Source organism: Pseudomonas sp. SST3, assembly GCF_003325755.1.
Genome location: NZ_QORI02000020.1, coordinates 1 through 56,653 on the forward strand (window position 1 = coordinate 1; position 56,653 = coordinate 56,653).

General features: G+C 60.0%; 54 protein-coding genes, 1 tRNA gene, 4 pseudogenes and 2 riboswitches (1 of these 61 cut by a window edge). Of the genes and pseudogenes, 30 read left to right on the plus strand and 29 right to left on the minus strand.

All coding sequences use genetic code 11. The annotated features are described in order from the left end of the window. Positions 1–176 (minus strand): annotated as a pseudogene (locus DQ405_RS18035) (IS5/IS1182 family transposase); the annotation flags it as partial. A 54-nt stretch (positions 177–230) separates the two neighbouring features. Next, positions 231–416 carry a hypothetical protein gene (locus tag DQ405_RS18040; protein WP_168425462.1) on the minus strand — a complete coding sequence of 62 codons (186 nt, stop codon included), beginning with the start codon at positions 414–416 and terminating at the stop codon, positions 231–233. A gap of 264 nt (positions 417–680) precedes the next feature. On the opposite strand from DQ405_RS18040, the gene DQ405_RS18045 reads away from it, so the two are divergent. Beyond that, entirely contained in the window at positions 681–1,250 is a 570-nt protein-coding gene (locus tag DQ405_RS18045; RefSeq protein ID WP_168425463.1) for a recombinase family protein, read from the plus strand. 379 nt (positions 1,251–1,629) lie between these two features. Here the strand turns inward: DQ405_RS18045 and DQ405_RS18050 are convergent, their stop codons facing one another. Beyond that, on the minus strand, positions 1,630–3,279 hold the full coding sequence (locus DQ405_RS18050; protein WP_168425464.1) for a recombinase family protein: 1,650 nt from the start codon (positions 3,277–3,279) through the stop codon (positions 1,630–1,632). 56 nt (positions 3,280–3,335) lie between these two features. Here DQ405_RS18050 and DQ405_RS18055 point away from each other — a divergent pair. Next, positions 3,336–3,503, plus strand: a pseudogene (locus tag DQ405_RS18055) (FKBP-type peptidyl-prolyl cis-trans isomerase); the annotation flags it as partial. A gap of 35 nt (positions 3,504–3,538) precedes the next feature. Here the strand turns inward: DQ405_RS18055 and DQ405_RS18060 are convergent. The 11 genes from DQ405_RS18060 to DQ405_RS18110 all read right to left on the minus strand — a co-directional run bounded on the left by DQ405_RS18060 (position 3,539) and on the right by DQ405_RS18110 (position 15,381). Next, complete coding sequence (locus tag DQ405_RS18060; protein ID WP_168425465.1) at positions 3,539–4,804, minus strand: D-amino acid dehydrogenase; 1,266 nt, start codon at positions 4,802–4,804, stop codon at positions 3,539–3,541. Between the two features lie 51 nt (positions 4,805–4,855). Continuing rightward, positions 4,856–4,964, minus strand: a riboswitch (glycine riboswitch). 1 nt (position 4,965) lies between these two features. Then, a riboswitch (glycine riboswitch) is annotated at positions 4,966–5,063 on the minus strand. Between the two features lie 221 nt (positions 5,064–5,284). Then, positions 5,285–7,312 carry a hybrid sensor histidine kinase/response regulator gene (locus tag DQ405_RS18065; protein WP_168425466.1) on the minus strand — a complete coding sequence of 676 codons (2,028 nt, stop codon included), beginning with the start codon at positions 7,310–7,312 and terminating at the stop codon, positions 5,285–5,287. Next, positions 7,255–8,313 (minus strand): cache domain-containing protein, encoded by a 1,059-nt coding sequence (locus tag DQ405_RS18070; protein WP_168425467.1) that lies wholly within the window; start codon positions 8,311–8,313, stop codon positions 7,255–7,257. Before DQ405_RS18070 ends, DQ405_RS18065 begins: the two co-directional genes overlap by 58 nt. Positions 8,314–8,662: 349 nt before the next feature. Then, the gene (locus DQ405_RS18075) at positions 8,663–9,013 is read right to left on the minus strand and encodes a hypothetical protein (RefSeq protein ID WP_168425468.1); all 351 of its coding nucleotides are present in this window, start codon (positions 9,011–9,013) and stop codon (positions 8,663–8,665) included. 141 nt (positions 9,014–9,154) lie between these two features. Beyond that, positions 9,155–10,561 (minus strand): DegQ family serine endoprotease, encoded by a 1,407-nt coding sequence (locus tag DQ405_RS18080; protein WP_168425469.1) that lies wholly within the window; start codon positions 10,559–10,561, stop codon positions 9,155–9,157. Positions 10,562–10,837: 276 nt separating this feature from the next. Next, positions 10,838–12,091, minus strand: a complete 1,254-nt coding sequence (locus DQ405_RS18085) for a DUF2254 domain-containing protein (RefSeq protein WP_168425470.1) — start codon at positions 12,089–12,091, stop codon at positions 10,838–10,840. Positions 12,092–12,192: 101 nt separating this feature from the next. Next, a complete protein-coding gene (locus tag DQ405_RS18090) occupies positions 12,193–12,864 on the minus strand; it encodes an HAD family hydrolase (protein WP_168425471.1) in 672 nt (223 codons plus the stop codon). Between the two features lie 123 nt (positions 12,865–12,987). Continuing rightward, a complete protein-coding gene (locus tag DQ405_RS18095) occupies positions 12,988–13,461 on the minus strand; it encodes a DoxX family protein (RefSeq protein WP_168425472.1) in 474 nt (157 codons plus the stop codon). A 1-nt stretch (position 13,462) separates the two neighbouring features. Then, positions 13,463–14,254, minus strand: coding sequence for an HvfC/BufC N-terminal domain-containing protein (locus DQ405_RS18100; RefSeq protein ID WP_168425473.1), 792 nt, complete (start codon positions 14,252–14,254; stop codon positions 13,463–13,465). Then, positions 14,251–15,093 (minus strand): MNIO family bufferin maturase, encoded by an 843-nt coding sequence (gene bufB, locus DQ405_RS18105; RefSeq protein ID WP_168425474.1) that lies wholly within the window; start codon positions 15,091–15,093, stop codon positions 14,251–14,253. Before bufB ends, DQ405_RS18100 begins: the two co-directional genes overlap by 4 nt. A gap of 15 nt (positions 15,094–15,108) precedes the next feature. Next, entirely contained in the window at positions 15,109–15,381 is a 273-nt protein-coding gene (locus DQ405_RS18110; RefSeq protein ID WP_168425475.1) for a BufA1 family periplasmic bufferin-type metallophore, read from the minus strand. 222 nt (positions 15,382–15,603) lie between these two features. Between DQ405_RS18110 and DQ405_RS18115 the strand changes: the two genes are divergently transcribed. From DQ405_RS18115 to DQ405_RS18125, 3 genes are all read left to right on the plus strand, one after another. Beyond that, positions 15,604–16,170 carry a sigma-70 family RNA polymerase sigma factor gene (locus DQ405_RS18115; protein WP_168425476.1) on the plus strand — a complete coding sequence of 189 codons (567 nt, stop codon included), beginning with the start codon at positions 15,604–15,606 and terminating at the stop codon, positions 16,168–16,170. Next, on the plus strand, positions 16,167–16,808 hold the full coding sequence (locus DQ405_RS18120; protein ID WP_168425477.1) for a DUF1109 domain-containing protein: 642 nt from the start codon (positions 16,167–16,169) through the stop codon (positions 16,806–16,808). The genes DQ405_RS18115 and DQ405_RS18120 overlap by 4 nt, the downstream gene beginning before the upstream one ends. Before the next feature lie 86 nt (positions 16,809–16,894). Further along, positions 16,895–17,479, plus strand: a complete 585-nt coding sequence (locus DQ405_RS18125; protein ID WP_168425478.1) for a LysE family translocator — start codon at positions 16,895–16,897, stop codon at positions 17,477–17,479. A 45-nt stretch (positions 17,480–17,524) separates the two neighbouring features. On the opposite strand, the gene DQ405_RS18130 is transcribed toward DQ405_RS18125, so the two are convergent. Then, positions 17,525–18,376, minus strand: a complete 852-nt coding sequence (locus tag DQ405_RS18130; RefSeq protein ID WP_168425479.1) for an AraC family transcriptional regulator — start codon at positions 18,374–18,376, stop codon at positions 17,525–17,527. Between the two features lie 136 nt (positions 18,377–18,512). Beyond that, on the minus strand, positions 18,513–19,475 hold the full coding sequence (locus DQ405_RS18135) for a hypothetical protein (RefSeq protein ID WP_168425480.1): 963 nt from the start codon (positions 19,473–19,475) through the stop codon (positions 18,513–18,515). 286 nt (positions 19,476–19,761) lie between these two features. Between DQ405_RS18135 and DQ405_RS18140 the strand changes: the two genes are divergently transcribed. After that, positions 19,762–20,844: a DUF1615 domain-containing protein gene (locus tag DQ405_RS18140; protein ID WP_174824694.1), complete on the plus strand. Its 1,083-nt coding sequence runs from the start codon at positions 19,762–19,764 to the stop codon at positions 20,842–20,844. Positions 20,845–20,890: 46 nt separating this feature from the next. Beyond that, positions 20,891–22,177, plus strand: a complete 1,287-nt coding sequence (locus DQ405_RS18145; protein ID WP_342030428.1) for a sodium:proton antiporter — start codon at positions 20,891–20,893, stop codon at positions 22,175–22,177. Positions 22,178–22,206: 29 nt separating this feature from the next. Here the strand turns inward: DQ405_RS18145 and DQ405_RS18150 are convergent, their stop codons facing one another. Then, entirely contained in the window at positions 22,207–22,806 is a 600-nt protein-coding gene (locus DQ405_RS18150) for an exopolysaccharide biosynthesis protein (protein WP_168425483.1), read from the minus strand. Positions 22,807–23,174: 368 nt separating this feature from the next. Further along, the gene (locus DQ405_RS28635) at positions 23,175–23,486 is read right to left on the minus strand and encodes a general stress protein (protein ID WP_168425484.1); all 312 of its coding nucleotides are present in this window, start codon (positions 23,484–23,486) and stop codon (positions 23,175–23,177) included. 410 nt (positions 23,487–23,896) lie between these two features. On the opposite strand from DQ405_RS28635, the gene DQ405_RS18160 reads away from it, so the two are divergent. From DQ405_RS18160 to DQ405_RS18185, 6 genes are all read left to right on the plus strand, one after another. After that, positions 23,897–24,067, plus strand: coding sequence for a hypothetical protein (locus DQ405_RS18160; RefSeq protein WP_168425485.1), 171 nt, complete (start codon positions 23,897–23,899; stop codon positions 24,065–24,067). 536 nt (positions 24,068–24,603) lie between these two features. Beyond that, positions 24,604–26,271, plus strand: a complete 1,668-nt coding sequence (locus tag DQ405_RS18165; protein ID WP_168425486.1) for an AMP-binding protein — start codon at positions 24,604–24,606, stop codon at positions 26,269–26,271. A 35-nt stretch (positions 26,272–26,306) separates the two neighbouring features. Continuing rightward, a complete protein-coding gene (locus DQ405_RS18170) occupies positions 26,307–27,074 on the plus strand; it encodes an SDR family NAD(P)-dependent oxidoreductase (RefSeq protein ID WP_168425487.1) in 768 nt (255 codons plus the stop codon). A 13-nt stretch (positions 27,075–27,087) separates the two neighbouring features. Next, on the plus strand, positions 27,088–27,870 hold the full coding sequence (locus DQ405_RS18175) for an enoyl-CoA hydratase-related protein (protein WP_168425488.1): 783 nt from the start codon (positions 27,088–27,090) through the stop codon (positions 27,868–27,870). A 58-nt stretch (positions 27,871–27,928) separates the two neighbouring features. After that, on the plus strand, positions 27,929–29,068 hold the full coding sequence (aliB, locus tag DQ405_RS18180) for a cyclohexanecarboxyl-CoA dehydrogenase (protein WP_168425489.1): 1,140 nt from the start codon (positions 27,929–27,931) through the stop codon (positions 29,066–29,068). Positions 29,069–29,118: 50 nt separating this feature from the next. Beyond that, entirely contained in the window at positions 29,119–29,619 is a 501-nt protein-coding gene (locus tag DQ405_RS18185; RefSeq protein ID WP_168425490.1) for a MarR family winged helix-turn-helix transcriptional regulator, read from the plus strand. Positions 29,620–29,653: 34 nt separating this feature from the next. Here the strand turns inward: DQ405_RS18185 and DQ405_RS18190 are convergent, their stop codons facing one another. From DQ405_RS18190 to DQ405_RS18200, 3 genes and pseudogenes are all read right to left on the minus strand, one after another. After that, positions 29,654–30,841, minus strand: coding sequence for an MFS transporter (locus tag DQ405_RS18190; protein WP_168425491.1), 1,188 nt, complete (start codon positions 30,839–30,841; stop codon positions 29,654–29,656). 162 nt (positions 30,842–31,003) lie between these two features. Continuing rightward, a pseudogene (gene yedA / locus DQ405_RS18195) lies at positions 31,004–31,907 on the minus strand (drug/metabolite exporter YedA). Positions 31,908–32,016: 109 nt separating this feature from the next. Continuing rightward, positions 32,017–33,246: a M24 family metallopeptidase gene (locus DQ405_RS18200; protein ID WP_168425492.1), complete on the minus strand. Its 1,230-nt coding sequence runs from the start codon at positions 33,244–33,246 to the stop codon at positions 32,017–32,019. Between the two features lie 160 nt (positions 33,247–33,406). Between DQ405_RS18200 and DQ405_RS18205 the strand changes: the two genes are divergently transcribed. The 6 genes and pseudogenes from DQ405_RS18205 to DQ405_RS18230 all read left to right on the plus strand — a co-directional run bounded on the left by DQ405_RS18205 (position 33,407) and on the right by DQ405_RS18230 (position 40,019). Next, on the plus strand, positions 33,407–33,970 hold the full coding sequence (locus tag DQ405_RS18205) for a cupin domain-containing protein (RefSeq protein WP_168425493.1): 564 nt from the start codon (positions 33,407–33,409) through the stop codon (positions 33,968–33,970). Between the two features lie 245 nt (positions 33,971–34,215). Next, positions 34,216–35,817 carry an ABC transporter substrate-binding protein gene (locus DQ405_RS18210; RefSeq protein ID WP_168425494.1) on the plus strand — a complete coding sequence of 534 codons (1,602 nt, stop codon included), beginning with the start codon at positions 34,216–34,218 and terminating at the stop codon, positions 35,815–35,817. Positions 35,818–36,005: 188 nt separating this feature from the next. Continuing rightward, positions 36,006–37,016, plus strand: a complete 1,011-nt coding sequence (locus DQ405_RS18215; RefSeq protein ID WP_168425495.1) for an ABC transporter permease subunit — start codon at positions 36,006–36,008, stop codon at positions 37,014–37,016. A gap of 32 nt (positions 37,017–37,048) precedes the next feature. Then, positions 37,049–37,941 (plus strand): annotated as a pseudogene (locus DQ405_RS18220) (ABC transporter permease subunit). A 61-nt stretch (positions 37,942–38,002) separates the two neighbouring features. Next, entirely contained in the window at positions 38,003–39,034 is a 1,032-nt protein-coding gene (locus tag DQ405_RS18225) for an ABC transporter ATP-binding protein (protein ID WP_168425496.1), read from the plus strand. After that, positions 39,021–40,019, plus strand: coding sequence for a peptide ABC transporter ATP-binding protein (locus DQ405_RS18230; protein ID WP_168425497.1), 999 nt, complete (start codon positions 39,021–39,023; stop codon positions 40,017–40,019). Before DQ405_RS18225 ends, DQ405_RS18230 begins: the two co-directional genes overlap by 14 nt. A gap of 92 nt (positions 40,020–40,111) precedes the next feature. Here the strand turns inward: DQ405_RS18230 and DQ405_RS18235 are convergent. Then, positions 40,112–40,201, minus strand: a tRNA-Ser gene (locus DQ405_RS18235). Positions 40,202–40,329: 128 nt separating this feature from the next. Between DQ405_RS18235 and DQ405_RS18240 the strand changes: the two genes are divergently transcribed. From DQ405_RS18240 to DQ405_RS18270, 7 genes are all read left to right on the plus strand, one after another. Beyond that, a complete protein-coding gene (locus DQ405_RS18240) occupies positions 40,330–40,998 on the plus strand; it encodes a Bax inhibitor-1/YccA family protein (RefSeq protein WP_168425498.1) in 669 nt (222 codons plus the stop codon). 88 nt (positions 40,999–41,086) lie between these two features. Continuing rightward, complete coding sequence (gene tusD, locus DQ405_RS18245) at positions 41,087–41,479, plus strand: sulfurtransferase complex subunit TusD (protein WP_168425499.1); 393 nt, start codon at positions 41,087–41,089, stop codon at positions 41,477–41,479. Next, positions 41,479–41,838 carry a sulfurtransferase complex subunit TusC gene (gene tusC / locus DQ405_RS18250; RefSeq protein WP_168425500.1) on the plus strand — a complete coding sequence of 120 codons (360 nt, stop codon included), beginning with the start codon at positions 41,479–41,481 and terminating at the stop codon, positions 41,836–41,838. The genes tusD and tusC overlap by 1 nt, the downstream gene beginning before the upstream one ends. Continuing rightward, complete coding sequence (tusB, locus tag DQ405_RS18255) at positions 41,838–42,140, plus strand: sulfurtransferase complex subunit TusB (RefSeq protein ID WP_168425501.1); 303 nt, start codon at positions 41,838–41,840, stop codon at positions 42,138–42,140. Before tusC ends, tusB begins: the two co-directional genes overlap by 1 nt. Continuing rightward, positions 42,137–42,472, plus strand: coding sequence for a TusE/DsrC/DsvC family sulfur relay protein (locus tag DQ405_RS18260; RefSeq protein WP_168425502.1), 336 nt, complete (start codon positions 42,137–42,139; stop codon positions 42,470–42,472). The genes tusB and DQ405_RS18260 overlap by 4 nt, the downstream gene beginning before the upstream one ends. After that, complete coding sequence (locus tag DQ405_RS18265) at positions 42,469–43,452, plus strand: glycosyl transferase family protein (protein WP_168425503.1); 984 nt, start codon at positions 42,469–42,471, stop codon at positions 43,450–43,452. The genes DQ405_RS18260 and DQ405_RS18265 overlap by 4 nt, the downstream gene beginning before the upstream one ends. A gap of 87 nt (positions 43,453–43,539) precedes the next feature. After that, positions 43,540–44,538 (plus strand): glutathione S-transferase family protein, encoded by a 999-nt coding sequence (locus DQ405_RS18270; protein ID WP_168425504.1) that lies wholly within the window; start codon positions 43,540–43,542, stop codon positions 44,536–44,538. A gap of 54 nt (positions 44,539–44,592) precedes the next feature. Here DQ405_RS18270 and cysG read toward each other — a convergent pair whose 3' ends face one another. The 6 genes from cysG to ftsK form a co-directional block, all read right to left on the minus strand. Continuing rightward, positions 44,593–45,993 carry a siroheme synthase CysG gene (gene cysG, locus DQ405_RS18275; protein ID WP_168425505.1) on the minus strand — a complete coding sequence of 467 codons (1,401 nt, stop codon included), beginning with the start codon at positions 45,991–45,993 and terminating at the stop codon, positions 44,593–44,595. Positions 45,994–46,156: 163 nt separating this feature from the next. Beyond that, positions 46,157–47,437, minus strand: a complete 1,281-nt coding sequence (gene serS / locus DQ405_RS18280) for a serine--tRNA ligase (RefSeq protein ID WP_168425506.1) — start codon at positions 47,435–47,437, stop codon at positions 46,157–46,159. Positions 47,438–47,509: 72 nt separating this feature from the next. After that, entirely contained in the window at positions 47,510–47,884 is a 375-nt protein-coding gene (gene crcB / locus DQ405_RS18285; protein WP_168425507.1) for a fluoride efflux transporter CrcB, read from the minus strand. Next, complete coding sequence (locus DQ405_RS18290; RefSeq protein ID WP_168425508.1) at positions 47,881–49,206, minus strand: replication-associated recombination protein A; 1,326 nt, start codon at positions 49,204–49,206, stop codon at positions 47,881–47,883. Before DQ405_RS18290 ends, crcB begins: the two co-directional genes overlap by 4 nt. 75 nt (positions 49,207–49,281) lie before the next feature. Continuing rightward, the gene (gene lolA / locus DQ405_RS18295) at positions 49,282–49,908 is read right to left on the minus strand and encodes an outer membrane lipoprotein chaperone LolA (RefSeq protein WP_168425509.1); all 627 of its coding nucleotides are present in this window, start codon (positions 49,906–49,908) and stop codon (positions 49,282–49,284) included. Positions 49,909–49,923: 15 nt separating this feature from the next. Then, positions 49,924–52,329 carry a DNA translocase FtsK gene (gene ftsK, locus DQ405_RS18300; protein WP_174824693.1) on the minus strand — a complete coding sequence of 802 codons (2,406 nt, stop codon included), beginning with the start codon at positions 52,327–52,329 and terminating at the stop codon, positions 49,924–49,926. 213 nt (positions 52,330–52,542) lie between these two features. Between ftsK and trxB the strand changes: the two genes are divergently transcribed. From trxB to infA, 4 genes are all read left to right on the plus strand, one after another. Beyond that, complete coding sequence (trxB, locus tag DQ405_RS18305; RefSeq protein ID WP_168425511.1) at positions 52,543–53,490, plus strand: thioredoxin-disulfide reductase; 948 nt, start codon at positions 52,543–52,545, stop codon at positions 53,488–53,490. 42 nt (positions 53,491–53,532) lie between these two features. After that, complete coding sequence (gene aat / locus DQ405_RS18310; RefSeq protein ID WP_168425512.1) at positions 53,533–54,213, plus strand: leucyl/phenylalanyl-tRNA--protein transferase; 681 nt, start codon at positions 53,533–53,535, stop codon at positions 54,211–54,213. A gap of 52 nt (positions 54,214–54,265) precedes the next feature. Continuing rightward, positions 54,266–54,973, plus strand: coding sequence for an arginyltransferase (locus DQ405_RS18315; protein WP_168425513.1), 708 nt, complete (start codon positions 54,266–54,268; stop codon positions 54,971–54,973). A gap of 99 nt (positions 54,974–55,072) precedes the next feature. Next, complete coding sequence (gene infA / locus DQ405_RS18320; protein ID WP_002553999.1) at positions 55,073–55,291, plus strand: translation initiation factor IF-1; 219 nt, start codon at positions 55,073–55,075, stop codon at positions 55,289–55,291. A gap of 192 nt (positions 55,292–55,483) precedes the next feature. On the opposite strand, the gene clpA is transcribed toward infA, so the two are convergent. Next, positions 55,484–56,653 carry the 3' portion of an ATP-dependent Clp protease ATP-binding subunit ClpA gene (gene clpA / locus DQ405_RS18325; RefSeq protein ID WP_168425514.1) on the minus strand. The gene runs 1,101 nt beyond the window's last position, so the window shows 1,170 of its 2,271 coding nt (coding positions 1,102–2,271); its start codon lies off the right edge, out of view; it ends in the stop codon at positions 55,484–55,486.

The following is a 56,653-nucleotide window of genomic DNA, read 5'->3' on the forward strand; positions in this document are numbered from 1 at the left end:
ATCGCCATCAGCTGATACGCCGGACGACCACCTTCACCCTTGGGGTAGTGCGGCTCGATCAGGGCAATCAAACCCTTCCACGGCACCACCTGATCCATCTCGATCAGGAACAACTCTTTGCGGGTCTGCTTGCGCTTGCCGGCGTACTCGGCGTCGGCGAAGGTCATTTGCTTCATCGGGAAACTCGGGCAACGGGATCGGCGTATTTCACCAGATTCGGGAAGTCTTTTTCAGACCATCCCTAAAGCGTTCACCTTCTCGGTAGAAATTGTTCGTTCGGTGTCGGCTGAAATGGCCGATAGGAGAATGCCCGCCTTTCCTGCAACAAGTGTTTTTTCGAAGCTGAGCGGATTATTCACGCCTTGCAGCTTGCTGCTGTGATGAATCAACCAAGAACCCGCTGTTTTTTTGTCCATGCGCTACCGCCTCCTTAAAGCGTGATCTCGTCTGGCCCAGATTGGGTCACATCAGCGGAGCAAATGCAAGACGAGTACCGAGCGCCTAGCTCGCTTTCGTTGACTCAGCGATGTCTATTGGGGACGCGTCAGATTTGCGACCAAATACCACCGTTTGTGACACCTAGCAAAACGGGTTAACGATTGGTGTCATAAAATAGGCTTTGCCATTCTGACCCCATCTGTCATTATGAGCCTACGATTAAGACACCATTGGTGACCTTCATGAGCCGGACATTTCTCTACGCACGTGTTTCCACAGTAGGGCAGACCACAGAAAATCAAGTGCATGAAGTTAGAGCAGCAGGCTTCGATATTCAGCATCAGCGGATTATCGAAGAACAGGTGTCTGGCTCTATGCCTGCTGCTGAGCGTAAAGGATTCAATATGCTGTTGGATCGCATGGAAGCCACAGACGTGCTGGTTGTGACGAAGCTCGACCGTTTAGGCCGTAACGCTATGGATGTCCGCTCTACAGTCGAGCTGCTTGATAGCAAAGGCATCCGCATTCACTGCCTTGCACTTGGTGGCGTAGACCTCACCTCCCCAGCTGGTAAGATGACAATGAGCGTAATCGCCTCGGTTGCTGAGTTCGAGCGTGACTTGCTAATCGAGCGTACTCAGGCCGGCCTACAGCGTGCGAAATCCGAGGGTAAAATTCTAGGCCGTCCGTCCGCCACGAGCGCAGCACAAGTGCAAGCGCTGAAAGCTCTTGACCTAACCCAGAGTGAAGTAGCCGAAAAGCTGGAAGTCAGTCTTTCAACCATCAAACGCCTGTGGAACGTAGCAGCCTGATGCCTTACCCGATGCTAGCCGCTTCCTGTACAAGGTGAGCTTAGACTTGTATCTTTAACAGCTTGCAGGCCGCTCAAAGGTCCTTGGATACTTGGATTTTTCGGCGGTTCGGGGTGAAGGCCTCTGCATTCTGTCAAACACCTCAAGTAGAACTCTCTGATATTTATTCCCGCTGAACCCAAGCATTCCATCTAATAGCAAGTTAATTTCGGCGGCGGGCTGGGATTTTGTAGATACTTGTCCTACCGATTCCCTAGACGCTTAAGCAAGCCTCGGGCGTAATTTCGGTCTGGTGCCGTGCTCTCCGACGCAGCGTTACAGCGATCAGATGGATAGGTAAGCATCCCACCACTTGCGGCAGAGCATCACAGCAGCGTGTTCACTGCCAATTCACATATGGCGGGTCAAGGTGCTCTTCCTCCTCGCCTTCCTGGCCAATCACAAGATTTGCATAGCGTTGATATCGGATGTCTACCTCTAGCGCTACTGTCTCAAAATTAATTGGTAGTGTTTCGACTGAGACATCAGGGTTGATAAGCAGGACGTTCAACCCTAGGCATTCCCTAAGCCGGTATGCTTCAGTGCTGTTGCTTCTTGGCTTCCGCTTAACACCAAGGTAATCCCATTCATGAGTGTTCTCCGTGTTAGTGATATGTCCCTCCACATTACAACGGATCGCATACCCTGCATCTTTAAGCAGGGCATTCAGTACAATTGGGTCGGAATCTAGCAACGAGCTCTCATCTCGGAGAACTTTGATTGAGTCGCTGAAAACCTTATCTCCACCTTCTATGGCCTTCAACTCAGATTCCAGCCCTTTGCGCTGCTGTTTGAGTTCGATCAGCCTTTCTTCTACCTCCGTAAGTTCCACAGCTAGCGCTAGCGTGACCAGCTTGCCGATTTCTCTCGTCACTTTGTCAATTTCTGACTCTACAGTGAGCCTCCTTTTTTCAGAGGCTGTTAAGGTTTGCTTGGCGAGCGCACGCTTGAAAGCGAGATTCGATGTCAGTACTTGGACATACCTAATGACATTGATGGGAATCGACTTACTATTAGGACAACCTGCTACTTTAAGTCGATGGTGAGTAAGGCACCGCATTGCGATGGGCCTACCCTGAGCTCTATGCATAACCATCGATTTGTCGCAGTGAGCGCACTTAACCAGCCCGACTAGAAAATGCTTGCTGGTCCTTCCCCTGACTGTTGCACGTTCGTTCAGCAGCCGCTGCACTAGGTAAAACTTCTCTGCCTCAATGATCGCGGGGTACACGTTCGGAATGGAGTCTTCAGTTGAATCTTTGTTGGCCCATGCTCCTATCGCAGCAGCGTTGGTTAGCCATCCCTGAACTGTTGGCCCTGAGCATTTGGCTAGCTTTTCGACTCCTGAGCTTCTGATCCTTGCGGCTATCGTATGCTTGCCCATACCAGCAATATACCAATCGAAAACCAGACTGATCTGATCTGCGACATCTCGGACAACAGTTCCATTTGCGTCCAGCCAAACGGGGGTGAAACGTTTTACTATTTCCCCACCCCTAGCCTTTTCTCGACGTATTTCGTACGACTGTCTTACCCGCTCTGAGAGTATTTTCGAATACCCATGTGCCGCCTGAATCTTGGCGACCAACAAGAACGCCTGACTGCCGTTTAGGCTTTCTCGCGTGTATTCGACTCTATCGTCCAGCGTGATAATGGATACGCCAGCTTTCAAAATCGGCGTGATCAGTTCAAAAGCATCGAGAGCTTGCTGTCGAGTCGCTCTATCAAATGCTTCTATCAGGATCGCATCCCCAGCTTTGATAAGCCCAGCTTCGATTGCCTCACGAATTTTGAACATACCCGATGCTTTCTTGCTGGCTTTTGTCGAAAAACCAGAGCGCCCGAGGTCCTCAAAGACAAGGTTCGACCGCGTGTACTCCGAGTGCTGGGCACACCACTTGTCTACAGCCTCTTTCTGCCTCTGGTAGCTGTTCCCTTCAGTTTGTTTGACGCTGCTGAATCTGATGTACGGGATCGCCTGCTTAGCCATGCCATGCGGCCTAGGATTGTTGAGAAACCGCATGTTACCCGCGTGTTCACTAATGTCGAAGCTGGGACATCGGTCTGATGGGCATGAAGGTTGGTGGCAAGCGCAAGCTCTTCGTCCCCGCCCACCTCGCCTATAGCGAACGCCAGATCGGCGAACACATCACACCGAACTCGAACCTGCTGTTCGAAATCGAGCTGCTGGAAGTGCTGACGCGGGATGACTGAAGCGACCGCGGCTTCCCCGCGGTCGTTGTGGCCTATCAAGCCAGGGCGGTCTGCTGAGTGGCGGCTTGGACGACCTGTGGCGAGCCCAGCGATTGACCCACCACATCGCCGATCATATCTGCGGTGATGGCGCTCAGGGTCCAGCCGAGGTGCCCGTGGCCAGTGTTGTAGAACACGCACGCAGAGCTGCCGCGGCCAACCTTCGGCATCATGTTCGGCATCATCGGGCGCAAGCCGGCCCAAGGCACGACGCTTTGGGTGCTGACGCCGGGAAAGCACTCGGCGACCCAGTCCACCAGCGGACGGATTCGATCGGCGCGGATGTCACGGTTGTAGCCATTGAACTCGGCCGTACCGGCGACGCGCAGACGGTGATCGCCGAGACGACTGGTGACGAGCTTGGTTTCATCGTCCAGCAGGCTGACGGTCGGCGCGGCGGCGCGGCTGGCCTCATCATTGAGGTTGACAGTGATCGAATAGCCTTTTACCGGGTAGATGTTCACGCGATCGCCCAACTGAGCAGCCAACGCCCGGCTGGCCGTTCCGGCGCAGATCACCATACCGTCGAACTCCAGGGTTTCTTCGCCACCCGGCGTGCCGAGGATAACGGAGGCCTGTCGGCCATTGGTCGTCACGCCTTTCACCTCCTGCCCGTAACGGCATTCGACACCCAGACGAACGGCCGCCGCCGCGAGGCCGTTGGTGAACAAGTGGATGTCGCCGGTGGAATCGCATTCGGTGTAATAGCCGCCGTAATATTGCCCTGCCAGCGTCGGTTCGATGGCACGCATCTCGTCCGGTGTCACGCTTCGGCGCGGCAGGCCACCTTGGGCTAGTAGAGTCGAGACCTTACCTGCATGGTCAAAACCAGCCTTGTCGCGGTAGATGTGCAAGATGCCGACCTTCTTCAGATCGAAGGCGATGCCCTCTTCCTCGGCCCAGGCGAACAGATGCTCGCGGGCGGCAATAGCCAGACGTGCGGTTTCGATGGTGTTGCGACGGTACTGCGGAATGGAGCCGATGAACTCGGCGAACCAGGACAGCTTATGCCAACTCGGCTTAGGGTTGACCAAGAGAGGCGCATCGCTCTTGAGCATCCACTTGAGACCCTTGATGATGGTCGACCAGTGGTTCCAGACCTCGGCATTCGACGCGGAGAGCTGGCCGCCGTTGGCGAAGGAAGTTTCCATCGCGGCATAGCGGTGCTTTTCAAACAGAGTGACGGCAAATCCGCGTTTGGCCAGCGCGTAAGCGGTAGTGATGCCGGTGATACCGCCACCAATGACAGCGATCGTTTTCATCTTGAAGCTCCAGAACGTCAGGGTTAGAGCCCGTCCGCAATAGGCGGATCAGACGCCCCCTCTGTTCTGGACCTGAGAGTTTCATGAGCAGCCATAGCGGCACCCACTTGCTCCTTCGGTGCGGCGGGCGACGACGGCCCGGCGGCTCTTCAGAGTCTAAAGCTGTGGTATCGGTCCTTTTGCCTGAGAGTTTCCGGGGCGGTTGCTCCTTCGGCGCTGCAGGCGGCGATGCCGCTACAGTCTCTCCCGATACCACACCATGTGCACCAGCACGATCAACGACGCCTGGCGACTGCCACTTAGGTTGCAAAGGTGCCAGAAAAATCCCGTTATGGCACTCGCTTTTTGCGGCCAACCGAAGAGCGATCCACCCGGAGCAACAAGCGACCGGAAACGCTCGCCACGGAGCGTGGTGCATCTCGCTCCTACGGCCCCGAAACGATCACAGCGGTCCGATCAAGCAGGCTGGGGGATACTTCTTTACGATCCCACAATAGCGATCAACCGGGCAATATCGACGGGCTTGGTCATATGCACGTCGAATCCGGCCTCCAGTGCATTCTCCTTGTCACTCGGCTGCCCCCAACCGGTAATGGCGATCAGCCGAACGCGGAAATCCGAGGGCTGCGAACGAATCATCCGCGCGACCTCATCGCCCCGTAGGCCGGGCATGCCAATGTCCAGCAGTACCACTTCCGGCTTGAGCTGCTGATAGCGTTCGAACGCCTCGTTGCCATCAAAAGCCAGATGCACTTCATGTCCTTCCAACCGAAGGACTTCAGCCATGGTCTCTGCGATGTCCCGGTTGTCGTCGGCAACCAGGACGCGCCGCATGTTGATGGTAGCCCTGCCTTGCTCTGTCTGTTGTGTGTCGGTTGATTGCACCGCGAGCGCTGGCAGGCTCAGCCTGAACTCCGCCCCCTGCTCCAACCCAGCACTGCTAACGCGAATGTCACCGCCATGAAGGTTTGCCAGGCCCTTCGCCAGCGCCAGGCCAATCCCCAAACCGGTGTTGACCTGCGTCCGGCTCATGGGCACCTGGGCAAAGCGTTCAAAGATCAGCTTGAGGTGTTCGCGTGCGATGCCCAATCCATTGTCGATAACCGATACCGTTGCGGTCCCATCCACCAATGCGGCGCTAACCTGAATCCGCCCGCCAGGGGGAGTGAACTTGGCGGCATTGTTCAGCAGATTGACGAGAATTTGCTCCAATCGCAGAGGGTCCGCTTCCACCTGGATCGGCGCTTCAGGCAAATTCAAGATGAGCTCGTGCTGTTTCGCTTCGATCTTGGCCCGAACAGTCTCGACCGCTGCCTCAACCACCGTGCCAAGATCCAGCGACTCCTTGCGCAGCGCCAGCTTGCCGAGGGTGATACGAGAAATATCGAACAGGTCATCCAGCAGCAACGCCATGTGCCGGACCTGCCGCTCGATGATCTGTTGGCTACGCTGCTTCTGCGCTTCGGAGGCAGTCGGCGAACCGACGAGACCAGCCGCCAGGCGTATGGGTGCCAGTGGGTTACGCAGCTCATGTGCCAAGGTGGCGAGGAACTCGTCCTTACGCCGATCAGCTTCCAGGATCGCCTGCTCCTGGTGCTTTGATTCGGTCACGTCGGCAAACCAGACGGCGATGCTCTGCTCGTACGGGGTGGCAACCAGGCGCACCCAGCGGTCACCACCGAACGCCGTGCTACGCAACTCCAGATCGCGCGGCTGCTGATGTGTAGCCACTGCCACTAGTGTCTCCAGGGCCTGCGCATTGGCGTTCGGCCCCAGTACTTCGGTGAGGCGGCGTCCGGTCAGATCCGCCACCGTTCCGCGCAAGGCGGCGGCTCCCGTTGGGTTGATGAACGCCAGCAGGAAGTCCTCCACCTCGCCTCTCGCATCGTGCAGCGTAGACAGAATGCTGAATGGCACCGTGGATGACTCTAGGGCGACCCGCAGACGCTGCTCGAACATGCCGGCCTTGGTCTGGGCTCGCGCGCGGTCGATGAAAACGGCCGCGAGCCCCGCCGCAAGATCCGCCAGGCGTACCTCGCGCTCGGTAGGGAGACGCGGCTCACGGAGCTGAACGGACAAGGTCCCTAGCACCCTGTCATCGCTGTGTCTGATCGGCGTTGCATGTAACGACCGGAAGCCCTCGGTACGAGCTATCGGAAGCAGCCCGGCAAACCGCGGATCCGCTTCGGTGTCTTCGACCATAACCCGGCGACCTTCGAGAATGGCCGTGGCATCCACGCTCGCCCCCGAAGGCAGTTTGTTCAGTTGATCAAGCGATGAGCGTGAGAAGCCTTCAGAGGCATGAATGCGTAGCGTGGACGTCTCCTCTCTGAGAGTTAGCAGGCCGTGTTCCGCACCGTGAAGTTCACAAAGCACCTCGACGATAGCCTGCAGCTGCGTGTCCAGCGTCGGCAACTGAAGCAGTCGGTTGCCGAGTGCCTGAAGCGATTTCAGATCGCTGACCTGCTCGGTGAGGTCCTGCTGGGCCAGCTCCAGCCGTGACAGCATACTGTCACGCTCAGCTTCGCTAGCCTTGCGCGCCTGCGCGGCGGCGGCCAGAGCCCGACCGACCTCGCGGATTTCTTCAATTTCGCTGTCCGGCGTTTGGTGCACCGATTGGCCTTGGCCGATTGCCTGCGCGCGCGGCGCAACTGACGCATCGGCACGTTGATTCGTCGAGTGGCGAACAGTGCCGCGGCAACCGCCAACAGCAGTGACAGCAGCAGCCCCCCGCCATACAACGTGAAGGCCCTGATAGCACCGGCCTGAACTTCGCTAGTGGGTACCCCGGTCGCCACGACCCACCTCGAAGGAGTCAACCGCACGAACGCAGTGAAGACCGGCGTACCCTCCACGGTCGTCGACATACGAATGCCCTGGTCCGCCTTGTTCTCCTTCAGTATTTCCACCAGGGACGGAGAAGCCGGCTGCCCCCGCGTCTCGATATCACGGTGGGTTCTGGTAATGCGCAAACCATTGGCATCCAGCACCGTGGTCACCCACCCCTCTGGTAGCCGGCGATTACTGATGACGTTGCCGACGGCCGTGGGCTTGAGCACGGCCGTAAGAACATAGCGAATCTCGGTGCCAACATGCACAGGTACACGCAACGGGATACCCCATATGTCGCCAGGCCCGAATCCCATGTTGCCTACCTGCGGTTCGCCCGTGCGCATCACTTCGGCGAAGCTTTCCGGCTCCGCTATCGCATTGGATTCAGGCGGGGCATCCAAGGAAATCCGCCGGATGACCTCACCCTCCGGCGTGATGATCAGCAGCGAATGCCAGGCGGGGACCGTTGGCAACACGCGCTGGACCATGTCGGAAAAGCTGTCGAGCGCTCCCTCTCCAAGCAACGGTGACTGCGACAGCGCCTGCAGCACGTTCAGTGACCGCACAAGTTCGATTTCAACTGCCGTAGCGGCAAGGCGTGTTGCTTCGAGGCTGCGTTGCTGCGCCATCTGCTTTTGTTCGCTGACGATCGATATCAGACCCAGACCGGCCACCACGGCCAGCGGTAGGATCCCAGCAAGCGCGATGGTCAGCAGACGACTGCGCAACGGTACCGACCGGGCCGGCTTCGCTCCACTTGCGTGACTCAATTGGCTTTACCTCTGATGCCCGGCCGGATGAGGGCGTCGGCAGTGGCTCAAACCCACCGACATTCAAAAACGGATGCAACTCTGGGCGGGCACTTTAGCTTAAGCGATTCCAGTGAAACGACGATGCCCTACTTTGGCGTCGTTTCACTTGGCCGGTCCGCCTCGTCAACCTTTGTCACCGGGGCTCGAGGGATATTCGATAGACCATTCAAAACAGCAAATCGACCATAGACGGCCTATTAAACTCACGTGTCGATCACTCGTCGCGGATACACCTCAGCAACGCATTCAACGTCGAGTCACCGTACTCGCCACTCATCGTGAGCGCGCGGCGTCCCTCCGGCGCGATGACGGTGATGGGAGTGCTGTCCAGGCCGGGGGATGCCTCGGTCGCCCCCGGATGCAGTTGGCACGCTACCTTGAAGCGCTCGTGATTGGTGATCATCACCTGCACCCGCCCGGATTCGATGCCCGCTTGCGTGTCGGTGTTCAGCTCACTGACCTCCACATCGAGGTGGAGATCGTTCAGTTCACGTTCGAGCTCCAGCGGAGCGGCCGCGGTCAGGCCCGGCAGTATCAGCAATCCCAGCGTCAAAAAGATTTTCATCGAAGCCTCCAGATACATGTTCACCCCATATGGAGCCGCTGCCCGCCAGTCGAGTTCGCGCAGGCGCACGCAGCTTGCACCCAACGTCGCCGGACGAAAAAAGGCCCGCTCTAAGCGGGCCTTCTCCGATCGTGCCAGGGATTACTTCGGCAGCTTGAACGTGATGAAGCTCGCCCGCCCTTCACGTAGCACACGCATCGACACGGAGCGGTTGTTCGGCAAGGCTTTGACCACCTGACTGAAGGTCTCCACCGAATCAATGGCTTGATTATTGAGATGGGTAATGACGTCACCCGGGCGCAAGCCGATCATCGCCGCGGGCCCCTGGCTGATTTCCCTGATGACCACGCCGCCGCCGATTTCGAGCGCCTGGCGTTGTGCCTCGCTCAGCTCGGCCACGGCGACGCCCAGTCGATTGTCGCTATGCGTGCTGCCACCTGCACCACCGCCAGAAGCCAGGAGATCACCGTCCTCGGGCAGCGCGCCGATATCGATGCTCAGCGTCTTGCGGTCGCCGTCACGAACTACCTCAAGCTTGGCAGTGCTGCCCGGCTTCATCGCGCCAACCAGATGGGGCAGATCACCCGACATATCGATGGATTTGTCATTCAGGCTCAGAATCACATCACCGACCTTCAGGCCGCCCTTGGCTGCTGGCCCTCCGTCCATTACCTGCGCAACGAGCGCACCGGCAGGACGTTCGAGACCGAACGACTCGGCAAGGTCCTTGTTCACTTCCTGAATGACCACCCCGAGCCAGCCGCGGCTTACCTTCCCGTCCTCACGCAGTTGATTGGCGACATCCATCGCGACGTCGATCGGAATGGCGAACGACAAGCCCATGAAGCCGCCTGATCGAGTGAAAATTTGCGAGTTGATGCCGACCACCTCACCTTCCAGATTGAACAGCGGGCCACCGGAGTTGCCCGGATTGATCGCTACATCGGTCTGAATGAAGGGCACATAGCTTTCGTTCGGCAGGCTGCGACCGGTCGCGCTGACCACACCCGCCGTCACCGTGTGGTCGAAGCCGAACGGTGAGCCGATGGCGACGACCCACTCGCCCGCCTTTAGCTCCTCGGAGTTGCCGATCTTCACGATTGGCAGATCATCACCATCGATCTTGAGTAGAGCGACGTCACTGCGTGGGTCGGCGCCCACCAGCTTGGCTTGCAGTTCGCTGCGGTCCGGCAGACGCACCATGATTTCATCGGCATCGGCGACTACGTGGTTGTTGGTCAGGATGTAGCCATCCTCCGAAATGATGAAACCGGAACCCAGCGATTGAGCCTCGCGACGACGGTCAGGCTGCTGCGGCAGCCCACGCTCGAAGAACTCCCGGAACATCGGCGGTATACCTTCGAGGTCAGGCATTTGCGCTGGCCCACCGCGGACGGGTTTACTCTGCTTGGTGCTGATATTGACCACCGCCGGCGAGGCATCCTCGACCAGCGGTGTGAAATCCGGAAGTTCTGCCTGAGCGACGACCGCCTGCCCGAACAACGCGACGCCTGCCACGACAGCAAGGAAATTCTTATGAAGGATCATGGTGACTGGTCTCCCCACGAAATATTTAAGACCGACCCACTCTGGCGGGATGCGAAAGTCTAGGTCAAAAAAGCAGCGGGCCGCCGCGTTTGCACGGCCGTTTGACGATACGACAGCCCGCCGCGGCAAGCCCACCCAATGGAGCCGGCTGTTCCGTCAGCCTGAACCGGACTTTACTCCCATGATGGTCAGCTTCGTGTGAAGCGGACGTAAAGGGAAAGTAAGTTTTGTCTCGCGTTGTCAGCCGCTCCATCGGGCTTACAGTGGCTAGCGCACTTATCCCGCAAAGCCTGCATCTATCGCAGCTCGCCGCACGCGCTGATGGTCTTCGGGCAGCGTCAACGCTGTTTCAGCTCGTTTGAGCGCCAGCTCGGCCTGTCGGCGCGCGGCAACCGAGATCGATGCGTCGCCAAGCCGTGCCAGCGAAGCCAGCGCCTGCTGCAGCCCCATACCCACTTCCACCACTGCCGCGCCGTCGCGGGCAATAGGCGTGAAGAAGTCATTCAGCATGTCCGCCACGCTGAGCCCTGGTGCGAATACCCGATCGAACTCAGGCTCTTCAGGCGGTGAAGGTCGGGACAGGTGCGACAGCACGCGTACACCGCGACCGATGACATCGATGGCTGTGCCCTGGTCGTTGATCGCCGGTGACAATGCCCGGGATGCGATTTCAGCCATTACGGTTATGCCGAAGCGCGGGTCACGGTCGAAGGTTCGCTGCGCGCCGATGACAAAAGCATCGCGCAGCGTGTCGTCACACTGCTCATCGATGCCTATCGACCAGGCGATCGGCTGGGTCGGTTCCACAAAAATGCCAGGCAGTACGCAGATGTAGATCGAATGCTGCTCCGACTGGGTCAGCCCGCCCAGCGCAGGCATGTCGATGTGTTGCACGAAGCCAACCTTGTCGGCATATAGCGCACGCGCACCCGGCAGCGCTCGAGGGTCTACTTCAAGCGGACAGCCGCCAAGATAGGGCTGCTTCATTCGTTGGCACAGCGCTCGGGTAGCGGCGCGCTCGACCCTCGCCGTGGTTTCCGCGACCCTGCCCAGCCCTGACAGCTGGTCGATCCAACGCAAGAGGGCATAAACCACCAGGATGACCACGGCGATGGTCGCCGCAAACAATACGACGCGACCTTCCGCACCATAAAGCCCCGTGCTCAACGCGATGATGCCGACCAGGCTGAAAATGAACGAACCGATAAAGGTCGACAACGTATTCTGCGTCGTGGGGTCTTCCACCAATAGCGAAATGGCACGCGGGGTTACGTTACTGGTCGCTGAACCATAGGCCGCGACCATGATGCTCAACGAAAACGTCGTCACCGCGAGCATGCTCGAGGCCAGCACGCCAAGGATGTTGTCGACCGCATCCGAACCGATCTTGGTCGGAACGTCGTCAGGGATATAGGGCGCTACCGCCAAAGCCAGCAGCGCGGTCGCGACGCCCAGAACCGAAAACAGGCTGGCCCTGAACCAGGGCCGCTTGCTGATGCGGATGAGAAACCACTTCCAACGTTCGACCATCTGTTATCCGCCATCTGTCCGTTTCATTACAGACAAGGCCAGGCCAGGACCGTTGCGCAAGGCGAGCAGTTTGTTGCCTTCCCAGTCGGAAGGCCGATCGTTCAGCCTTCCAGAAAGCGCGCAACCATAGCCGGCAGGTCGCGCATGTCATCGATCACTGCCGAAACGCCCAGTTCACGCAACGCCTGATCGTGGCCGGCCGGAATATGGCTGGCGCCGGTGAAGCCGATCACCTGCATCCCGGCGGTGCGCGCGGCCAGTACGCCGGTCGGGCTATCTTCCACCACCAGACAATGCCCGGGCGCCACACCCATGCGTTCGGCAGCCAACAAATAAACATCCGGAGCCGGTTTGGGAGAAGGCACCATGTCAGCACAGAAGATGTTGCCCGCGACCCGCTCGGTCAGACCCGCGCGGCGTAGCGATGATTCGACATTGTGCAGACGGCTGTTGGACGCTACCGCCAGAGGCAGATCGATGGCATACAGCGCCTCCCGTACGCCTGGGATCGCCTGGACCTCCTCGGCAACCACTTTTTCGCTTTGCCGACGCAGGTCTGCATCGAAAGTCGATGGCATCGTCAGGTCGAAGCGTTTTTCGATGAGGTCGATGATGCTCGGCACCGTCAGGCCGAAGGTACCCTCCAATGCGCTACTTAATCGGTCGGCTGGCACATACAGGCTCAGCGCCTCGAACAGCACACGGTGGCTGATGATTTCGCTGTCGACGATAACGCCATCGCAATCGCTGATCAGCAGGTCGATAGTGGCCATCGGATCTCCTGGTGGTGAATGCGCGGCAATGGCGCGACGCCTCCAGAAGCGGAGACAGGCCTTGGACTGCAACAAGCCCGTCGAGTTTTACCGCCTCTTTGGTGACCCAATCATTAGGGCGGCTCAGCGAATCCCCAGCAGCCGATCAACTGACCACCAACCCGCGCCGCGGCCGATCACGATCAACATCAAGCCGATCCAGGTCAGATGGGTGGGCCAGGCATCCGGATAGACGAATATCTGGATCACCAGTGTCATCCCCAGCAGTGCCAGTGCCGACAGTCGCGCCAGCAGGCCCAACACCAACAATAGCGGAAACAGGTGCTCGGCATAGGTAGCAAGATGCGCCGCCAGTTGAGGTGACAGCAGCGGCACGGCGTATTCGGTCTCGAACAGGCCGTACGTGCCTGGCTTGATCGTGAGCACACCGCTGACTTTGGTCCGACCGGAATTGAAGAACACTGCTGCGATCGCCAGGCGCGCCACCAGGCTCAGCGCAGAATCACCGATAACGGCCTGCAGCCAGCCGGCGACTCGGTTCCAGTGTTGCAACAGCCGCGATCCCGGGCTGGCTGAAGTTTTGCGTAGCGCATCCATATCAGCGGTCTCCATTGCTCATCGGGTCGCCGTACTCAGCGACAAATACGCCGGCCGCGAACAGGCGTGCCAGCAGGTCGGTGAAGTCCAGTTCGGGCTGGGCCCGCAGAGCCAACGTCGAGGCTTCATCCAGCGTATGCCCCGCTGCGCAGGCGTCGAGAAAGGTGCGGCCGCCAACGCTCAGCGTCTGCCAGCCAACGCATCCATCCAGACGGCACACCAGCGCCCCTTCGCCCTGCCAGACGAGTGGCTGAGGCAAATCAGTCCGTTCACGGTTGCAGCTCCAGATGGTGAATACAGGCAGTGGAAACCACTGCCAGCGCACTGCCGCGCAAGGCCGCAGGCGCATTCCAGCCAGCCCGCCAGGTGCCTGCGAGGCAAGCGCATTCAGTGTGAGACGCGGTTGTTCGGCGGCACAGAACACTTCGATCCAGAGACGGTCGAGCCGAGCCACATCGGCGAGATAGGGCAACTCGCGCGCCGGCTCGAAGGTGTGCAGGAAGTCAGCGAAATCGACGCCATATTCGATCAGTTGCGCCAGTACCGGGGGCGATCTACGGACATAGTGTGCGGCGGTCGCGGCGAACCACTGGGGGCCCACCAGTCGCTCGACAGTGGGAAAGTTGGCTCGCAGCGCGTCCACACAGCCTTTCATTACCGTATTGCGGTACACCGCGAAGCCTGGCTGCTTGGTCAACGCGCGCATCCATTCCGCGTCTTCGGAGCCCTCGGGCTCGACACCCTGCAAGGCCTCGACGAACGCGTCTTGAAATCTTCCAAGCGATACGCTCATCCCACCCTCCTCTGCCGATCGAGCAACCGCTGTGCACAGTCGCGCTCGTCCAGCAACTCTGCGAACGACGGCAACTGGTCGTCACGTTCGATCAAGGTGGGCCTCGCACCAATTCGCTCGATCAGACGCTGGTACAACGCCCATACCGCAGCGGTGATGGGTGCATCGTGGGAATCGATCAACAGACCGGAATCTCCCTGCCAATCCTGGCTGTGCCCGGCCAGGTGCACCTCGATGACGGCCTGAGCGGGGAACTGATCGACATAAGTAAGCGCGTCGAAATCGAGGTTATGTGCACTGACGAATACGTTGTTGATGTCCAACAGCAAGCCGCAGCCACTGCGCCGGACCAGCTCGGTAAGAAAGTCGATTTCGTCCCACTCGTGCCCCTCGATACGCAGGTAATGGCTGGGGTTCTCCACAGCGATCTGCCGCCCGAGCAGGTCTTGGGTGCGCTGAACGTTGTCGACGATCCGCGTCAGCGCGGCATCGGTGCGTGGAAATGGCAACAGATCGGGATGGTACTGCCCTCGCCAGGCGGACCAAGCGAGGTGTTCTGAAATCAAGGCTGGCCGAACCCGCTCAGCCAGCGTTTTGAGTCGCTGCAGATGTGCCTTGTCCGGTGGGCAGTCGGCTGCCAGCGACAGCGACACGCCGTGCAGCGAAAGCGAATGGCGTTCTCCGACTGCCTCCAGCCAGGCAAGACGGGCGCCGCCGTCAGCCATGTAGTTCTCCGGGTGCACCTCGAACCAGACTCCGCAGGCGCCACATTCCTGTGCCGCCTCGTAGTACTCAGGCTTAAGGCTGAGACCAGCCCCCAGGTGAGCTGACATGACCATCGGCAGCGTCCTCGATCAGGCGTCGATCGGCGTCAGCGAGCCAGTGCCATTAGGCGTCTCGATCGAGGTGCAGGTGCCCTCTGGTACGTTCTTCCAGGCGTTGCCCTGATAGTCCGTCTTCGAGGTGCCAGCACAACTGGTGCCGGCGCCGGCTTTACAGTCGTTCTGGCCCGCAAGCGCGACGCCATAGCATTTTTCCATGGCGCCTTCGGTTTTTTCGGCAGCCGTGGCTCCGGCGGCAAGGGATGCAAGGGCAACAGCTGCGGCGGCAAGGGCGAGATTGTTCATATTGGTAGTTCTCCATGCGATTCGCGACATGCGGCCAACAGTTGTTGATGGCCACTCAATCGTTAGTTCGCGCGGCGACCGCTCGCGGTTACAGTGATGGAGATTTTCTTTGAGATATTTTTCGCCCGCTCTACCGTAGCGACGTGCGGCGGCCTGGCGGCTGGTAACACGCAATTGAATTGTCGCGGCGAAAACTCCTTCCCTCTGTAACCAGAGCGCTCGATGCAACGAACTACCAGTCATAAAGCGTTAAAAGAGCGCGAGGCCCGCCTGCAAGCACTTCTGCTGCAGGGACTAGAGGGCAACGAGGCGGCTTACCGGCAATTCCTCATGCTGCTCGGGGCGCATCTGCGCAGCTTTCTGCGGCGCCGGTTGCAAACAGCAGACGTCGAAGACCTGCTGCAGGAAACGTTGCTGGCGGTGCACAACGCGCGTCACACCTATCGCTCCGACCAACCGCTCACCGTCTGGGTACAGGCCATCGCGCGCTACAAGCTGATGGATTATTTCCGCGCCCATGCACGGCGCGATGCGCTCAACAATCCGCTAGACGACGAAGCGATGCTGCTCGCCGGTGAAGACCACCTGGCCGACCAGGCACAGCGCGATCTGACCCTGCTGCTGGAGCAATTACCGGACAAGCAGCGTTTGCCGATACTTTACGTCAAGGTGCAGGGGCTCTCAGTGAGCGAGGCAGCCGCACTCACGGGGCTCTCCGTCTCCGCCGTGAAAGTTGGCGTGCATCGCGGCCTGAAGGCGCTGGCCGCCCTGATTAGAGGTGCCCGATGAAAACCGATGACCTGATTTCAATGCTCGCCAGCAACGTCCCCCCCACGGGAAACCGAATCGTCGCCTGGCGCTTCAGCCTTGCGGTCGTGATTGGCCTGCTGCTCGCACTGCTGGGGCTGCTGACGTTCTTCGGCGTGCGTCCGGACCTCGCCGAAGTGGCGACCACGCCGTTGTTCTGGGGCAAGGTCGCGCTGCCGGCCACCCTGCTTGGCGGCTCCCTGATGATGAGCACGCGCCTGGCTCGGCCCGGCGTGCGCGCCGGCGCCAGCTGGGCGGCAATCAGCTTGCCGGTGGGTGCCGTATGGCTGGCGGCAGCGGGACTGCTGCTCAGCGCATCCGCCGAGCGCCGCTGGGTACTGGTGTTTGGCGAGACCTGGCAGGTCTGCCCGCTCAACATTGCCGTGCTTTCGGTACCTGCGTTCGTCACGGTGTTTTGGGCCATGCGCGGACTGGCACCCACCCGGCTGCGTCTGGCAGGGGCCGCGGGCGGCCTGCTGGCCGGCTCGATGGCGACACTCGCTTACAGCCTGCACTGCCCGGAGATGAGCGTTGCCTTCTGGGCGGTCTGGTATGTGCTGGGCATGGCGGTCCCCACCGCACTCGGCGCCTCGCTGGGGCCGCGTCTGCTGCGCTGGTAAAACCCCGAGCGCGCATTTCGTTCAATACCAGCGCCATCTCGGCTCCTATCTTCGCGCAGTAATCCTGCGCGAAACGAGGAGTTTCGATGACCTTGCTTCTCTCAATGGCCGCCTTTGCGCTGGCCTCTTCCATCTCGCCCGGCCCAGTCAACATCGTTGCGCTCACTGCCGGCGCTCAGTTCGGCCTGCGTGCCGCCATGCGCCACGTCAGCGGGGCCACCATCGGTTTTACCGTGCTGCTGTTGCTGATCGGTCTGGGGCTAAGCGAGGTGCTGAGTCGCTGGCCCTGGTTGACTGAATCCATCCGTCTGGCCGGCGTCGCATTTCTGCTGTACATGGCTTATCGGCTGGCGAGCGATGATGGCCGGCTTAGCACCAGAGCAACGCTGCAACCGACGATGCTCTACGGGGCGATGATGCAGTGGCTGAATCCGAAAGCCTGGCTCGCCTCGGTGGCCGGCATGGGGCTGTTCGCCACCGCCGGTGATGCGCCATCGGTATGGCGCTTCGCGGTGATCTATTTCGTGATCTGCTACGCCTCGCTGGCTTGCTGGGCCTATGCTGGCAGCTTCTTGCGGCATTATCTGGGTAATGCGGCGCGGCTGCGATTGTTCAACCGGATCATGGCCGCGCTGCTGGTCGGCTGTGCAGCTTATCTGTTGCTGTCATAGCAGCCCCGGACCCTACCGTCATATCGAAAGACAGCGTCGCTCTCTTCAGGCTCGACGTTGGCCGCGATAATGCCCGGGCGTTGCCGCCAGTAGTTGCTTGAAGGCGCGTTGCAGATGCGCCTGATCGGCGAAGCCGGCGGCCAGCGCCGCCTCCGCGATCGGCATGCCGCGGCGCAATTCGGTGCGGGCGAACTGCACCCGACGGTTGGTCAGATAGGCGTGCGGTGTCATGCCGTAGTGCTTTTTGAATGAACGGATCAGGGCGGATGGCGACACCCCCACCGTCGAGCAGATTTCATCCAGCTTTAGCGAGCGCTGGTAGTTGTCGGCGATGAACTCGGCTGCTCGCTTCAGCTTCGGATCGCTCACTGAGGCTGCCGTCTCCATTCCTAATCGTCGGTGCATGGCGCTGAAGAACTCCACCGCGGTGCTGTGTTTTTGTAAGTGATCCGCCTGATCATCGGTTAGCACTGTATGGAGGCGCCTGAACCCTGCCTGCAGCAGCGGATCGCGCGTCAGTATCGGTGAGAACCTCCGAAACCCGCTGCAACCCACGCCCAGTTCAGCCTGCAGATCGGCAAGCCAGCCAGCGTCGAGGTAGAGCATGCGATACGCCCAGGGCTGGTTCTCGATCGGATTGCAGGCGTGGACATCGCCGGGATTCATCAGCACCAGCGTCCCGGCGTCGATGCGGCACTGCTGCCGGCCGTTGATGTAAGTGCTGGAGCCGCTATCAATCAGGCCAACGGAGAAGGTTTCATGACTGTGCCTGGCGTAACAGACGCGCCGCCCGTCCACCACCGTACGGGATTCGATAAAAGGCAGCGCCGCGTCCCGCCAGAAGCTGGAGCCCGCATCTGCCGGTTGTGGTGTGAGGTTCGACTGGGTCGGGTACATGTTCGGGTCTGCCACGCTGGAAGAGATCAGCCTAGTCGAAAACGCGATGAGCTTGCAGAGTATGTCTGCGCTGTTTCGGTTGGGCACTCGGCGAAAGACCTTGCCTGCGCAGCGAAGCATCTCTAGTGCTCGGGCATCAGAGGATCTCCAACCCTTCACATTTGTAATCACCGATGAAAATATCGTCTTGCAGCACTTCACCGTCGAGGTTGAAACAGAACAGATAGCTTTCGGTGCGATCGCCGATTTCCACGCTTTTGAGCCCGATGCATTCGTCGGGATGCCCCGGCAGGATCTTGAATGAGGAAATGCCGCGCTCGGGGTTGCAGTCGCCGACCTGCAGCGTGCGGATTTCACTGAAGTCTTCGTTGGCAATGATCAAGGTGTTGGCGCCCCGCTCGCACTCGTCAACGGCCAGATCGAACGGCGAGGAGGAGATTTTGCGCGGGAAGAACAGCCACTCGCGACGGTACGGATGCCATTCAACCGCCTCGTGGATAACGTAACCGTCCGGCCCGATGCCCAATGCATCACGAATGCGCTGGTAGCGGTCAGCCCAGTCAACACTGCGCACGCCGTAGTTGCGATCGATCAGCTTCACCCACTCTTCGGCCGGCCGCTTGCCATGACTGCCAACGATCAGTTGATCCCCCCAGAGCGTCGCCCATTCGCTCTTGAAGCCCTTGAACGCTTCATCACCGCTGCCGGTCATGAGGATCTGCCGCGGCACCAGCTTGTGTTGATCGCGAATTTCGCAGACCAGCCCAGTTCGATCATCGAAGGTCACCAGGCGTTTACCGAACATTACCAGTTCGGAAAATTCGGCGCCCCGCCCGCCCTCGGCGAATAGGCTGACCAGCCGGAACTCGCCGCCCTGGGCTTCCGGGATGTCTTCAAAGCGATAACCTGGCCGCCCGGTTTGCGGGTCGAGCCTACGATGGAGGCGATCATGGCGCAGCGTCGACTGCCAGCTGACCCGACCATCGTTCAGCTCGACCTGAGAGGCATGGTCCTCGTCGGTGATAATCGCCAGCAGATACTCGCTGGCGCTGTTGTCGTAACGCTCCAGCCGACGGATGTCGAAGTTCTTGTCACTCATTGATCGGTCTCGATTGGCACATGGCGCCAGCAGGCGCGACGCAGGTGGGTTCGTCTGAATTGGGACAGCGCGTGCGGTGCAAGTTCATCCTGTATCCGTCTGCCTTTGCCGACAGCCATTCACGCAGACTGCGCAGCAGCTTCGTTTGTTTTATTGTCCAAGCCCCACAGCACAAGACGAACGAGGCGGCATGGCTTTTCATTTCTATCAACCGCAGGCTTCGGCCGGCTCCACCTCACCGACGGCATTGCCGCGGCAGGCCGTTGCCACGCCGCTCTTGCATCGCATGCTGGCCGGTATCGGCGGGCTCGTGCTGCTGAGCCTGGCCGGCTGTGGCAGCCAGCAGCCGGAAACACCCGCGCCGCGTCCCGATGAGGTCCGCAGCAAGATCGTGAGCCTGATTCCAGCCGATATCCCCGACCGCAAGGGCTGGGCGACGGATATCTACGCCGCGTTCGATGCGCTGGAGATTCCACCGACCGATGAAAACCTCTGTGCAGTGCTCGCGGTCACCGTTCAGGAGTCCACGTTCCAGGCGACACCTCCCGTGCCCGGCCTGGCGAAGATCGCACGGGAAGAAATCTACCGTCGTGCCGCCCGGCTGCATGTCCCGCGTTTCGTAGTTAACGCCGCCCTGGATGTCCGTTCGCCCAACGGCAGGACCTATAGTGAACGCCTGAATGCGGTGCGCACTGAAGAGCAACTGAGCGCAATATTTGATGACTTTCTCGGCATCATGCCGCTTGGCAAGCAACTCTTCGGCACGCTCAACCCGGTCAAGACCGGCGGGCCAATGCAGGTCAGCATCGCCTTCGCCGAACACCGCCGTTGGGAATATCCCTTTGACTACAAGGGCTCGATACGCGACGAAGTGTTTACTCGTCGTGGCGGCATGTACTTTGGCATCGCCCATCTGCTGGATTACCCCGCCAGCTATACGCAGCCGCTGTATCGCTTCGCCGATTTCAACGCCGGCTGGTACGCCAGCCGCAATGCCGCCTTCCAGAATGCAGTGGCGCGGGCCAGCGGTACCAAGCTGGCGCTCGATGGCGACCTGATCATTCATGGCAGCAGCAAGGCCGGGCAGACCGAGCGAGCGGTACGTTCGCTGGCCAGCAAGCTCGACATGAGTGAAACGGCGATTCGCAACGCCCTGGAGCACGGCGACACGCATGGCTTTGAGAAAACCCGACTTTACGAGCAGGTGTTCGCCCTGGCGGAGAAGCGTGTGGGTAAACCGCTGCCGCGTGCGGTGCTTCCTGGTATCCGCCTGGAGAGCCCGAAGATTACGCGCAACCTGACCACCGCCTGGTTTGCCAATCGAGTCAACGACCGGCACCTGGCCTGCATGAAACGCGCCCGCAGCTGAGCGACTGGCGGAACGATTCCCGACCGATGCAACTCGCAATAGGACGATTGGCAACAAACGGGATCGCCATGACCCAGCTGAACATTGCGCTCGCCATCATGGGCAGCGTCGCGGCCGGTATCGCTCTGCTCTCAGCGCTTATCAAGGCAGTCCCGTTTCGGAACCGTCCATTGCCGTGCTGATCGGCCTGGCGGTCGGCCCATACGGGCTGGGCTGGTTGGATCTGGCGCTTTGGGGTGATCCGTATATGGTGCTCGAGCAAGCAGCCCGATTAACCTTGGCGATCGGCCTGATGGGCGTGGCGCTGCGGCTCAAGCGAGAGGCGATCAAGGCCTTGATACGCCCGATCGCCCTCCTGCTCACGCTGGGCATGCTGGGGATGTGGCTGATCTCATCGATGCTGGCCGGCTGGTTGCTTGGCCTGTCGCTGTGGACCGCCCTGCTGCTGGGCGCAATCCTGACGCCTACCGACCCTGTGGTTGCCAGCTCCATCGTCACCGGCAAGTTTGCCAAACAACACCTGCCCCTGCGGCTGCGCGACACGCTGTCGGCCGAGTCAGGGAGCAATGACGGACTCGCCTATGTGTTCGTCATGCTGCCGATCCTGATGATTAGCCATACGCCGGATCAGGCGGTGTCTCGTTGGCTGTTGGAATCAGTGCTGACCGGTGTGATCGGAGCGTCGCTGCTGGGTGCGCTCATAGGCTTTTTCGCGGCGAAACTGTTGGCGTTCGCCGAACGTCACGACTTGGTCGCAGGCACTTCTCTGCTTGGTTATTCCGTTGCTTTTTCGCTGCTGACGCTAGGCCTGGCCAAGCTGCTGCACACCGACGGTGTGCTTGCCGTATTCGTCGCAGGCTTGCTGTTCAACATGTTTAGTGACCGGCAGGAGGAGCACGAGGAAGAAAACACTCAGGAGGCGGTCGCCAAGCTCTTCACGTTGCCCATGTTCGTCATCTTCGGCATCGCGCTGCCTTTGAGCGAGTGGACGTCGCTGGGCTGGCCATTGTTCTGGCTAGCACTGCTGGTTCTACTACTGCGCCGCCTGCCGGTTCTGATGATGCTCGCGCCTACCTGGCGACAACAACTCAACAAGCATGATGCGGCTTTCCTCGGCTGGTTCGGCCCGATTGGCATCGCGGCCATCTACTACGCCGCTCTTGCCCATAGCCATCTGCACGACCCGCAGTTCTGGCATGCGGCGAGCGCATTGATCTTTGCCTCGATCATGCTTCACGGCGTCAGCGCAGCGCCGTTGACGCGCCTTCATGCGCGTAGGCCCGGGCCGACGCCACCGCGGACGGCGGATTTGGACGCGCAAAGGGAAGAGTAGCCGCGTCCGAGCGAGAGAGCGCCTCCTGGCTAGCCCATCACGCCCGCGCCGACCAGCACAAAGGCGCCGACCGTAATAATCAGGCCGAATACGATCAGCAGACCATCCTGGGTCGTAATGCCAAGGCCGAACAACGCGATCGCAGAAAACGGAGCGGTACTGGCAAACGGCAACAGCTCCAGTGGCGGTACAGAAGTGGCCAGCAACACACATAGCACTGCGAGCACGCGAAGAAACCCCTGGCTGACGGCCCAGTTGAGACGCGTGCGGCTGATCTTGTCCAGCCAGCGAATCACCGGTCGAATCTTGTTCAGGCCCTTGTCGAGCTTCTCACCGCTGACCGAGCGCTTGCTGAGGAAGCCCGGAATCCAAAAGTGATCGCGCCCGAACAGCATCTGGATGGCAAATAGCGCAACGATTAGCGCGAGTATCGTTGGTACGCCTGGGATACCGCCAACGGGGCTTATTTCGATGATCGCCGGAACGAACAGAAAGGGTCCGAAGCTACGTTGCCCGAGCCTGTCCTGCATATCGCTGACGTGAACCCTGTCCTGATCCTTGCCGAGATTGATGATCCCATCGATCACCTGCTCCAAGCTCACTTGCTCATCTTGCTTGGCCTCGGCCATTGAGAGTCCTCCGCGTTGCGAGTGTCCGCCTTCGAATGATTTTCCGAAGCGTCATACGCAACGGAACACGAAGTGTTGGGCTCGTTCCCTCCTCCTCGCGCATCGCCCAGCAACCGGAACGTGTCATGCACTTGGCAATAGGTTGGGCACGCGCTGCCAGTTTTATTTATCCAAGTGCGAGCCCACTTAGTCCATTCCCTAAAGAAACAGGGAGCAGCTACGCATATATTGCGGCGCTATAAGCTATAGGGAATTTTAATAAGCAGGCCCAGCCATTAAATAACTCGAAGCGGTAGATGAACAGATATAAAAAAGGCGGAACTCGGTTTCGAGTTCGCCTTTACCGAAGCTAGCGGTATGCTAGTTCATCAGGAGCTGCGGCCACCGCCATGGCTATTCTGGCCGCCCTTCTTACCGGCTTCGGAAGCCTTCTCGCGGTCGTTGGCAAAGTTGCCACCGCTATTTTGGCCGCCTTTCTGGCCAGCTTCGGACGCACGCTCCCGATCATTGGCAAAGTTACCGCCACTGTTTTGGCCGCCTTTCTGGCCAGCTTCGGATGCGCGTTGCGGATCGTTGGCAAAATTGCCGCCGCTGTTGTGGCCGCCCTTCTGTCCAGCTTCGGAAGCCTTTTCGCGATCATTTGCAAAGTTACCCGGATTTCCGCTCTTATCATTCGACATGAGATCTCTCCAGTTACGTGGTGGTACTTAAGAAACAATGGCGACTGCATTACAACCGCCTCACTATCTCCGAAAGCGATATACAGAAGATGGTTCGAAATTTATTCGCACTTGACGATGAGCGGTTGATTTAAGCGCGACCTTCCAACGCTTTATAAACGCTGACCGGATGATTGCAGTTCAATAGCAACGAAGCGGTAGTTTCAACTACTGCAAGGCTTAGATACGTCCTGCATTAGCGTGAGCGTTTAAAGTCTACCGCCCGTCCGCCCCGGCGGGGCATGGATTGGTTGTCAACAAGCTGTAACTCATCCCAGGCAATCTGAGCTCTATGGAAAGCCGCGACGGCTAGCGCAGGGATGCGCGCCCCAAGGGACCACCAACCACTCGACCGAGCTATTGGAGGCCGTATGAGCAGCAAGACCCTGGAAAATCTGTTGAGGCAATCCGACCTCAGCACCAAGCAACCGCTGGAGTTCTGGAAGCAGCTGCAACGAGGCAAGGGCAACTACCGGCCCAGTGCCGCCGCGCTGGCGAGACGTGCGTCGATGGACCCGGGAATTTGCGCGACTGCACGATAACCGTGTTCTGGGCTTTCTTTGTGCCGCTGCGGAGTCTGCCACAGCGGCGTGGCGGTGAGCCCGGCACTGGACTCGCCTGAATCAATCCTGCCCGCCCTCTTCCTATCCACGGCGACGCAACTCGCGTGCAGCAGGCGACGTTCGAGTTTCATGCTGCTGGTTCGACCTCCCCCGAATGCCTGAGTTGATCGCTTCCCTGCGCATCTTCAGCACTACTTCCGAGTACCGGCAATCTGCGCCGGGATTCGTAAGCCTCCCTCATGGCTACCGTCGGCACGACGCGACCCGTCCGCTCACGCCGTTGGACTTCGTAGCACCCACTAATGGCGGTCAGACCCTTCGTTACCCAGTCCTTACTCACTGCGCGAGCAATGCGCGAGGCGCCATGCCTCGCCAGCCGCAGCCTGTCATCGCAAATTAACGTAATGACATTGACATAGTTAATCCTGGGGTCCTATCTTCAATCCAGCGATCTGACGTTTCCTTCGCCGACTATAAGAACAAACGTAAACCAAACGAAGAAGGTGCATGAGCATATGAACATCACCGCAACGGTGTCAGGCGAGCGCCGCGCCTCCATGATCGAATCCGACGCATGGAATGACATGATCATTACAGACTATCTGGATCAAGCGGTCTCCAGCATGGCCGATTCCCCGGCCCTTATCTCGTATCGCGTCAATCAGAACGAGCGACGCTCCCTCAGTTATCTGGAGCTGAATCAGGTGGTTAGCCGCATGGCGGCCTGCCTGGCTTCATTGGGCGTGAACAAAGGCGAGGTTGTGTCCTGCCAGCTGCCCAACTGGTGGCAGATGACTGCGCTGCACCTCGCCTGCGTCCGCATAGGCGCGGTGTTCAATCCGTTGATGCCGATATTCCGCGAACATGAGCTGCGCTTCATGCTCAGCCATGCGCAGAGCCGTGTGCTGGTCGTTCCACAGTCGTTCCGCGGTTTCGACTACGCCGCGATGGTGGATGGCCTGCGTGCTGAGCTGCCAGCACTCAGCCATGTGCTGGTGATCGACAGCAACGATGAAAGCCGATGCTTCCAACGTGTTTTACTGGACCGTGCCAGGGAAGAGGAAGTCGACACCGACGCGCTGTTCAATGAACGGCGACCTGCCGGGGACGATGTGGTACAGCTGCTCTATACCTCCGGTACCACTGGCGAGCCGAAGGGGGTCCTGCACAGCAGCAATACGCTTTGGAGCAACATCCGCCCCTATGCCGAGCGGCTGCATCTAGGCAGCAAAGACATCGTCTTCATGGCCTCACCGATGGCCCATCAGACCGGCTTCCTCTACGGCCTGATGATGCCCATATACCTGAAGAGCGCCGCCGTGCTGCAAGACGCGTGGGACCCGGCCTTCGCCGTTCAGGTTGCCAAGGCCGAGCGGCCTACCTTCACCATGGCATCAACGCCGTTTCTGGCCGATCTGATCGAGATCGCGCCACAGTATCCCGAAGAGCTGTCATCGCTGCGTATTTTCGTTTCCGCTGGCGCGCCGATACCGGGCGCGCTGGTTGAACGCGCCGGTGCCGCGATCAACGCCCGAATCGTATCCGCCTGGGGCATGACCGAGAACGGCGCGGTGACCATGACTCGCCCCGAAGATGACCCGGAGCGGGCCATCAACAGCGACGGCGTCGCCTTGCCTCACATGGAAGTACGCGTCGTCGATGAGAGCGGTGCAGAGGTTCCGCAGGGCACCGAGGGCAATCTCCTGGTGCGCGGCGCCAGCTTATTCATCGGTTACCTGAAGCGCCCGGATCTCTACGACGTGGATGAGCACGGCTGGTTTCCTACCGGTGACCTGGCGCGCATGGACGCCCAGGGCTACATCCGCATCACCGGCCGCACCAAGGACGTGGTAATCCGCGGCGGCGAGAACGTGCCGGTAGTGGAAATCGAAAACCTGCTCTACAAGCATCCGGCCATTTCGGCGGTGGCCCTGGTCGGATGCCCCGATGCACGCCTAGGTGAGCGCCTTTGCGCGTACGTGACACTGCATGAAGGCCATCGATCGCTGAGCCTTCAGGAGGTGGTCAGCTTCTTGCTCGAAAAGCAGCTGACCCGCAACTACCTGCCCGAACACCTCGAAGTGCTGCCGGCGTTGCCACGCACGCCGTCGGGAAAGATCCAGAAATTCAAACTGCGTGAACAGGCCAAGAGCATCAGTCTCGCGGCGGCGAAGCCTGCTTGAGCGCCACGTCCAATTGCATTCCCTGGAGAACCGATATGAAGGGCTTATCTGGAAAAACCGTGATCATTACCGGCGGTGGCGGCGGCATTGGCCGTGCCCTGTGCCTGCGTTTTGCAGCCGAAGGCAGCCGTGTCGCCGTCCTCGACCGTGACGCGGCGGCCGCGCAGACGACCGCCGACCTCATCGCCGAAACCGGCGGCAAGGCGATGGCCTTCGCCGCCGACATCACCGATTACGCCGCGATCGTCGAGACGGTGGACAAAGTGCAGAGCGAGCTCGGTGTGCCGACCGTACTGGTCAATAACGCCGGTTTCGATCGTTTCATGCCGTTCCTGAAGACCGAGCCTGGCATGTGGCAGCAGCTGATCGACATCAACCTGACCGGCGCACTCAACATGCACCACGTGGTACTGCCGAAGATGCTCGAAGCCGGCGGCGGCAAGGTGATCAATATTGCGTCCGATGCCGCCCGTGTCGGCTCCTCCGGGGAGGCGGTCTATGCCGCCTGCAAAGCCGGCTTGATTGGGCTGTCGAAAACCCTGGCTCGGGAGCTCGCGAGCAAAAACATCAACTTCAACGTGGTCTGTCCCGGCCCCACCGATACCGCATTGCTGAAAAGCGTGGCAGCGACCTCGAACAATCCGGAAAAGCTGCTTGAGGCCTTCAAGAACGCCGTACCCAAACGCCGCCTTGGCCAACCGGAAGACTATCCCGGGATCGTCTGCCTGCTCGCCAGCGACGACGCCGATTTCATTACCGGACAGGTCATCAGCGTGTCCGGCGGCCTGACCATGGCCGGCTGAACAGGAGATCACCATGAACTATGAAGACATCCTCTACACCGAAGCCGATGGCGTCGCGACTATTACCATCAATCGTCCCGAGCGCTACAACGCCTTCCGCGGCCAGACCTGTATGGAGCTGCTCGACGCATTCAACCGGGCCGGCTGGAACAAGGCCATCGGCGTCATCGTGCTTACCGGCGCAGGCGACAAGGCATTCTGTACCGGTGGCGATCAGAGCGCACATGAAGGCCAGTACGACGGTCGCGGCCTGATCGGCTTGCCGGTCGAGGAACTGCAGAATCTGATTCGCGAAGTGCCCAAGCCGGTCATCGCGCGGGTCAATGGCTTCGCCATTGGCGGTGGTCACGTGTTGCACGTGGTCTGCGATTTGAGCATCGCCTCGGAGACAGCCGTTTTCGGCCAGGTTGGGCCGAAGGTTGGCTCGGTCGACCCAGGCTATGGCACCGCCTATCTGAGTCGGGTCATCGGCGAGAAACGCGCACGCGAGATCTGGTACCTGTGCCGCAAGTACAGCGCCCAACAGGCGTACGACTGGGGCTTGGTCAATGCCGTGGTACCCCACCAAGAACTCGATGCGGAAGTGAGCAAGTGGTGCGACGAAATCCTGGAAAAGAGCCCTACCGCCCTCTCCATTGCCAAGCGTTCCTTCAACGCCGACAGCGCCAACATCGGAGGCATCGGGGGGCTCGGCATGCAGGCTCTTAGCCTGTACTACGAAACCGATGAAGCCAAGGAAGGCACGGCGGCATTCAAGGAAAAGCGCAAACCGAACTTCCGCCAGTTCTACAAGTGACCCTGACCATGAGGGGGCGGATGATCCCCCTCGATACTGGCTTTGGCTGGAGAACATGATGAACTTCGCCTTCAATGAGCAACAAAGCGCCATTCGCGATAGCGTCGCGCGCTTCAGCACCGAGGTGCTCAAGCCCGGCTACCGCCGTCGTGAGCGCGAAGGGTTCATCGAGCGGCCCTTGATCCAGCAGATGGGCGAAATGGGCCTGCTCGGTGGCGAACTGCCGGACACCTTCGGCGGTAGCGGCCTCGATTGCGTTACCACCGGGATCATCATCGAGGAAATCTCTCGTGGCGATTTCAATGTGGGCTATATCCCGTTACTGGCCTCACTCAACGGCCAGATCATCGCCCAGCACGCCTCACCCGAACTGGCACGGGAATGGCTCGGTGAGATCACCGCCGGGCGCAAGCTGGTGTGCATTGCGCTGACCGAACCCGGTGGCGGCTCGGATGCGGCGAACCTGCGGCTAAAGGCCGAGCGCAGCGGTGATTGTTACATCCTCAACGGCGAAAAAACTTCAATTTCCATGGCCGACCAAGCCGACGTGGCGGTGGTGTTCGCCCGCACCGGAACCCAGGAGTCACGGGCCAGCGGCATCAGCGCCTTCTTGGTCCCTATGGATCTCGCGGGCATCAGCACCACTCGTTTCGATGACGCAGGCCAGCGCTGCATCGGCCGTGGCTCGATCTTCTTCGACAACGTCCGGGTGCCGGCCAGCCATCGCCTGGGTGATGAAGGCCAGGGCTTCAAGCAGGTCATGCAGGGGTTTGACTACAGCCGCGCGCTGATCGGTCTCCAGTGCCTGGCCACGGCCCAGCAATCACTGGATGAAACCTGGCAGTGGTTGACCGAGCGCGAGGCCTTCGGGCAGAAGCTCGCTGCGTTTCAGGGCCTGACCCACCCGCTCGCCGAATACCAGACCTACGTTCAGGCCGCCCGCCTGCAGTGCTATTACGCGCTTTGGCTGAAGGACTCGGGGCAGCCGCACAATGCCGAGGCAGCAATGAACAAATGGTGGGGCCCGAAGCTGGCATTCGATGTGGTCAAGCAATGCATGCTCGCCCACGGACATACCGGCTGGGGCGAAGACCTGCCCTTCTCGCAGCGCATGCGCGACGTGCTAGGGCTGCAGATTGGTGACGGCACGGCGCAGATCATGAAAAATATCATCGCCCGCGAGTGCATCCCCCGATGACCGTATCGGTTGCCGACCGGCCGCGCACCGCCACCCCGCAAGGAAATCAGATGACTGCGATCGAAACCAAGAGCATTCCCAACCGGCTTTTCTTCCGGTTGTTTCAGACGGGTAACGTGTTGCAGCGGCAGGTGCAAAAGGAAATGGGCATCAGCACCGTGCAATGGGCCGTGCTGGGCGCGCTTTCGCGCCCCGGCTACGAAGACGGGATTTCCTTCAACCAGCTGACCGAGTATCTGGTGGTCAGCCGTCAAAGCCTGGATGGTGTATTGAAGCGTATGGAGCGGGACCATCATGTGGAGCGAGTACCGCATCCTGACGATGGTCGTGCGCGACTGGTGAGGCTGACCGGTCAGGGACGTACCTACTGGGATGCCCTGCAGCAGCGCATCTACCAGTTCTATGAGCAGGGCTTGAAGGGTTTCAGTTTCGACGACAGCGTCAACTTTCTGCATTATCTGAGCAAGCTGCAGACCGACCTTGGCAGCATCGCGCTGGACCGCACCGAGGCACCAGCCGAGTCGTCCTCGGCGCCCGCCACCGAGCCATGACCTCTGCCGAACGGCACTGTGCGCGTTGTGCCAATCAACCTTCGGCCTTGCGCTCCTGTTTGAGCAGGGTCCAGACAATCGCAAGACCAGCCGCCGCCACCAGCGCTGCGCCGAGGAAGATACTCTGCATGCCGATATAGACGGCCAGCGCGCCCATGATCGCGCCGGACAACCCCAGCGCCAGATCGAAGAACATGGCAAAGACGCTGAGTCCCGAGCTACGGTTGACGGCCCCGACGCGAGATACCACGCCCACACCCAGCGCCGGATACAGCAAGGACAGCCCGCACCCGGTCAGGGCCGATCCGGCCAAAGCGATGCTCGGCGCCTCGGCAAGCCAAAGCATGGTCAGGCCGAGTATCTCCACTACCAGACAGACGACCGCAACCGAATAGCCCCCGACACGGTTGATCAGGTTAGGGAGCAGCAAGCGTGTCCCGATAAAGGCGAACGCAAAAGCCGTCAGGCACCAGGCAGCGCCGTCCCACCCGCGTGCGTCGTAGTACAGCGCGATAAAAGCGGTCAGCGTCCCGTAGCCGATGGTGGCTAGTGACAGGCTGAGGCCAAGCGGAGCGACCTTCCATAGCACCTTGCCGAACGGCAATCGCTCGCCGGGGTTGAGCGGCGCGTCGCCTCGGCGCCAGGCCAGAGCCAATCCGGTCGCAGCCAACACCATGGTCACCACACCCAGACTCCACAACCCCAGCGATTGCGACAAGAAAACGCCCAACGGGGCGCCAATCCCGACCCCGCCATAAGCGGCCACGCCGTTCCAGGAAATCATCCGCGCGGTGCTTTCCGGGCCCAACCGACTGATGCCCCAGCTAATCGCCGAGATGCCGATAAGGCTCTGCGCGAAGCCAAGAATCAACCGGCTCGCCAGCATTACACCGATGCTCGCCATCGGCGAGGATTCAAGCAATGCCGAGATCAGCAGTAGCAGCCCGCTGGCCAGGCCGGACGCCATGCCGATCAACACGGTTTTTTTCGCGCCCCGCTCATCTGCCAGCCGCCCTGCGAGGGGGCGGCAAAGCAAGGTCGTCAGGTATTGCGCACCGATAACGATACCGGCGATGGCTGTGCTGAAACCCAGACTTTCATGGATATAGCCAGGCAGCGATGCCAGCGGAATACCAATGGAGATGAACGAGATGAAATTGAACACCACCAACGAAAGGATGAAGAAGGTGTCGTTGGCAGCAGGTGTTTTGGCAGCGGGCATCGGTTCGCCTGTGGATGTGACTGTACGCGGATGAGATGGCGTGCCGGATCAGCGAAGCTCAGGTAAAGACGAGGAGCATGCGCCCATGCCCGAACGATTCTGAGATCTTGCCAAAACAGAACTCATCATACAACCGCAGCGGAGCCGGCAGGGAATGGTGATTCAAACTGGCTCCGCATCGCCCGCAACAGCTGGTCTACGCCACTGAGGCAAACCGATCAGCACAACAGCAGATACGATGACCGTCATTGCCAGCCACTCTTCGGTACCAATCCGCTCTCCGGCAAAGGTGATGCCCAACAGCACCGCGACCACCGGGTTGACGTAAGCGTAGCTGGTGGCCGCCGCGGGTCGAACGTGCTTGAGCAGATAGAGATAGGCACTGAAGGCGACGATTGAGCCGAGCAGCGTCAGATAAAACAAGAGCGAGCCAGCCCGCAAGATCCGGCATTTCCTGCAGGCGCTCACCGCTTGCCGCGCTGCCGAGCAGCAGGACCGCGCCACCGACGAGCATCTGCGCCGCGCTGGCCATGGCGCCACCTGGCAGGCTGAGATGACGGCTCCACATCGAACCGAACGCCCAGCTGGCCGCCGCGAGCAATACCAGTACCGCACCCAACGGGCTGGCCTGCAGGTTATGACCGAGATTGAGCAGACCGATACCGATCAATCCAAGCAGAATGCCGCCCCACTCCAGCGCCGTGGTCCGCTGTCTCCAGATCAGTCCGAACAGCAGCGCGAACAACGGCACGGTCGCAATTGCCAGCGCGGCCACCGCCGACGCCACGCCGAGATGCTCGGCGATCGTCACACCACCATTGCCGCAACTGAGTAGCAGAAAGCCGACGATCGCACACGACCGCCATTCCTTCGCGGTGGGCATCGGCACACCGCGCCAGCACAGCCACGCGAACATCAGACTGCCCGCAATGACGAACCGCAGCCCGGCCAGAAGCATTGGGGGCCAGGCCTGCACCCCCAGCTTGATCACGAAATAGGTTGAGCCCCAGATCAGATAGAGCGCAAGAAAAGCGCCCACGAGGAGGAGCGGGAAGCGCGAAGGCATGAGACAAGCCCGAACGGGACGATGAATCAGTGATTCTAGACAGCCGATGAGTGGAACGATAAGCACAGTCAGGAATTTGTTTGACGGTGCAGTTGAGGCACCCATTCTCTTAGCACGTCAGCCCGAAGGGATCATCCACGCTGTGGCTCGGTTCTGTGAACCAGCGCGGGCCGGTCTCGGTCATGTAGAAGTGATCTTCGAGACGAATTCCGAACTCGCCGGGTACGCAGATCATCGGCTCGTTGCTGAAACACATCCCAACCTCGATGGGCGTCTGATCACCGCGTACCAGATACGGACTTTCATGAATGTCGAGACCGATGCCGTGGCCCGTGCGGTGCGGCAACCCGGGCAACTGGTAATCCGGCCCCAGGCCACAGGCTTCGAGCGCGCCGCGTGCAGCCGCGTCCACCTCTTCGCAGGGGGTGCCCAGCTGCGCTGCGGCGAAAGCGGCCAGCTGCGCCTCCTTCTCGAACGCCCAAAGCGCCCGCTGACGCTCGTCCGGCTCACCGAAAACATAGCTGCGCGTAATGTCGGAAAGATAACTGTGCACTCGGCAGCCTGTGTCGATAAGCACCATGTCGCCGCGTTTGAGCGCCTGTGGATACTTAACGCCATGTGGGTACGCGCTCGCCTGACCAAACAGAACGATGCAGAAGGTTGATCCAGGCGCGCCTACCTTGCGATGGGCCTGATGGATGAACTCAGCCACCTCAGTGGAGCTGATCCCCTCGCGAAGAATGCTCGCCGCTGCCCTGTGCACCTCGAGCGTCATATCCTTTGCGCGTTGCATCAGCGCAATCTCGGCTGCCGATTTACGCTGCCGGCAATAGCCTGTAACGGCGCCTGCATCGGTGAATGCATAACCGGGGTCCAGCCTCCGTAGGCCGTCGAACATGAAGAACGGCAACGAAGGGCACAAACCAATTGTTGGACGCGCGCCAGGGTTCGGCCCGATGCCCATGCGCCGGAGGCAGCTGAACAGCAGGCGGTACGGACTCTCGTGCTCCTGCCAGCCGTTGACTGCCCCTTCGACCGCCATGAAATCCCGAATGGTGCCCTCTTCGAAGGCTGGCGCCAGGTACTCGATATCCCCACTGGCGGGGAGGATGGCGCCCACCATGCGCTCGCTCGGGCTCCAGCGCACCCCGGTGAAATATTCGAGATTACTGCCGGCATTGAGAAAGATCGCTTCCAGGCCCAGGTGCCGCATGCGCATCTGGGCGTTGCCGATACGCATCCGGTATTCATTCGAAGTTATCGGCTCGACCCCACCGAGCATATTCCGCAGGCGACCAAGCGCCTCTTCTGCGGTAGTGCCACCGACACCGATCGTCATGCGCGCCTCCAACTGGACCTGATTGAGTCGCCAGATTTAAGTACAGCTTAAATTTTCATGCAAAGCTTTTCTTCGCCAGGCAAGCAACGGGTCGAACGAAGGCTGGCACGATAGCGTTGCGCTGGCCGTATACTGGCCACTTTAACCACGGGCGAATCCCATGACAGTTGATCGTATCGGTGAGCGCCTGCGCCGTCACAGGCGTGCCGCCAAGAAGACGTTGAGTCAGGTCGCGAAGGAATCCTGTTTGACCGCCAGCTTCCTGTCCCAGGCCGAACGCAACCTGACCGGCGTATCGATTTCCTCGCTGGCAAACATCGCGAAATCGTTGGGTGTGCCGCTCAATTCATTATTTGACCAGCCCAGCCAGGCCCAGCCTGATTCGCACCAGGGCGAACGCGTACGCTACACCATCGAGGGCCAGCCGCTGGCCTACGAGCGCCTTTCTACGAGCTTTCCAGGCAACCTGTTGAACGCCGTCAAGGTCAGCATGCCGGTTGGTTACCAGTCCGAGCTCATCTCCCACGAAGGCGCCGAATTCGCCTATGTGCTGTCAGGAAGAATCGTCTATACCATCGATGGCCGCGATTACCCGCTGACCAGTGGCGACTCGATCCACTTCGATGCGGGTAAGCCTCATCACTTGGCCAACGTCGGCGATCAAACCGCCGAAGTGCTGACAGTGACAACGATGGGGCTGTTCGACGACCTCGTTACGCGCTAGCTGGCGCTGGCTTCGGCTGGGCTCGCCCGGATCCGGGTCGAGCTGCTTCAGCATCGCTTAATTCAGGTTGACCCAAATTTCAGTATGACTTAATTTCGGCCCAGGCTAAGGCGGTGCATCGGAGTACCGCAGCCAACAGTGTTCTGCGCCAGGCGGGCAACACCCCCACGGCGAAACCGGCGTGCAGTCAGACACTGTCGGGTCCACGAGACCGACCCTCGACAAATAAAAAGAATGAGGTTTGCATGCGAAACAACAGTTCTATCCGAGCTTTGCTCGCCGCCGGTTTGATCCTCGGCTCCCCTCTCTCCTTTGCAGCCAGCAACCTGGTCTATTGCTCCGAAGGCAGCCCTGCCGGTTTCGACCCCGGCCAGTACACCACCGGCACTGATTTCGATGCAGCCTCGGAAACGGTATTCAACCGTCTGGCGCAGTTCGAGCGCGGCGGTACCCGTGCCCTTCCCGCTCTCGCCACGAAGTGGGAGGTTGCCGAGGATGGTCTCAGCTATACCTTCCATTTACGGCCCGGTGTCAGCTTCCACACCACCGATTATTTCAAGCCAACCCGCGAATTCAACGCTGACGATGTGCTATTCACCTTCCAGCGCATGCTCGACAAGGAGCACCCGTTCCGCAAGGCCTACCCCAGCGAGTTCCCCTACTTCACCGACATGGGAATGGACAAGAACATCGTCAGCGTGGAAAAGCTCGACGACCTCACCGTTCGTTTCAAACTCAACCACGTGGATGCCGCATTCATTCAGAACCTGGCGATGAATTTCGCCGCGATCCACTCCGCTGAATATGCCGATCAGCTGCTGAAAGCCGGCAATAGCAAGCAGATCAACCAGAAGCCGATTGGCACCGGCCCGTTCGTATTCAGCCGTTATCAGAAGGACGCGCAGATCCGCTTCAAGGGCAACAAGGACTACTGGAACCCGGACGACGTGAAGATCGACAACCTGATCTTTGCCATCACCACCGACGCCTCAGTACGTGCACAGAAGCTACGCGCAGGCGAGTGCCAGCTCACACTGAACCCGCGCCCAGCGGATCTCGAAGCACTGCAAAAAGATCCGAACATCCAGGTGCCTAGCCAGCCTGGGTTCAACCTCGGTTACATCGCCTACAACGTAACCCACGAGCCGCTCGGCAAGCTTGAAGTGCGCAAGGCGCTGGATATGGCGGTAGACAAAAAATCCATTATCGAGGCGGTCTATCAGGGCGCGGGGCAACTGGCCGTCAACGCCATGCCCCCGACCCAGTGGTCCTATGACGAGAGCATTGAGGGCACCGAATACAACCCCGAGAAGGCCCGCGAACTGCTCAAGCAGGCCGGGGTGGAGGAAGGCACCGAAATCACCCTATGGGCGATGCCGGTGCAGCGACCCTACAACCCCAACGCCAAGCTCATGGCCGAGATGATCCAAGCTGACTGGGCGAAAATCGGCATCAACGCTCGAATCGTCAGCTACGAATGGGGTGAGTACATCAAGCGCGGCCATGCGGGCGAACACGACGCCATGCTGATTGGCTGGACCGGCGACAATGGTGACCCTGATAACTGGCTGAACACGCTGTATGGCTGCGATGCCGTGGAAGGGAACAACTGGTCGAAGTGGTGCGACGCCGAATACGACAAACTGGTCAAGCAAGCCAAACGCATCACAGATCAGGACGAGCGTACCGAGCTGTACAAGCAGGCTCAGCAGATCATTCAGCAACAGTTGCCGATCACACCCATCGCGCACTCCACGGTCTACCAGCCGATGCGAGATAGCGTGACGGGTTTCCAGATCAGCCCGTTCGGCCGCAACTCCTTCTACGGCGTGGAAAACCAGCGCTAACGCGAATGCGCCAGGCAGTCCCAGCGGTCTGCCTGGCGGTTACAGGACATTCCGCCCACCCTTTGCTGCCACCGCACAGCTAGCCGCCCTCGGCCAGGGCGTAGTCCAGGTCGCCACCCCGTACTAGCAGGCCAGAGAACCGCGGCGGCGCTGTGCCTGGCCATAGCTCGAGCAGGAGTTTTGCCACAATGTTCAGCTTTATCGCACGCCGGCTGGGTCTGTTGATCCCGACCTTCTTCGGCATCACCCTGCTCACCTTTGCACTGATTCGCATGATTCCAGGCGATCCAGTGGAAGTCATGATGGGCGAACGTCGCGTCGATCCAGAGATGCATGCGCAGGCCATGGAACGCCTCGGCCTGAACAAACCGCTTCACCAACAGTATCTCGACTACATCGGTAAGCTCGCACAAGGCGATCTGGGTGAATCGCTGCGCACCCGCACCAGCGTCTGGAAAGAATTCACCACGTTGTTCCCGGCCACGCTCGAGCTGGCATTCGCGGCGCTGATCATTGCCGGAACTCTCGGTGTTCTGGCGGGGGTCATGGCGGCCTTGAAACGCGGCTCGCTGTTCGATCATGGCGTCATGGGCGTATCGCTGGTGGGTTATTCGATGCCGATCTTCTGGTGGGGGCTGATCCTGATCATGTTCTTCTCGGTCGGCCTCGGCTGGACGCCGGTATCGGGGCGCATCGATCTGTTTTACGACATACCGCCAGTCACCGGTTTCATGCTCATCGACACGCTGCTAAGCGACGAGGAAGGCGCCTTCTTGGACGCCCTCCACCACATGATCCTGCCCGCGATCGTACTCGCGACGATTCCGCTGGCGGTCATTGCCCGGATGACCCGATCGGCGATGCTCGAAGTGCTGCGTGAGGATTACGTGCGCACCGCCCGCGCCAAAGGCTTATCGCCGAAACGGGTGGTGTTCGTGCATGGCCTGCGTAATGCGCTGATTCCGGTGCTGACCGTTTTCGGCTTGCAGATCGGTACGCTGCTGGCCGGAGCCGTGCTCACCGAGACCATCTTTTCCTGGCCAGGCATCGGCAAATGGCTGATCGAGTCCATCGGCGCGCGCGATTATCCAGTCGTGCAGAACGGCATTCTGCTGGTCGCATGCCTGGTTATCCTGGTCAATTTCACCGTGGACATTCTCTACGGCCTCGCCAATCCCCGCATTCGTCATCAGCGCTAAGGAGGCCGGACGCATGAACAGCATCGACGACCCTGCCGGCAGCCGAACCGACCACCTTTTACCCATCACCATTAGGCGAGTTCTGGACCGCCTTTCGGCGTAACAAAGGCGCCCTGGGCGGCTTGGTCTACATGTTACTGCTGGTCGCCTGTGCCTTGTTCGCCCCGGCGCTGGCACCCTACGACCCCAGCGAGCAGTTCCGCGACTTTCTGCTCACGCCGCCCGCCTGGCAGGAAGCCGGCACCGCACAATTTCTTCTCGGCACTGACGAGCTGGGCCGTGACATGCTCTCACGCTTGATCCACGGCGCACGCCTGTCGTTGCTGATCGGGCTGGCGTCCGTTGTCTTTTCGCTGATTCCAGGGATTCTTCTAGGTCTTTTGGCTGGGTTCTCTCCGACCGGGCTGGGGCCGTTCATCATGCGCCTGATGGACGTCATGCTGGCCTTGCCCTCATTGCTGCTTGCAGTCGCCATTGTGGCGATCCTCGCCCGGGCCTGATCAACACGATCTTCGCCATCGCCATCGTCTCCTTGCCCTCTTATGTGCGTCTGACGCGCGCCGCGGTGATGACCGAACTCAACCGAGACTACGTTACCGCCTCACGCCTGGCAGGCGCCGGCACCCTTCGATTGATGTTCATCAGCGTGCTGCCCAACTGCATGGCACCGCTGATCGTCCAGGCCACGCTGAGCTTCTCTTCAGCGATCCTCGACGCTGCCGCGCTGGGCTTTCTCGGCCTCGGCGTGCAACCACCCACTCCTGAGTGGGGCACGATGCTGGCCTCGGCACGGGACTATATCGAGCGCGCCTGGTGGGTGGTGTCGCTGCCTGGACTGGCCATTCTGCTCAGCGTGCTAGCCATCAACCTGCTGGGCGATGGCCTGCGAGATGCGTTGGATCCGAAATTGAAGAACGCGGCATGAGCATGCGTTCGATGCCTGTTCCAACGCTTCAAACCCATCGACAGCCAACGGAGATACAGTCATGAGCTTGCTGGAAATCCAGAACCTCAGCGTACGTTTCGGCGATGGTGGCGCACCGCCTGTCGTTGACGGCCTCGACCTCAGTGTCGATAAGGGCGAAGTGCTGGCCATCGTCGGTGAATCCGGCTCCGGCAAGTCGGTCACGATGATGGCCTTGATGGGGCTGGTCGATGCGCCAGGCAAAGTCGCTGCCGACCGCCTCCGTTTTGCCGGACAAGATCTGCTGACGCTCAAGGGCCGACAGCGCCGTCGATTGATCGGCAAGGACCTGGCAATGGTTTTCCAAGACCCGATGACAGCGCTCAACCCCAGCTACACGGTGGGCTTTCAGATTGAAGAAGTGCTCCGCCAGCATCTAGGACTCAAGGGCAAGGTCGCTCGACAGCGTGCGCTTGAGCTGCTTGAACGCGTGGAGATCCCCGGTGCCGCCAGTCGTCTGGATGCCTTTCCCCACCAGCTATCCGGCGGCATGAGCCAGCGCGTGGCGATTGCCATGGCCATCGCCGGGGAGCCACAGCTGCTGATCGCTGACGAGCCCACCACAGCACTCGACGTAACCATCCAGGCGCAGATCATGGAGCTGCTACTGAGTTTGCAGCACGACCAGAACATGGCACTGATCCTGATCACCCATGATCTTGCTGTCGTGGCCGAAACGGCTCAGCGCGTGTGCGTGATGTATGCCGGCCAGGCGGTCGAGACCGGCCGCGTACCGCAGCTGTTCGACGCACCTGCACACCCTTACACCGAGGCGCTGCTGGCCTCGATCCCCGAGCACTCGAACAACCGGCGATTGGCGACGTTGCCAGGCATCGTGCCCGGTCGCTACGACCGCCCTGTCGGATGCCTGCTGTCGCCACGCTGCCCCTACGCACAGCCGCGCTGCCAAGAGCGTCCGGCACTGGAGCCGTATGACCGGGGCGAAGTACGTTGCTTCTATCCACGAAACATGACACGGGAGGAAACGCCGAATGTGCCGCCCGAGGCTCAGCTTCAGAGCCAGCGGCCAGGAGGTATTCATGCGCACTACTGAGCAAGCCACTGGCAGCGTACTGTCCGCGCGCGAACTGACCCGTCACTACGATGTTTCCTGCGGCCTGTTCAAGCCCCATGCCACGGTTCGAGCGCTGAACGGGGTTTCCTTCGAGCTCGGAGCCGGTGAGACGCTGGCCGTTGTCGGCGAGTCCGGCTGCGGCAAATCCACCCTTGCTCGCGCCCTGACGCTGATTGAGGAGCCCTCTTCCGGCTCGCTGCAGATCGCTGGTCAAGAAGTGGCCGGTGCCAACAAGGCCCAGCGTAAACAGCTGCGCCGCGACGTGCAGATGGTGTTTCAGAACCCCTACGCTTCGTTGAACCCAAGGCAGAAGATCGGCGACCAGCTAGCAGAGCCTCTGGTGATCAACACCGGGCTGTCGCGCAGCGAACGTCGTGAGCGCGTCCAGGCGATGATGGAGCAGGTCGGGCTGCGCCCCGAGCATTATCAGCGCTATCCTCACATGTTCTCCGGCGGGCAGCGCCAGCGTATCGCCCTGGCCAGGGCAATGATGCTCAACCCCAAAGTGCTGATCGCTGACGAACCTACCTCTGCACTGGACGTATCAATCCAGGCGCAGGTGCTGAATCTGTTCATGGACTTGCAGGAACAGTTTAACGCAGGCTATGTGTTCATCTCTCACGATCTTGCTGTGGTCCGCCACGTAGCCGATCAGGTACTGGTGATGTATTTCGGCAGCCCGATGGAAAGGGGCCCCGCCGAACAGATTTATACCCACCCGCTGCACCCCTATACCCAGGTGCTGCTGGCCGCGACGCCAAGTATCCGACCCGATCCGTCGAAGGCGAGAGTCAGGGTCAGCGGCGAACTACCCAACCCGCTCGACCCGCCCGGCGGTTGCGTTTTTCATACCCGTTGCCCGCACGCCACGGAACGTTGTCGTGCCGAAGTGCCAGTGTTCCGGCCACTCGATAACCGGTGGGTGGCTTGCCATTATGCGGGTGAGGTTGGTGAGCGGTCTTAGCTGCCGGGAACAATATGGGAACACTCACGCCCGCGTTCCCCTACCTCAGAAACGCCGAAGGCCCCGGAATACGGAGCCTTCAGTTTGCGATATGGCGGAGGAGGTGAGATTCGAACTCACGGAAGAGTTTCCCCTTCGACGGTTTTCAAGACCGTTGCATTCAACCGCTCTGCCACTCCTCCGCAGAGAGCGGGCGCAATAGTACCGGAACGAAACACACTGTCAAACTCTGTTGTTAGGCTGAAACAAAAGCTCTGCTATGATCCGGGGCAATTCACCTCAGGCTGAATTCATTTACAGGAGTGTCGCCATGCTCAAGCAACAGTACGCATCTACGCACACGCAGGTTGAACAACAGGAAGTCAGCCGCGTTCTGCGCAACACCTATGGTCTTCTGGCCATCACCCTGGGCTTCAGTGCTCTGGTCGCCTACATGGCAATGCAGGCAAACGCAGCCTACCCGAACATTTTCGTGGTGCTGATCGGCTTCTACGGTTTGTTCTTCCTGACCGTCAAGCTGCGCAACTCCGCCTGGGGCCTGCTTTCCACCTTCGCTCTGACCGGCTTCATGGGCTATACGCTCGGTCCGATCCTCAATATGTATCTGGGCACTGCCAACGGTGGTGAACTGATTGCCTCCGCGCTGTCGATGACGGCTCTGGTGTTCTTCGGTCTGTCGGCCTTCGTGCTGATCACCCGCAAGGACATGAGCTTCCTGAGCGGTTTCATCACCGCGGGCTTCTTCGTCCTACTGGGCGCCATGGTCGCGAGCTTCTTCTTCCAGATCAGCGGCCTGCAACTGGCGATCAGCGCCGGCTTCGTGCTGTTCTCTTCGGTCTGCATCCTTTACCAGACCAGTGCGATCATCCACGGCGGCGAGCGCAACTACATCATGGCCACCATTGGCTTGTACGTTTCGATCTACAACCTGTTCATCAGCCTGCTGCAGCTGATGGGCATCATGGGCGGCGACGACTGATAGCCATCCAATGAATGAGCCCGCTTCGGCGGGCTTTTTCGTTTTTGAAGCTGGCGTATCATGTCACCCTGCAAATCAACGGTGCCTCATGAAATTCGTTATCGCCCTGTTCTCTCCCGCCCACTCTCCTGCTTCGCGACGTGCCTTGCGCTTTGCCGAGGCGGTGCTGGCAGGTGGGCACGAAATCGTCCGATTGTTCCTTTACCAAGACGGTGTACATAGCGCGTCGGCCAATACCGTGAGCGCACAGGACGAACTGGATATCGCTGCGCAATGGAGCCAATTCGTCGATCGCCATCAGTTGGATGGGGTGGTGTGCATCGCCGCCGGCCTGCGTCGTGGCGTGCTGGACGAGCAGGAGGCCAAGCGCCATCAGCGCCCGGCTGCGAACCTCGCGTCTGGCTGGGAGCTGTCCGGGCTGGGCCAATTGCACGAAGCCAGCCAGCAAGCTGATCGTCTCGTGTGCTTTGGAGGCCACTGATGGCTCGCTCGATGCTGATCATCACCCGCCAGTCGCCCTGGTCCGGCCCCTCGGCGCGCGAAGCGTTGGACATCGTGCTGGCCGGGGGCGCCTTCGAGCTTCCGCTTGGGTTGCTTTTTCTCGATGACGGCGTGTTCCAGCTGGCACCTGCGCAGCAGGCGGCGCACCTGCAGCAGAAAGACCTGACAGCCAACCTGCAGGCATTGCCGATGTTCGGCATCGATTCGTTATTCGCGGCCAGACGCAGCCTCAGCGAGCGAGGGCTGGACGAGACAGCGCTTCCGCTTCAGGTCGACGTGCTCGACGATGCCGCTCTTAGCGCCCTTATCAACCGCTATGACCATGTGATCACCCTCTGATGGCGACCTTGCACCTGCTTTCCGACTCCCCCTTTACCGACGGCCGCCTGGCCAGCTGCCTGCACCTTTTGAGCGCCGACGATGCCCTGCTGCTCAGCGGCGATGCTGTCTATGCGCTGCAGAGCGCAACCACCCAACGCCAGGCACTGGAGTTGATGCCTGACAACATCGCCTTGTTCGCGCTGGAAGAAGACGTCGTCGCGCGCGGCCTGAGCGATCTGCCCGGACGCTTGCAGCAGGTCGATTATCCAGGCTTCGTGGAGCTCTGCTGCCGGTACGCACGGACGAATGCCTGGCTATGAATGCGTTGATGGTTAACGGCACAGAGGTTGCTGTGGATCAGGAAGGATTTCTGATCGATCTCGCAGACTGGAGCGAGCCGGTTGCCGAAGCACTGGCCGAAGCGGAAGGACTCGATCTCGAAACTGAACACTGGGAGATTCTGCATCTACTGCGCAAGTTCTATCAGGAGTTCCAGCTTTCGCCCGCAACGCGCCCGCTGATCAAATACACCGCGCTGAAACTCGGCCCGGAAAAGGGCAACAGCATGCACCTCAATCGCCTATTCAAAGGTACACCTGCCAAGCTCGCCGCGAAGCTGGCGGGCTTGCCGAAACCGAGCAATTGCATATGAGCCTCGTCACCCCGCCCGAACACCCCTTCGCCGTCTTCGTCCGGATCCTGGGCAAAGGCAAGCGCGGCGCTCGCGACCTCACCCGAGAGGAAGCCCGCGAAGCCATGGGCATGCTGCTCGATGGCAAGACCGAGGAGACCCAGCTCGGAGCCTTTCTCATGCTGCTGCGACATAAGGAAGAAAGCGCCGAAGAGCTCGCCGGCTTCACCGAGGCCGTACGCGAGCGATTGCACGCTCCGCCGATCGACGTGGATATCGACTGGCCTACCTATGCCGGCAAAAAGCGCCATCTGCCCTGGTACCTGCTCGCAGCCAAATGCCTCGCACAGAACGGCATTCGCATCCTGATGCACGGTGGCGGAGCCCATACGGCCGGACGGATATACACCGAACAGCAACTCCAACTACTGGGTATCGCCCGCTGCGAAGGCTGGGACAGTGTCTCCGCAGCGCTGGGTCGCACCAATCTTGCATTCACGCCGCTGGGCGCCTGGATGCCTGGATTGCAGCGGATGATCGATCAGCGCAACATCCTTGGCCTGCGCTCGCCGATCCATTCTCTGGCGCGCATCCTTAATCCGCTGGGCGCACGTTGCGGCCTGCAGAGCATCTTTCACCCCGGCTATCAGGCCAATCACCGCGAGGCCAGCCGCCTGCTTGGCGACACGGCCATTGTCATCAAGGGCGAAGGCGGCGAAATCGAGGTTAACCCGGATGGTGTCGCGCACCTGTACGGCGCCAACGCTGGCGAGGCCTGGGACGAGGACTGGCCGGCCCTGTCACCGCAACGCCATGTGAAGCCCGCGCAGCTCGACCCGCAGCAGCTGCTCGCCGTCTGGCGAGGAACTGCCGAAGACGCCTATGGCGAACTGGCCGTGGTGGCAACCATGGCTCTGGCATTACGAGGCCTTGGGCGGTCGCGCGAGCAGGCGTTCGCCGAGGCACGACAGCATTGGGAACGGCGCAACTCATCGAGCTAGGCGATGGGTTTGACCGGGGATTGCGACCCATCCATCGAACTATCCCTCATAGACTGAGCCCTAATCTGAAAGCGTGAGGAGGCAGATATGGGGCTCTTGGTCGATGGGCAATGGCAGGACCGTTGGTACGAAAACAGCCGTGATGGCGAATTCCAGCGAGAACAGGCGCAACGACGCGACTGGGTCACGGCAGATGGTTCGCCCGGCCCGGACGGTCAACAGGCCACCAAGGCCGAGGCCGGGCGCTATCACCTCTATGTTTCGTTCGCGTGCCCCTGGGCGAACCGAACACTCATCTATCGCAAACTCAAGCAACTCGAACCGCTGATCGACGTATCGGTCGTGAGCTGGCTGATGGCCGATCATGGCTGGACTTTCGATAAGTACACCGGTTCCAGCGGGGACGCATTGGACAGTTTGCAGTATTTGCACCAGCGCTATACCCGTGACGATGAGAACTACACCGGCCGCGTCACTGTGCCGGTGCTCTGGGATCGCCAGCAGCAGCGCATCGTCAACAACGAGTCGGCCGAGCTTATCCGCATTTTCAACACCGCGTTCGATGGTCTGACCGGCTCGACTCTGGACCTCTACCCCGAACCCCTGCGTGCCGAGATCGATGCGCTCAACGAGCGGATCTATCCGCGGGTAAACAACGGAGTTTATCGCGCCGGATTCGCTTCCACGCAAAAGGCCTATGAGGACGCGTTCGACGAACTGTTCAACGAACTGGACTGGCTGGATCTGCGTCTCGGTGAACGGCGCTACCTGACGGGACAGTATCTGACCGAGGCGGACTGGCGGTTATTCACCACCATCATTCGCTTCGACTCGGTCTATTACGGTCATTTCAAGTGCAATCTGCGGCGAATCGAGGATTATCCCAATCTGTCCAATTGGTTGCGTGAGCTGTATCAATGGCCTGGGATCGCCGAAACCGTTGATCTCACCCATATCAAAAGCCATTACTACGCGAGCCATCGCCATATCAATGCCAACGGCATCATTCCCAAGGGGCCGGAGCTGGGACTCGATCGTGTGCACGATCGCGAACGGCTACCTGGCAAGGGAATCTGGTCGCGCTGATTACCAACAGAGGCATTCGCAGCGGTCCTGCTGCGAATGCACGCGGAACAGCGCCTATTCAGCCTCGGCGGTATCGCGACCTACGAACCAGGCGAGTTTCTCTCGCAACTGCACTACCTCACCGACGATGATCAGCGTTGGTGCCTGCACCTGCTCGCTGGCGACACGCTCGGCCAGATTGGCAAGCGTTCCGGTAAACACCCGCTGATGGCTGGTGGTGCCTTGCTGGATCAGCGCGGCGGGCGTCTCTGCATTGCGCCCATGGGCGATCAGCTGCTGGCAGATGACCGGTAGTCCCACCAAGCCCATGTAAAACACCAGGGTCTGGCTGGGCGCGACCAATTCCGACCACGGCAGATCGCAGCTGCCATCCTTCAGATGGCCAGTGACGAAGCGGACCGATTGCGCATGATCACGATGGGTCAGCGGAATACCGGCATAGGCTGCGCAGCCACTGGCGGCCGTAATGCCGGGAACGACCTGGAATGGCACGTCATGGACGGCCAGCTCCTCGATCTCCTCGCCGCCACGACCGAAGATGAAGGGATCGCCACCTTTGAGGCGCAGCACACGCTTGCCCTGCCGAGCCAGCGTCACCAGCAGCTGGTTGATCTGCTCCTGGGGGACGGCATGGTCGGCGCGCTGCTTGCCGACGTAGATCCGATCAGCATCGCGGCGACACAGATCGAGAATGGCCGGCGCGACCAGACGATCATATAGCACCACATCGGCCTGCTGCATCAGGCGCAGCGCGCGGAAGGTCAACAGGTCCGGATCGCCGGGGCCGGCACCGACCAGATACACCTCACCGAGGCTCTTCGACGATGCGCCGGAGAGTTTTTCCTCGAGCAGCCGCTCAGCCTCATGCACCTGCCCTGCCATTGCTCGTTCGGCAATGTTGCCTTGAAAAACCTCTTCCCAGAACACGCGCCGCTGCTGCACGTTTGGCAACTTGGCCTTGACCTGACTACGAAATTTCTTCGCCAGACCGGCCAGCTGACCGTACACCGCCGGCACCCAGGTTTCGATGCGTGCACGCATCAGACGCGCCAGCACCGGCGCATCGCCGCCGCTGGATACTGCAATCATCAGCGGCGAGCGATCGACGATCGCGGGAAAGATAACCGTGCACAGCTCGGGGGAATCCACCACGTTGACCGGCATGCCGAGCGCTTTCGCATCTTGCGACACCTGAGCGTTCAGCGGCTCGTCATCGGTGGCGGCGATCGCCAGAACACAGCCACGCAGGTCGTCGTGGGCGTAGCCACGCATGAGAGCCTGCCCTCCGCCCTGCTCCACCAGCTCGATCAGCTGTGGCTCGATTTCAGGCGCCACGACACGCAACATCGCACCGGCCTCGGACAGCAGGCGCGCCTTGCGCAAGGCGATCTCGCCGCCGCCGACGACCAGCACTGCGCGACCCTTGAGGTTGTGGAACAGCGGCAGAAAATCCATCAGCGAACCCTGGTGACCAAGAAAGATTGGGTCATCTCAACCATTACGCTGCAGAGAGCCCTTGTCGGTAATCAAGGAGTCAGGATAGTGCCGGCAAGCAGCCCGTTGGGCGGCAATTCACCGCACCGGTTTCCGACTCCAGACAACACGGCGCACCGAGCACTCAACCGATGGTTTCGATACCACCCATGTAGGGTTTCAAGACGTCCGGCACCTGGATGCTGCCGTCCGCCTGCTGGTAATTCTCCAACACTGCGACCAGCGTTCGCCCCACGGCCAGACCGGAACCATTGAGCGTGTGCACCAGCTCCGGCTTGCCGGTTTCTGGATTGCGGAAGCGCGCCTGCATGCGCCGCGCCTGGAAATCGCCACAGTTGGAGCAGGACGAAATCTCGCGGTACTTGTCCTGGCTTGGCACCCAGACTTCCAGATCGTAGGTCTTGGTGGCGCCGAACCCCATGTCCCCGGTGCACAGCGCCAACACGCGGTACGGCAATCCCAGCAACTGCAGGACCTTCTCGGCATTGGCAGTAAGGCTTTCAAGCGCCTCGAACGATTGGCTCGGCTCAACGATCTGGACCATCTCGACCTTATCGAACTGATGCTGGCGAATCATTCCCCGCGTATCGCGGCCAGACGCACCGGCTTCGCTGCGGAAGCACGGCGTGTGCGCAACGAACTTCAGCGGCAACTGCTTGGCATCGAGAATTTCGCCAGACACGATATTGGTCAGCGAAACCTCGGCAGTCGGAATCAGATACAGATCGGCTTCGTTCTCGCGGGCGATCTTGAAGAGATCTTCCTCGAACTTGGGCAATTGACCGGTTCCTTGCAACGCCGGTGCCTGGACCAGATACGGCGTATAGGCCTCTTCGTAGCCATGCTCCCGGGTGTGCAGGTCGAGCATGAACTGCGCCAATGCGCGATGCAGACGTGCAATCGGCCCACGCATCAGGGCGAAGCGTGCACCGGACAGCTTGGCGGCGGTTTCGAAATCCAGCCAGCCATACTGTTCGCCCACGGCCACGTGATCTTTGATTTCGAAATCGAAAGTCTTTGGCGCGCCCCAGCGGCGCACCTCAACGTTGTCGTCTTCGCTCTTGCCCACCGGAACCGACTCGTGCGGCAAGTTCGGCAGGCTCAACATCAATTGATCCAGTTCGGCCTGGATGCCGTCGAGCTCGACCTTGCCGGCGTCCAGCTCGGATGCCATGCGATCCACATCGGCGAGTAAGGGCGCGATGTCTTCACCGCGTTGCTTGGCCTGGCCAATTGACTTGGAGCGAGCGTTACGCTCGGCTTGCAGCTGTTCGGTGCGGGTCTGCACGGTCTTACGCTGAGCTTCCAGCGCCTCGATACGCGCCACATCCAGCTGGTAGCCGCGAGTAGCCAGGCGATCAGCGACGTCTTGTAGCTGTGTGCGTACCAGTTTCGAATCAAGCATGGTGGGTCTCGTCTGTGAAAGCTTTGAGGAATGGCGAAGAGGAAGCGGAGTTTACTGTGATCGCGGCCAGGTTCATAACCTACCTATCGCCAGCCCGACCCAGGCCGCAAGCAGCCCGCCGAGCACGCTGATGCCGATATAGCCGAAGGTGGTCGCAAATTGCCCGCTCTCGAGCAGGCGCAGGCCATCGAGCGAAAAGCTCGAGAACGTCGTCAGCGCCCCGAGAAAACCGATGATGAGGCCGCCGCGCAGTTCGGGTGATATCTCCGGGCGCACCAGGAAGGACGCGTACAGATAGCCAATCAGCAAGCAACCAAGCAGGTTGACCCCTAGCGTTGCAAGATAGAAATGACGCGGCCAGTGCGTCGAGATCCAGCTCGCAACGCCGAAGCGGATCAGGGTACCGAGCACACCACCCGCCGCCACCGCGAGCGCCATCCGTATCATGTCCTTCTCCGTTGCCGCGGGCTTTCCCGATCGAGCCGTGCCAGGTGTTCCAGCTTGTCGCGAATCTTGCTTTCCAGCCCGCGCGGCACTGGCTGATAGTATTGCCGCGGCGTCATGGCGTCCGGGAAGTAGTCTTCACCCGCTGCATAGGCATCGGGCTCGTCGTGGGCATAGCGGTACTCGTTGCCGTAGCCCAACTCCTTCATCAACCGAGTCGGTGCGTTGCGCAGATGCAGAGGCACTTCCTGCGAGCCGTTCTCGGCGACATCGCGCAACGCCGCCTTGTAGGCCATGTAGACGGCGTTGCTCTTCGGCGCGCAGGCCAGATAGACGATCGCCTGCGCGACCGCCAGTTCGCCTTCCGGGCTTCCCAGACGCTCCTGAACGTCCCAGGCGGAGAGGCACAACCCCATCGCGCGCGGATCTGCGTTACCGACCTCCTCGCTGGCCATTCGCACCACACGCCGCGCGATGTAGAGCGGATCGCAGCCGCCGTCGATCATCCGTGCGAACCAGTACAGCGCGGCGTCCGGGTTCGAACCGCGAACAGATTTATGCAGTGCTGATATCTGGTCATAAAAAGCTTCGCCGCCCTTGTCGAAGCGACGACGGCTGTCACCCAGCAGATCCTGCAGCAGCTCCACGCTGATCTCGCCGCCCTCTTCGGCCAGGTCAGAGGCGTTTTCCAGGAGATTCAGCAGCCGCCGGCCATCGCCATCGGCCGCGGCCATGAGCATGCGGAAACTCTCGTCCGGCAGGCTCAGGCGCAGATCACCCAAGCCCTTGGCTTCGGTCAAAGCGCGCTCGACCAGCTTGCGCAACGCCGCCTCGTCGAGGCTTTTGAGCACATAGACCCGCGCCCGGGACAGCAAGGCGTTGTTCAGCTCGAACGAGGGATTCTCGGTGGTGGCACCGATGAAGATCAGCGTGCCGTCCTCGACATAGGGAAGGAAAGCGTCCTGCTGAGACTTGTTGAAACGATGCACCTCGTCGACAAAGAGAATGGTGCGTCTACCGTATTGAGCGGCCTGCTGCTTGGCGATTTCCACCGCCTGGCGGATTTCCTTGACGCCCGCCAGTACGGCCGAGACGGTCTCGAAATGGGCATCGGAGACCTTGGCCAGCAATCGCGCCAGCGTCGTCTTGCCGACGCCAGGCGGCCCCCAGAACACCATCGAATGCAGTGCGCCCTGCTCCAGCGCTTCGCGCAACGGTTTGCCGCGCGCCAACAGGTGCTCCTGCCCGACGTATTCATCGAGACTGGCGGCGCGCAAACGCGCGGCTAACGGTTGGGCGACAGGATCGCGACTGAACAGGTCCATCGCGGACGGGAACCTCTTATGCAAACGGCCTGCAGGAAAGCAGGCCGTATCGGTTGGCGAGCGTACCGACGCAGATCATTCGGAAATGACGTCAGTTCCCTCGGGAATCTCGAAGGTGAACAGATCGGCCTTGAGTGGCTGGTTCAGTCTGACGCCGTGAAACAGGATGTTGGTGCGCTGGCCGACACCGTCGACCATCTGCATGTCATTGATCACATCGCCGCGGAAGGACAGGCGCAGGGTGTCGAACAGGGTGTCCTTGGCCTTGGGCTTCAAGGTGAAATCCACGACCTCGCCGGCTTCCTGATGCGAGACATTGAAGTTTTCGCTGATGGCCGAGACGTCGCCCGAGAGCAACAGGGCCGGCGTATGGGTCAGGCGCTGGTCCAGCGTCTGGATGGTCACCTGCTCGAGGTCCGGGTCGTACAGCCAGACCTTCTTGCCATTGGAGATCAGCAACTGCTCCATCGGCTCGTCAGTGTGCCAGCGAAACTGACCCGGCCGCTTCAGCGCCATCTCGCCGGAGGTTTCCTGGAGCTGGGTGCCGGTGCCGTCAAGCGACAGTTGGGAAAAACGGCCGGTCAGCGTTTCGGCCTTCTGCAAAAGCCCCGTCAGGCGCTGCACAGAAGCGGCCTGGTCGGCCTGAGCCGGAACCAGGGCAAATAGCAGAGCGGATGCAAACAACGCACGAATCAATTGCATGGAGCCCTCGGCGAACTAGTCGCGGGTAGGAGGCGGCGCGAGCACTTCGCGCGAGCCGTTGGTATTCATGGAGGTCACGACACCGGCCATTTCCATGGCTTCGATCATCCGCGCGGCGCGGTTGTAGCCGATCTTGAGCTTGCGCTGCACAGCGGAAATCGATGCCCGGCGACTTTCGGTGACAAAGCGTACGGCCTCGTCGTAAAGCGGATCGTCCTCACTGTCCTCACCGCTGCCGCTGTCGCCACCCCCGCCATCGAAGCCGCTACCGGATTCCTCGACACCGACCAGAATCTCTTCGATATAGTCGGGCGCGCCCCGTGCTTTCCAGGCCTCCACAACGCGGTGTACTTCTTCGTCGGAAACGAAGGCGCCGTGTACGCGGATCGGTAAGCCGGTACCGGGCGGCAGATAAAGCATGTCGCCGTGACCGAGCAGTTGCTCGGCGCCGCCCTGGTCGAGAATGGTGCGCGAGTCGATCTTGCTCGATACCTGGAAGGCCATACGAGTCGGAATGTTGGCCTTGATCAGACCGGTAATCACGTCCACCGACGGCCGCTGGGTAGCGAGAATCAAGTGAATGCCCGCGGCCCGGGCTTTCTGCGCAATACGCGCGATCAATTCTTCGACCTTCTTGCCGACGATCATCATCATGTCGGCGAATTCGTCTACCACCACGACGATCGTCGGCAGCTTCTTCAGTAACGGCGCTTCATCTTCCATGCTTTCGCGGCGATAAAGTGGATCGGTGAGCGGCGTACCGGCCTCCTCTGCATCCTTCACCTTGCGGTTGAAGCCCGCCAGGTTACGCACACCCATGGCCGCCATCAGCTTGTAGCGCCGTTCCATTTCCGCGACGCTCCACCGCAGCGCGTTGGCCGCCTCCTTCATGTCGGTCACAACCGGGCACAACAGGTGCGGAATGCCTTCGTAGATCGACAGCTCAAGCATCTTCGGGTCGATCATGATCAGCCGCGCGTCTTCTGGCGTGGACTTGAACAGGATGGACAAGATCATAGCGTTCACACCGACCGACTTACCCGAGCCGGTGGTACCCGCGACCAGCAGGTGGGGCATCTTCGCCAAGTCGGCAATCACAGGTTTGCCACCGATATCGTGGCCGAGAGCGATGGTGACCGGCGACTTGGCGTCGTCATACGGAGCCGAAGACAGTACTTCCGAGAACCGTACAATCTGTCGATCCTCGTTGGGTATTTCGATACCAACGGTCGTCTTGCCCGGGATCACCTCAACCACTCGCACGCTGATTACCGCAAGCGAACGCGCCAGGTCCTTCGCCAGGTTGGAGATCCGGCTGACCTTGACGCCAGCGGCCGGCTGAATCTCGAAACGCGTGATCACCGGACCTGGATGAACCGACTCGACGATGACCTCAACGCCAAACTCCTTGAGTTTGATCTCGAGCAGCCGCGACATGGCTTCAAGCGATTCGGGCGAGTATTGCTTCTGCTGTTTTTCGGCGACATCCAGCAGCGACAGCGGCGGCACGCTGCCTTCGATCAGTGGGTCGACGAACAGGTTGGCCTGCTTTTCCTTCAAGGCGCGCTTGCTCTGCTCGACCGGCTTCGGCGGTACCGCAGGCGGTATGACCGGTGCCGGACGCTTGTCGCGCTCGCTCATGTGCTTGCTCAGCGACTCTTCGCGCTCAAGCAGCCGCTCCTTGACCTTAGCGCGCTCACGACGGTCAGAGAGCGAACCGGCTACCCCGTTGACTACATCATCAGCTTCACGCAGTTGCGCGACAACCTGCTTGCGCTCGCTGCGGGCGGACCACCACCGACTGAAGAGACTCTGAATCAGTTCGATCAGATCGAGGGTGATCTTGCCGGTCAGATCCATCACTTTGAACCAGGACAGATCAGTGAATACCGTCAGGCCGAACAGGAAGAACGCTAGCAGCAGCAAGGTGCTGCCCTGGACATTGAGCGCAGCCTCAGCGAGCTGACCGAGACTTTCGCCCAAGGCGCCGCCGGCCGACGCAGGCAGATCGTTGGCGAACTGGAAATGGATATAAGCCAGCGCGGAACCGGACAGAATCAGAAAAACGAGCCCGATCAATCGCCACGAGAACAGCCAGCCGTTCCAGGTCCAGGGCTGATGCCGCGCGCGGAATACCTGCCAGGTCTTGATGCCCAGCAACAGCGGAAACAAGTAAGCGAAATAGCCGAGCGCCATGAACAACACATCGGCGAACCAGGCCCCGGCGCGGCCGGCAGCGTTCTGGACCTGCTGGACGTTACTGGTGTGGGTCCAGCCGGGATCGGCCGGGTCGTAGGTAAGCAGCGCCATCCAGAGGTAGGCGCACAGCGCGCCGAGCGCGATCAAGGCACCCTCTTTGAGGCGGTAATTCAACTGTTGTCGCCAGACGGAAGCCGGCGCTGTAGAGGAGGTATTCTTCAAAACGCTTTATTTCCTGCGCCTGCGGCGCGCTCTATGAACCGTAGTCAGCCTGAACTTGGACATTGTACGGGTTTGTCGATTCGATGGCATGCCGGTTCCGCGCCAGCTTGGGCTTTTCTCGATGCTTCGGTGTAGCATAAACGCCAGTTTTTTCAGCGCGGCTCGACTGGAGCACGCTTCTCTAATTGCAACAAAGGCTTATGAGGGCTTTTTATGAATGAAGTCAAGCATTCACGTCTGATCATCCTCGGCTCGGGCCCGGCCGGTTATACCGCCGCGGTATATGCCGCCCGTGCCAACCTGAAGCCGGTCATGATCACTGGCATCCAGCCTGGCGGCCAACTCACTACCACCACCGAAGTGGACAACTGGCCGGGCGATGTCGAAGGCCTTACCGGTCCGGCATTGATGGAGCGGATGCAGAAGCATGCAGAGCGCTTCGATACCGAAGTGGTCTTCGACCATATCCACACCGCCGAACTGCAGCAGCGTCCGTTCATCCTCAAGGGCGACAGCGCCACCTACAGCTGCGATGCGCTGATCATCGCCACCGGCGCCTCAGCTCAGTACCTCGGCCTGCCATCGGAAGAGGCATTTGCCGGGCGCGGCGTTTCAGCGTGTGCTACCTGCGACGGTTTCTTCTACCGCAATCAGGTCGTGGCAGTGATCGGCGGCGGCAATACGGCCGTCGAGGAAGCTCTTTACCTGTCAAACATCGCCAAGGAAGTGCACCTGATCCATCGTCGCGACAAGCTGCGCTCCGAGAAGATTCTGCAGGACAAGATTATGGAAAAGGCGACCAACGGAAATATTCGCCTGCACTGGAACCACACGATGGAAGAAGTGCTGGGCGACGCCAGCGGCGTCACCGGCGTGCGCTTGAAAAGCACCTTGTCGGGTGAAGAACAAAAGCTCGAACTGTCGGGTGTGTTCATCGCCATCGGCCACAAGCCCAACACCGATCTATTCCAGGGTCAGCTTGATATGAAAGACGGCTACCTCAAGATCAAAGGCGGCAGCGAAGGCGATGCTACCTGCACGACGATTCCGGGCGTTTTCGCGGCAGGCGATGTGGCCGATCATGTGTACCGTCAGGCCATTACCTCAGCAGGTGCCGGCTGCATGGCCGCACTCGATGCCGAAAAGTACCTGGATCAGTAACCCACCCTGGGGCGGGCTCCCCGCCCTTTCGTGACTATCAATATGCTCACCTGGCTGCAGCGCGACGATCTGTCATTTCCTCCGTTAGAGAAGGCCATGCACGAGCCCAACGGATTGCTCGCTGCGGGAGGCGACTTGTCGCCCGAACGCTTGCTAGCAGCCTATCGGCATGGCTGCTTCCCTTGGTATCAGGACGGGCAACCGGTGCTCTGGTGGTCACCCGACCCGCGCACGGTGCTTTACCCCGAGGAACTGCATGTCTCGCGCAGTCTGCGCAAGAAGTTGCGGCAAGGCACTTTTAACATCACTTTTGATCGTTCCTTTCGAGACGTAATCGAAGGCTGCGCCGGCCCTCGCAGCTATACCGACGGGACCTGGATCACCACACCGATGCAGAATGCCTATGTGAAGCTGCATCAGCTTGGCGTCGCGCACTCGGTTGAAGTCTGGCAGGACCAACAGCTGGTCGGCGGCCTCTATGGCCTCGCCATGGGTCGACTATTCTTCGGCGAATCGATGTTCAGTCATACGACCGATGCGTCCAAGGCTGGATTCGTGACATTAGTGGAACGTCTCCGAGACTGGGGATTCAAAATGATTGACTGCCAGATGCCGACGCAACACCTGGCCAGTTTCGGCGCGCGAGCCATAGCCCGCCAGGCCTTTGCCGAGACGCTCGCCAAATATCTGGACGAACCCAGTTCAGCCCGATGGGAGCCCTAGTCGACGAAGCCAAGCTGACCTACACTGACTTCAAGATTTATGAGAGCTGACCATGACTTCACTGGCTCGTCTCAAGTTCTACGCCACCCAGCCTCATGCGTGCAGTTACCTGCCCGACGAACAGGCCACCACGCTCTTCCTCGACCCCAGCCAGCCGATGGATGTACAGGTGTACGCTGAACTGTCCGAAATGGGGTTCCGCCGCAGCGGTGATCACCTCTATCGCCCGCATTGCCAGCGCTGCACCGCCTGCATCCCCGCGCGGATACCAGCCGAAGGGCTACAGCTCAATCGTCAGCAAAAACGCATCCTCAAGCGCAACGCCGACCTGACCGTCACCGATGTTCGACCTTCCTTTACCGAAGAGTACTATTCGCTCTACGCCAGCTATATCGAACAGCGCCACGCGGACGGTGACATGTACCCACCGAGCCGGGATCAGTTCCATACCTTCCTGGTCCGCGACCTGCCCTTCTCCCGCTTTTACGAATTCCGCCTGGAAGGTCGCCTGCTCGCTCTCGCGGTGACCGATGTGCTACCGAATGGCCTGTCAGCGGTTTATACGTTCTACGACCCCAACGAGGAGCGCCGCAGCCTCGGCCGCTTCGCCATTCTCTGGCAGGTGGGCGAGGCGGCACGGCTTGGACTGAAGGCAATCTACTTGGGCTATTGGATCAAGAACTGCCGCAAGATGAACTACAAGACCGAATACCGTCCTATCGAACTACTGGTCAACCAGCGCTGGATTACTCTGAGCTGAGCCCTTGGCTCTCGGAACCCTTTCAGGCACAATACTTGCCGCTTTTACCCGCGCATTCTTCGCGCCGGGTCAATCATTGGACACCGAGGGCTTTACTGAATGTCGAAAGAAGACAGCTTCGAAATGGAAGGTACTGTCGTCGACACCCTGCCTAACACCATGTTTCGCGTGGAGTTGGAAAATGGGCACGTCGTTACTGCGCATATCTCCGGAAAGATGCGCAAGAACTATATCCGGATTCTTACCGGTGACAAGGTTCGTGTGGAACTGACTCCTTACGACTTGAGCAAAGGTCGCATCACTTACCGCGCCCGCTAACAGGACGCGAGAAAAAATGCCCGGTAATGACCGGGCTTTTTGTTTGTGCTCGCAGAAACCGAAGCAACCGAACTCTGCTTATCCCTTGAGTACGGGCAGATTCGCCAGGATTTGCGCCGGTACTGCTGCTCACACAGCTATCAAAGAAAACGCCCGGCAATGCCGGGCGTTTCTGTTTCTGCGCAGTATGCGTTAAGCCAACTCGGCTGACGTTTCAAAGTCAAAGAACGGTTCGCCGTCTCGAATATCAACGTGTACCACACCGCCATGTTCGGCCAGCTCACCGAAGAGAATTTCCTCGGCCAGCGGTCGCTTGATCTTTTCCTGAATCAAACGAGCCATTGGCCGCGCGCCCATCTGGGCATCATAGCCGCGCTCAGCCAGCCAACCGCGCGCCGCATCCGACACTTCGAGCGTGACATGCTTGTCTTCAAGCTGCGTCTGCAACTCGATGAGGAACTTGTCGACGATGCTCTTGATGACTTCGTGGCTCAGGCGACCAAACTGAATAATGGTATCCAGACGATTTCTGAACTCCGGCGTGAAGCTCTTCTTGATCACCTCCATCGCATCCGAGGCGTGATCCTGATGAGTGAAGCCAATCGACGCACGTGCTGCGGTCTCAGCACCCGCATTGGTGGTCATAATCAGAATAACGTTGCGGAAATCCGCCTTGCGGCCGTTGTTATCGGTCAGCGTCCCGTGATCCATCACTTGCAACAGCAGATTGAAGACTTCCGGATGCGCCTTTTCGATTTCATCGAGCAGAAGCACGCAATGTGGCTGTTTGGTAATCGCCTCTGTCAGTAGGCCACCCTGATCGAAACCGACATAGCCCGGTGGCGCACCGATCAGCCGTGACACGGTGTGCCGCTCCATGTACTCGGACATGTCGAACCTCACCAGCTCGATACCCAGCGCCCTCGCCAACTGCCGCGCAGCTTCCGTCTTACCGACGCCCGTGGGGCCTGCAAAGAGGAAGGAGCCTACAGGCTTGTCTGGCGCCTTCAGCCCGGCACGAGACAACTTGATGGCAGTAGCCAGCGAATCGATCGCATCGTCCTGACCGAAAACGGTCAGCTTCAAGTCACGCTGGAGGTTGCGCAACAGCTCCTTGTCGGAGGTACTGACATGCTTGGGCGGGATTCGCGCGATCTTGGCGACGATATCTTCGACCTGCTCAACATCGATTCGAGCGACGCGCTTATCTTCCGGCTGCAAGCGCTGATAAGCGCCCGCCTCGTCAATTACGTCGATCGCCTTGTCCGGCATGTGCCGGTCATTGATGTAGCGAGAAGCCAGCTCCGCAGCCGCACGGAGTGACTCATCACTGTACTCGATGCTGTGATGCTGCTCGAAGCG

Bases quoted from the DNA above. Each gene is read 5' to 3' on its own strand.
- DQ405_RS28635 (WP_168425484.1), bottom strand. From the start codon at position 23,486: ATGTCGAATGATAAGAGCGGAAATCCGGGTAACTTTGCAAATGATCGC.
- DQ405_RS18200 (WP_168425492.1), bottom strand. From the start codon at position 33,246: ATGACGATCGGTGTCGGTGGCACTACCGCAGAAGAGGCGCTTGGTCGC.
- DQ405_RS18240 (WP_168425498.1), top strand. From the start codon at position 40,330: ATGCTCAAGCAACAGTACGCATCTACGCACACGCAGGTTGAACAACAG.
- aliB (WP_168425489.1), top strand. From the start codon at position 27,929: ATGAACTTCGCCTTCAATGAGCAACAAAGCGCCATTCGCGATAGCGTC.
- DQ405_RS18060 (WP_168425465.1), bottom strand. From the start codon at position 4,804: ATGAAAACGATCGCTGTCATTGGTGGCGGTATCACCGGCATCACTACC.
- DQ405_RS18040 (WP_168425462.1), bottom strand. From the start codon at position 416: ATGGACAAAAAAACAGCGGGTTCTTGGTTGATTCATCACAGCAGCAAG.
- crcB (WP_168425507.1), bottom strand. From the start codon at position 47,884: ATGATACGGATGGCGCTCGCGGTGGCGGCGGGTGGTGTGCTCGGTACC.
- DQ405_RS18140 (WP_174824694.1), top strand. From the start codon at position 19,762: ATGCTGGCCGGTATCGGCGGGCTCGTGCTGCTGAGCCTGGCCGGCTGT.
- DQ405_RS18170 (WP_168425487.1), top strand. From the start codon at position 26,307: ATGAAGGGCTTATCTGGAAAAACCGTGATCATTACCGGCGGTGGCGGC.
- DQ405_RS18130 (WP_168425479.1), bottom strand. From the start codon at position 18,376: ATGTACCCGACCCAGTCGAACCTCACACCACAACCGGCAGATGCGGGC.
- tusC (WP_168425500.1), top strand. From the start codon at position 41,479: ATGGCTCGCTCGATGCTGATCATCACCCGCCAGTCGCCCTGGTCCGGC.
- DQ405_RS18050 (WP_168425464.1), bottom strand. From the start codon at position 3,279: ATGGCTAAGCAGGCGATCCCGTACATCAGATTCAGCAGCGTCAAACAA.
- DQ405_RS18260 (WP_168425502.1), top strand. From the start codon at position 42,137: ATGAATGCGTTGATGGTTAACGGCACAGAGGTTGCTGTGGATCAGGAA.
- DQ405_RS18315 (WP_168425513.1), top strand. From the start codon at position 54,266: ATGACTTCACTGGCTCGTCTCAAGTTCTACGCCACCCAGCCTCATGCG.
- DQ405_RS18270 (WP_168425504.1), top strand. From the start codon at position 43,540: ATGGGGCTCTTGGTCGATGGGCAATGGCAGGACCGTTGGTACGAAAAC.
- aat (WP_168425512.1), top strand. From the start codon at position 53,533: ATGCTCACCTGGCTGCAGCGCGACGATCTGTCATTTCCTCCGTTAGAG.
- DQ405_RS18100 (WP_168425473.1), bottom strand. From the start codon at position 14,254: ATGAGCGTATCGCTTGGAAGATTTCAAGACGCGTTCGTCGAGGCCTTG.
- DQ405_RS18085 (WP_168425470.1), bottom strand. From the start codon at position 12,091: ATGGTCGAACGTTGGAAGTGGTTTCTCATCCGCATCAGCAAGCGGCCC.
- tusB (WP_168425501.1), top strand. From the start codon at position 41,838: ATGGCGACCTTGCACCTGCTTTCCGACTCCCCCTTTACCGACGGCCGC.
- DQ405_RS18125 (WP_168425478.1), top strand. From the start codon at position 16,895: ATGACCTTGCTTCTCTCAATGGCCGCCTTTGCGCTGGCCTCTTCCATC.
- DQ405_RS18210 (WP_168425494.1), top strand. From the start codon at position 34,216: ATGCGAAACAACAGTTCTATCCGAGCTTTGCTCGCCGCCGGTTTGATC.
- cysG (WP_168425505.1), bottom strand. From the start codon at position 45,993: ATGGATTTTCTGCCGCTGTTCCACAACCTCAAGGGTCGCGCAGTGCTG.
- DQ405_RS18045 (WP_168425463.1), top strand. From the start codon at position 681: ATGAGCCGGACATTTCTCTACGCACGTGTTTCCACAGTAGGGCAGACC.
- bufB (WP_168425474.1), bottom strand. From the start codon at position 15,093: ATGGTCATGTCAGCTCACCTGGGGGCTGGTCTCAGCCTTAAGCCTGAG.
- DQ405_RS18225 (WP_168425496.1), top strand. From the start codon at position 38,003: ATGAGCTTGCTGGAAATCCAGAACCTCAGCGTACGTTTCGGCGATGGT.
- lolA (WP_168425509.1), bottom strand. From the start codon at position 49,908: ATGCAATTGATTCGTGCGTTGTTTGCATCCGCTCTGCTATTTGCCCTG.
- DQ405_RS18110 (WP_168425475.1), bottom strand. From the start codon at position 15,381: ATGAACAATCTCGCCCTTGCCGCCGCAGCTGTTGCCCTTGCATCCCTT.
- tusD (WP_168425499.1), top strand. From the start codon at position 41,087: ATGAAATTCGTTATCGCCCTGTTCTCTCCCGCCCACTCTCCTGCTTCG.
- DQ405_RS18080 (WP_168425469.1), bottom strand. From the start codon at position 10,561: ATGATCCTTCATAAGAATTTCCTTGCTGTCGTGGCAGGCGTCGCGTTG.
- DQ405_RS18165 (WP_168425486.1), top strand. From the start codon at position 24,604: ATGAACATCACCGCAACGGTGTCAGGCGAGCGCCGCGCCTCCATGATC.
- DQ405_RS18150 (WP_168425483.1), bottom strand. From the start codon at position 22,806: ATGGCCGAGGCCAAGCAAGATGAGCAAGTGAGCTTGGAGCAGGTGATC.
- serS (WP_168425506.1), bottom strand. From the start codon at position 47,437: ATGCTTGATTCGAAACTGGTACGCACACAGCTACAAGACGTCGCTGAT.
- DQ405_RS18135 (WP_168425480.1), bottom strand. From the start codon at position 19,475: ATGAGTGACAAGAACTTCGACATCCGTCGGCTGGAGCGTTACGACAAC.
- DQ405_RS18185 (WP_168425490.1), top strand. From the start codon at position 29,119: ATGACTGCGATCGAAACCAAGAGCATTCCCAACCGGCTTTTCTTCCGG.
- DQ405_RS18230 (WP_168425497.1), top strand. From the start codon at position 39,021: ATGCGCACTACTGAGCAAGCCACTGGCAGCGTACTGTCCGCGCGCGAA.
- infA (WP_002553999.1), top strand. From the start codon at position 55,073: ATGTCGAAAGAAGACAGCTTCGAAATGGAAGGTACTGTCGTCGACACC.
- DQ405_RS18090 (WP_168425471.1), bottom strand. From the start codon at position 12,864: ATGGCCACTATCGACCTGCTGATCAGCGATTGCGATGGCGTTATCGTC.
- trxB (WP_168425511.1), top strand. From the start codon at position 52,543: ATGAATGAAGTCAAGCATTCACGTCTGATCATCCTCGGCTCGGGCCCG.
- DQ405_RS18075 (WP_168425468.1), bottom strand. From the start codon at position 9,013: ATGAAAATCTTTTTGACGCTGGGATTGCTGATACTGCCGGGCCTGACC.
- DQ405_RS18065 (WP_168425466.1), bottom strand. From the start codon at position 7,312: ATGCTGTCACGGCTGGAGCTGGCCCAGCAGGACCTCACCGAGCAGGTC.
- DQ405_RS18095 (WP_168425472.1), bottom strand. From the start codon at position 13,461: ATGGATGCGCTACGCAAAACTTCAGCCAGCCCGGGATCGCGGCTGTTG.
- DQ405_RS18120 (WP_168425477.1), top strand. From the start codon at position 16,167: ATGAAAACCGATGACCTGATTTCAATGCTCGCCAGCAACGTCCCCCCC.
- DQ405_RS18205 (WP_168425493.1), top strand. From the start codon at position 33,407: ATGACAGTTGATCGTATCGGTGAGCGCCTGCGCCGTCACAGGCGTGCC.
- DQ405_RS18190 (WP_168425491.1), bottom strand. From the start codon at position 30,841: ATGCCCGCTGCCAAAACACCTGCTGCCAACGACACCTTCTTCATCCTT.
- DQ405_RS18115 (WP_168425476.1), top strand. From the start codon at position 15,604: ATGCAACGAACTACCAGTCATAAAGCGTTAAAAGAGCGCGAGGCCCGC.
- DQ405_RS18215 (WP_168425495.1), top strand. From the start codon at position 36,006: ATGTTCAGCTTTATCGCACGCCGGCTGGGTCTGTTGATCCCGACCTTC.
- DQ405_RS18265 (WP_168425503.1), top strand. From the start codon at position 42,469: ATGAGCCTCGTCACCCCGCCCGAACACCCCTTCGCCGTCTTCGTCCGG.
- DQ405_RS18160 (WP_168425485.1), top strand. From the start codon at position 23,897: ATGAGCAGCAAGACCCTGGAAAATCTGTTGAGGCAATCCGACCTCAGC.
- DQ405_RS18290 (WP_168425508.1), bottom strand. From the start codon at position 49,206: ATGGACCTGTTCAGTCGCGATCCTGTCGCCCAACCGTTAGCCGCGCGT.
- DQ405_RS18175 (WP_168425488.1), top strand. From the start codon at position 27,088: ATGAACTATGAAGACATCCTCTACACCGAAGCCGATGGCGTCGCGACT.